This is a genomic window from Streptomyces sp. ME02-8801-2C (genome assembly GCF_033793965.1).
Taxonomy (GTDB): Bacteria; Actinomycetota; Actinomycetes; order Streptomycetales; family Streptomycetaceae; genus Streptomyces.
In genome coordinates this window covers 1-56,595 of sequence record NZ_JARAXP010000017.1, presented here as the reverse complement: position 1 = coordinate 56,595, position 56,595 = coordinate 1, and the positions used below count along the sequence as shown (strand labels likewise).

47 protein-coding genes, 1 tRNA gene, 6 pseudogenes and 1 riboswitch (1 of these 55 only partly in view) are annotated in these 56,595 nt (G+C 69.0%); of the genes and pseudogenes, 32 read left to right on the top strand and 22 right to left on the bottom strand.

Translation table 11 applies throughout. The features are described from left to right. The 7 genes from PV396_RS37065 to PV396_RS37035 all read right to left on the bottom strand — a co-directional run. Window positions 1–133, bottom strand: the start of a protein-coding gene (locus tag PV396_RS37065; RefSeq protein ID WP_319212326.1) for a hypothetical protein. Its footprint begins 386 nt before the window's first position; only the first 133 of its 519 coding nucleotides appear in the window; the start codon lies at window positions 131–133; its stop codon lies off the left edge, out of view. Window positions 134–225: 92 nt separating this feature from the next. Beyond that, window positions 226–828 (bottom strand): aminoacyl-tRNA hydrolase, encoded by a 603-nt coding sequence (pth, locus tag PV396_RS37060; protein ID WP_319212324.1) that lies wholly within the window; start codon window positions 826–828, stop codon window positions 226–228. A gap of 71 nt (window positions 829–899) precedes the next feature. Then, the gene (locus PV396_RS37055; RefSeq protein WP_319212322.1) at window positions 900–1,484 is read right to left on the bottom strand and encodes a 50S ribosomal protein L25/general stress protein Ctc; all 585 of its coding nucleotides are present in this window, start codon (window positions 1,482–1,484) and stop codon (window positions 900–902) included. 249 nt (window positions 1,485–1,733) lie between these two features. Continuing rightward, entirely contained in the window at window positions 1,734–2,714 is a 981-nt protein-coding gene (locus tag PV396_RS37050; RefSeq protein ID WP_319212320.1) for a ribose-phosphate diphosphokinase, read from the bottom strand. 119 nt (window positions 2,715–2,833) lie between these two features. Then, the gene (gene glmU / locus PV396_RS37045) at window positions 2,834–4,282 is read right to left on the bottom strand and encodes a bifunctional UDP-N-acetylglucosamine diphosphorylase/glucosamine-1-phosphate N-acetyltransferase GlmU (protein ID WP_319212319.1); all 1,449 of its coding nucleotides are present in this window, start codon (window positions 4,280–4,282) and stop codon (window positions 2,834–2,836) included. 117 nt (window positions 4,283–4,399) lie between these two features. Then, window positions 4,400–4,470 (bottom strand) — tRNA-Gln (locus PV396_RS37040). 6 nt (window positions 4,471–4,476) lie between these two features. Beyond that, window positions 4,477–5,349: a hypothetical protein gene (locus tag PV396_RS37035; RefSeq protein WP_319212317.1), complete on the bottom strand. Its 873-nt coding sequence runs from the start codon at window positions 5,347–5,349 to the stop codon at window positions 4,477–4,479. A gap of 167 nt (window positions 5,350–5,516) precedes the next feature. Between PV396_RS37035 and PV396_RS37030 the strand changes: the two genes are divergently transcribed. Beyond that, a complete protein-coding gene (locus PV396_RS37030) occupies window positions 5,517–6,839 on the top strand; it encodes a sensor histidine kinase (protein WP_319212316.1) in 1,323 nt (440 codons plus the stop codon). Between the two features lie 92 nt (window positions 6,840–6,931). On the opposite strand, the gene PV396_RS37025 is transcribed toward PV396_RS37030, so the two are convergent. Continuing rightward, window positions 6,932–7,426 (bottom strand): SUKH-3 domain-containing protein, encoded by a 495-nt coding sequence (locus tag PV396_RS37025; RefSeq protein WP_319212314.1) that lies wholly within the window; start codon window positions 7,424–7,426, stop codon window positions 6,932–6,934. 55 nt (window positions 7,427–7,481) lie between these two features. After that, window positions 7,482–8,105 (bottom strand): YwqJ-related putative deaminase, encoded by a 624-nt coding sequence (locus PV396_RS37020; RefSeq protein WP_319212313.1) that lies wholly within the window; start codon window positions 8,103–8,105, stop codon window positions 7,482–7,484. A gap of 353 nt (window positions 8,106–8,458) precedes the next feature. Here PV396_RS37020 and PV396_RS37015 point away from each other — a divergent pair, with 353 nt between their 5' ends. The 3 genes from PV396_RS37015 (at window position 8,459) to PV396_RS37005 (ending at window position 14,123) form a co-directional block, all read left to right on the top strand. Beyond that, window positions 8,459–9,484 (top strand): SMI1/KNR4 family protein, encoded by a 1,026-nt coding sequence (locus PV396_RS37015; protein ID WP_319212311.1) that lies wholly within the window; start codon window positions 8,459–8,461, stop codon window positions 9,482–9,484. A gap of 8 nt (window positions 9,485–9,492) precedes the next feature. Next, window positions 9,493–13,053, top strand: a complete 3,561-nt coding sequence (locus PV396_RS37010; RefSeq protein WP_416071545.1) for an SUKH-4 family immunity protein — start codon at window positions 9,493–9,495, stop codon at window positions 13,051–13,053. Window positions 13,054–13,226: 173 nt separating this feature from the next. Then, the gene (locus PV396_RS37005) at window positions 13,227–14,123 is read left to right on the top strand and encodes a cellulose-binding protein (RefSeq protein ID WP_319212309.1); all 897 of its coding nucleotides are present in this window, start codon (window positions 13,227–13,229) and stop codon (window positions 14,121–14,123) included. A gap of 67 nt (window positions 14,124–14,190) precedes the next feature. Here the strand turns inward: PV396_RS37005 and PV396_RS37000 are convergent, their stop codons facing one another. Further along, complete coding sequence (locus tag PV396_RS37000) at window positions 14,191–15,729, bottom strand: MFS transporter (protein ID WP_319212307.1); 1,539 nt, start codon at window positions 15,727–15,729, stop codon at window positions 14,191–14,193. Between the two features lie 403 nt (window positions 15,730–16,132). Here PV396_RS37000 and PV396_RS36995 point away from each other — a divergent pair, with 403 nt between their 5' ends. Together PV396_RS36995 and PV396_RS36990 are read left to right on the top strand one after the other, a co-directional pair. Next, the gene (locus tag PV396_RS36995) at window positions 16,133–16,921 is read left to right on the top strand and encodes an ABC transporter ATP-binding protein (protein ID WP_319212305.1); all 789 of its coding nucleotides are present in this window, start codon (window positions 16,133–16,135) and stop codon (window positions 16,919–16,921) included. Further along, window positions 16,918–19,506, top strand: a complete 2,589-nt coding sequence (locus PV396_RS36990) for an ABC transporter permease (protein WP_319212303.1) — start codon at window positions 16,918–16,920, stop codon at window positions 19,504–19,506. The genes PV396_RS36995 and PV396_RS36990 overlap by 4 nt, the downstream gene beginning before the upstream one ends. 404 nt (window positions 19,507–19,910) lie before the next feature. On the opposite strand, the gene PV396_RS36985 is transcribed toward PV396_RS36990, so the two are convergent. Then, window positions 19,911–20,423, bottom strand: coding sequence for an ATP-binding protein (locus PV396_RS36985; RefSeq protein WP_416071547.1), 513 nt, complete (start codon window positions 20,421–20,423; stop codon window positions 19,911–19,913). 242 nt (window positions 20,424–20,665) lie between these two features. Here PV396_RS36985 and PV396_RS36980 point away from each other — a divergent pair, with 242 nt between their 5' ends. After that, window positions 20,666–21,496 carry a helix-turn-helix transcriptional regulator gene (locus tag PV396_RS36980; protein WP_319212299.1) on the top strand — a complete coding sequence of 277 codons (831 nt, stop codon included), beginning with the start codon at window positions 20,666–20,668 and terminating at the stop codon, window positions 21,494–21,496. Next, a complete protein-coding gene (locus tag PV396_RS36975) occupies window positions 21,493–21,696 on the top strand; it encodes a DUF397 domain-containing protein (RefSeq protein ID WP_319212297.1) in 204 nt (67 codons plus the stop codon). The genes PV396_RS36980 and PV396_RS36975 overlap by 4 nt, the downstream gene beginning before the upstream one ends. Before the next feature lie 110 nt (window positions 21,697–21,806). Here the strand turns inward: PV396_RS36975 and PV396_RS36970 are convergent, their stop codons facing one another. Then, the gene (locus PV396_RS36970) at window positions 21,807–22,352 is read right to left on the bottom strand and encodes a class IV adenylate cyclase (protein ID WP_319212295.1); all 546 of its coding nucleotides are present in this window, start codon (window positions 22,350–22,352) and stop codon (window positions 21,807–21,809) included. An 11-nt stretch (window positions 22,353–22,363) separates the two neighbouring features. Further along, entirely contained in the window at window positions 22,364–23,413 is a 1,050-nt protein-coding gene (locus tag PV396_RS36965; protein WP_319212449.1) for a radical SAM protein, read from the bottom strand. Window positions 23,414–23,891: 478 nt separating this feature from the next. Here PV396_RS36965 and PV396_RS36960 point away from each other — a divergent pair, with 478 nt between their 5' ends. The 5 genes and pseudogenes from PV396_RS36960 to PV396_RS36940 form a co-directional block, all read left to right on the top strand. Further along, window positions 23,892–24,311: a hypothetical protein gene (locus PV396_RS36960; protein ID WP_319212293.1), complete on the top strand. Its 420-nt coding sequence runs from the start codon at window positions 23,892–23,894 to the stop codon at window positions 24,309–24,311. Beyond that, on the top strand, window positions 24,271–24,795 hold the full coding sequence (locus tag PV396_RS36955) for a DUF6879 family protein (protein ID WP_319212292.1): 525 nt from the start codon (window positions 24,271–24,273) through the stop codon (window positions 24,793–24,795). The genes PV396_RS36960 and PV396_RS36955 overlap by 41 nt, the downstream gene beginning before the upstream one ends. Before the next feature lie 7 nt (window positions 24,796–24,802). Next, on the top strand, window positions 24,803–25,657 hold the full coding sequence (locus tag PV396_RS36950) for a helix-turn-helix transcriptional regulator (protein ID WP_319212290.1): 855 nt from the start codon (window positions 24,803–24,805) through the stop codon (window positions 25,655–25,657). An 11-nt stretch (window positions 25,658–25,668) separates the two neighbouring features. After that, a complete protein-coding gene (locus PV396_RS36945) occupies window positions 25,669–25,851 on the top strand; it encodes a DUF397 domain-containing protein (RefSeq protein ID WP_319212289.1) in 183 nt (60 codons plus the stop codon). A 78-nt stretch (window positions 25,852–25,929) separates the two neighbouring features. Further along, window positions 25,930–26,073, top strand: a pseudogene (locus PV396_RS36940) (transcriptional regulator); the annotation flags it as partial. Here the strand turns inward: PV396_RS36940 and PV396_RS36935 are convergent. Further along, window positions 26,054–26,712 (bottom strand): annotated as a pseudogene (locus PV396_RS36935) (HAD family hydrolase). The pseudogenes PV396_RS36940 and PV396_RS36935 sit on opposite strands and share 20 nt — an antisense overlap. Before the next feature lie 104 nt (window positions 26,713–26,816). Between PV396_RS36935 and PV396_RS36930 the strand changes: the two are divergent. The 3 genes and pseudogenes from PV396_RS36930 to PV396_RS36915 form a co-directional block, all read left to right on the top strand. Continuing rightward, a pseudogene (locus PV396_RS36930) lies at window positions 26,817–27,012 on the top strand (hypothetical protein); the annotation flags it as partial. Window positions 27,013–27,081: 69 nt separating this feature from the next. Then, window positions 27,082–27,753 carry a class I SAM-dependent methyltransferase gene (locus tag PV396_RS36925; protein WP_319212287.1) on the top strand — a complete coding sequence of 224 codons (672 nt, stop codon included), beginning with the start codon at window positions 27,082–27,084 and terminating at the stop codon, window positions 27,751–27,753. 87 nt (window positions 27,754–27,840) lie between these two features. Beyond that, a pseudogene (locus PV396_RS36915) lies at window positions 27,841–27,951 on the top strand (SAM-dependent methyltransferase); the annotation flags it as partial. Between the two features lie 157 nt (window positions 27,952–28,108). Here the strand turns inward: PV396_RS36915 and PV396_RS36910 are convergent. Then, entirely contained in the window at window positions 28,109–28,843 is a 735-nt protein-coding gene (locus PV396_RS36910; protein ID WP_319212285.1) for a hypothetical protein, read from the bottom strand. A gap of 77 nt (window positions 28,844–28,920) precedes the next feature. Between PV396_RS36910 and PV396_RS36905 the strand changes: the two genes are divergently transcribed. Both PV396_RS36905 and mfd read left to right on the top strand, forming a co-directional pair. Continuing rightward, window positions 28,921–29,493, top strand: a complete 573-nt coding sequence (locus PV396_RS36905) for a helix-turn-helix domain-containing protein (protein ID WP_319212284.1) — start codon at window positions 28,921–28,923, stop codon at window positions 29,491–29,493. A gap of 350 nt (window positions 29,494–29,843) precedes the next feature. Then, window positions 29,844–33,398 carry a transcription-repair coupling factor gene (gene mfd / locus PV396_RS36900; RefSeq protein WP_319212282.1) on the top strand — a complete coding sequence of 1,185 codons (3,555 nt, stop codon included), beginning with the start codon at window positions 29,844–29,846 and terminating at the stop codon, window positions 33,396–33,398. A gap of 154 nt (window positions 33,399–33,552) precedes the next feature. Here the strand turns inward: mfd and PV396_RS36895 are convergent, their stop codons facing one another. After that, complete coding sequence (locus tag PV396_RS36895; protein ID WP_319212280.1) at window positions 33,553–33,753, bottom strand: Rv0909 family putative TA system antitoxin; 201 nt, start codon at window positions 33,751–33,753, stop codon at window positions 33,553–33,555. A 219-nt stretch (window positions 33,754–33,972) separates the two neighbouring features. Here PV396_RS36895 and PV396_RS36890 point away from each other — a divergent pair. Both PV396_RS36890 and PV396_RS36885 read left to right on the top strand, forming a co-directional pair. After that, window positions 33,973–34,215 (top strand): annotated as a pseudogene (locus tag PV396_RS36890) (hypothetical protein); the annotation flags it as partial. 82 nt (window positions 34,216–34,297) lie between these two features. Then, window positions 34,298–35,071, top strand: a complete 774-nt coding sequence (locus PV396_RS36885) for an HNH endonuclease family protein (protein WP_319212276.1) — start codon at window positions 34,298–34,300, stop codon at window positions 35,069–35,071. 17 nt (window positions 35,072–35,088) lie between these two features. On the opposite strand, the gene PV396_RS36880 is transcribed toward PV396_RS36885, so the two are convergent. Continuing rightward, window positions 35,089–36,303, bottom strand: coding sequence for an MFS transporter (locus tag PV396_RS36880; RefSeq protein ID WP_319212274.1), 1,215 nt, complete (start codon window positions 36,301–36,303; stop codon window positions 35,089–35,091). A 14-nt stretch (window positions 36,304–36,317) separates the two neighbouring features. Continuing rightward, complete coding sequence (locus PV396_RS36875; RefSeq protein WP_319212273.1) at window positions 36,318–37,085, bottom strand: SDR family NAD(P)-dependent oxidoreductase; 768 nt, start codon at window positions 37,083–37,085, stop codon at window positions 36,318–36,320. A gap of 56 nt (window positions 37,086–37,141) precedes the next feature. On the opposite strand from PV396_RS36875, the gene PV396_RS36870 reads away from it, so the two are divergent. After that, a complete protein-coding gene (locus PV396_RS36870; protein ID WP_319212271.1) occupies window positions 37,142–38,146 on the top strand; it encodes an ArsR/SmtB family transcription factor in 1,005 nt (334 codons plus the stop codon). A gap of 77 nt (window positions 38,147–38,223) precedes the next feature. Here PV396_RS36870 and PV396_RS36865 read toward each other — a convergent pair whose 3' ends face one another. Genes PV396_RS36865 through PV396_RS36855 form a run of 3 tightly spaced genes read right to left on the bottom strand, consistent with a single transcriptional unit; the run spans window position 38,224 to window position 42,145 of the window. Then, a complete protein-coding gene (locus PV396_RS36865; RefSeq protein WP_319212269.1) occupies window positions 38,224–38,823 on the bottom strand; it encodes a DUF6262 family protein in 600 nt (199 codons plus the stop codon). Continuing rightward, complete coding sequence (locus PV396_RS36860) at window positions 38,820–41,027, bottom strand: site-specific integrase (RefSeq protein WP_319212267.1); 2,208 nt, start codon at window positions 41,025–41,027, stop codon at window positions 38,820–38,822. Before PV396_RS36860 ends, PV396_RS36865 begins: the two co-directional genes overlap by 4 nt. Next, window positions 41,024–42,145 (bottom strand): tyrosine-type recombinase/integrase, encoded by a 1,122-nt coding sequence (locus PV396_RS36855; RefSeq protein ID WP_319212265.1) that lies wholly within the window; start codon window positions 42,143–42,145, stop codon window positions 41,024–41,026. Before PV396_RS36855 ends, PV396_RS36860 begins: the two co-directional genes overlap by 4 nt. Before the next feature lie 123 nt (window positions 42,146–42,268). On the opposite strand from PV396_RS36855, the pseudogene PV396_RS36850 reads away from it, so the two are divergent. Both PV396_RS36850 and PV396_RS36845 read left to right on the top strand, forming a co-directional pair. Beyond that, window positions 42,269–42,754: pseudogene (locus PV396_RS36850) on the top strand (HNH endonuclease family protein); the annotation flags it as partial. A gap of 88 nt (window positions 42,755–42,842) precedes the next feature. Continuing rightward, on the top strand, window positions 42,843–43,601 hold the full coding sequence (locus PV396_RS36845; protein WP_319212263.1) for a GNAT family N-acetyltransferase: 759 nt from the start codon (window positions 42,843–42,845) through the stop codon (window positions 43,599–43,601). Between the two features lie 39 nt (window positions 43,602–43,640). On the opposite strand, the gene PV396_RS36840 is transcribed toward PV396_RS36845, so the two are convergent. After that, on the bottom strand, window positions 43,641–44,489 hold the full coding sequence (locus tag PV396_RS36840; protein WP_319212261.1) for a hypothetical protein: 849 nt from the start codon (window positions 44,487–44,489) through the stop codon (window positions 43,641–43,643). A gap of 350 nt (window positions 44,490–44,839) precedes the next feature. On the opposite strand from PV396_RS36840, the gene PV396_RS36835 reads away from it, so the two are divergent. From PV396_RS36835 to PV396_RS36795, 9 genes are all read left to right on the top strand, one after another. Then, window positions 44,840–47,278, top strand: a complete 2,439-nt coding sequence (locus tag PV396_RS36835; protein WP_319212259.1) for an N-6 DNA methylase — start codon at window positions 44,840–44,842, stop codon at window positions 47,276–47,278. A gap of 154 nt (window positions 47,279–47,432) precedes the next feature. Next, the gene (locus tag PV396_RS36830) at window positions 47,433–48,041 is read left to right on the top strand and encodes a hypothetical protein (RefSeq protein ID WP_319212257.1); all 609 of its coding nucleotides are present in this window, start codon (window positions 47,433–47,435) and stop codon (window positions 48,039–48,041) included. Between the two features lie 62 nt (window positions 48,042–48,103). After that, window positions 48,104–49,585, top strand: a complete 1,482-nt coding sequence (locus PV396_RS36825; protein WP_319212448.1) for a protein kinase domain-containing protein — start codon at window positions 48,104–48,106, stop codon at window positions 49,583–49,585. Between the two features lie 177 nt (window positions 49,586–49,762). Beyond that, window positions 49,763–50,590 carry a glycoside hydrolase domain-containing protein gene (locus tag PV396_RS36820; protein ID WP_319212446.1) on the top strand — a complete coding sequence of 276 codons (828 nt, stop codon included), beginning with the start codon at window positions 49,763–49,765 and terminating at the stop codon, window positions 50,588–50,590. A 213-nt stretch (window positions 50,591–50,803) separates the two neighbouring features. Continuing rightward, entirely contained in the window at window positions 50,804–51,466 is a 663-nt protein-coding gene (locus PV396_RS36815) for a SurA N-terminal domain-containing protein (protein WP_319212255.1), read from the top strand. Window positions 51,467–51,613: 147 nt separating this feature from the next. Further along, the gene (locus PV396_RS36810; RefSeq protein ID WP_319212253.1) at window positions 51,614–52,648 is read left to right on the top strand and encodes a nucleoside triphosphate pyrophosphohydrolase; all 1,035 of its coding nucleotides are present in this window, start codon (window positions 51,614–51,616) and stop codon (window positions 52,646–52,648) included. Next, window positions 52,645–53,976, top strand: a complete 1,332-nt coding sequence (locus PV396_RS36805) for a cytochrome P450 (protein ID WP_319212251.1) — start codon at window positions 52,645–52,647, stop codon at window positions 53,974–53,976. Before PV396_RS36810 ends, PV396_RS36805 begins: the two co-directional genes overlap by 4 nt. A gap of 162 nt (window positions 53,977–54,138) precedes the next feature. Further along, window positions 54,139–55,215 carry a transglycosylase family protein gene (locus PV396_RS36800; protein ID WP_319212249.1) on the top strand — a complete coding sequence of 359 codons (1,077 nt, stop codon included), beginning with the start codon at window positions 54,139–54,141 and terminating at the stop codon, window positions 55,213–55,215. A 183-nt stretch (window positions 55,216–55,398) separates the two neighbouring features. Next, a riboswitch (cyclic di-AMP (ydaO/yuaA leader) is annotated at window positions 55,399–55,570 on the top strand. Between the two features lie 3 nt (window positions 55,571–55,573). Beyond that, window positions 55,574–56,332: a transglycosylase family protein gene (locus tag PV396_RS36795; protein ID WP_319212247.1), complete on the top strand. Its 759-nt coding sequence runs from the start codon at window positions 55,574–55,576 to the stop codon at window positions 56,330–56,332. The last annotated feature ends 263 nt before the right edge of the window (window positions 56,333–56,595 follow it).

Genomic DNA, 56,595 nt, shown 5'->3' with positions numbered 1-56,595 from the left:
CACCCGCGATCAGAATCAGCACGGCGACCGCACCCATCACCACAAACCGACCCCACCGCCCAAGACGCCCCAGCCGCGGCGCGACAGACGCGGACTTACGACGATGGGCAGTGGCCGGCATGGCCGGGATCATTGGCCATGGTCCTGCGATCGGTCAACTCCTGCCCGACAAAGTCAGCAGTTGTACCCACGTATCTCCCGCACAACCCCCGTCACTCTCCGTACTCACGAGTTGTACGCGCCCTGCGCCCGCTCCAACCCCTCCGTCACCAGACACTCCACCGCGTCCGCCGCCCGGTCCACAAAGAAGTCCAACTCCTTGCGCTCCACCGACGAGAAGTCCTTCAGCACGAAATCCGCCACCTGCATACGACCCGGAGGACGCCCGATACCGAACCGCACCCGGTGATAATCCGCACCCATCGCCTTCGTCATCGACTTCAGACCGTTGTGACCGTTGTCACCGCCACCCAGCTTCAGCCGCAACACCCCGTAATCGATGTCCAGCTCGTCATGCACCGCCACCACACGATCCAGCGGCACCTTGTAGAACTCACGCAACGCGTTCACCGGCCCACCCGACAGATTCATGAACGACATCGGCTTCGCCAGAATCACCCGCCGGTTCGCCGGACCCACCGGCCCCACACGCCCCTCGACCACCTGCGCCTGAGCCTTGCCCGCCCGCTTGAACTTCCCGCCGATCCGCGCCGCCAACAGATCGGCCACCATGAACCCCACGTTGTGCCGGTTCATCGCGTACTCCGGCCCGGGATTGCCGAGCCCCACGATCAGCCAGGGGGCACCCGCGTCGGTCGTCACGTCCATCTCTCCTTAGATACGCGACAGCCGCCGCCCCCGGTGGGAGCGGCGGCCGCCGAACAAAGACTCCGGGGAAATCAGGCCTCGGCGCCCTCGGCCTCGGCGTCTGCCGGGGCCTCCTCCGCCTGCGCGGCGAGAACCTGGAGGACGACCGCGTCCTCGTCGATCGCCAGCGTCGTGCCCGAGGGCAGCGGGATGTCCTTGGCGAGGATGGAGGCACCGGCCTCCAGGCCCGCGATGGACACCGTGACGGACTCGGGGATGTGCGTCGCCTCAGCCTCGACGGTCAGCGTGCTCAGCACGTGCTCGAGCAGGTAGGCACCCGGCGCCAGGTCACCCTCGGTGTGGACGTAGACCTCGACGGTGACCTTCTCGCCGCGCTTCACGGTCAGCAGGTCGACGTGCTCGAGGAAACCCTTCAGCGGGTCACGCTGCACAGCCTTCGGGATCGCCAGCTCGGTGCGGCCCTCGATGTCCAGGGTCAGCAGAACGTTCGGCGTACGCAGGGCGAGCTGGAGCTCGTGACCCGGAAGCGTGATGTGAACGGGGTCGGCACCGTGGCCGTAGACAACCGCGGGAACCTTGCCCTCGCGGCGCGCGCGACGGGCCGCACCCTTGCCGAACTCGTTGCGGGTCTCGGCGGTGAGCTTTACGTCGGACATGCTGTGCACTCCTCGTACAGGTGAGAGACGGACAGGTCACCCGGCCACGAACGGCCTGCTACGAAGAGCGCGTCGATAACGGACAACCACCCCGTGATGACACGGGTGCGGCCTCCCTCGCCGAGCAACTCAGACAGAGTACTCGGCGCGAGAGGCCGCAGAAAAATCGATCATGCAGAAGCGATCCAGCTGAGCCCGCAGATCTCATCACGCGAGACCCGATCCGCAGGACGAGAAAGCGGACGAACCTCAGTGCTCGTCGAACAAGCTCGTCACCGAACCGTCCTCGAACACCTCACGCACCGCACTCGCGATCGTCGGCGCGATCGACAACACCTTGATCTTGTCCAGATCAGCACTCAGCTCACCCGGCGTCGGCAACGTGTTCGTGAACACGAACTCACTCACCCGCGAGTTCTTCAACCGATCAGCAGCCGGACCCGACAACACACCATGCGTCGCCGTCACAATGACATCCTCCGCGCCATGCGCGAACAACGCGTCCGCCGCCGCCACGATCGTCCCACCCGTATCGATCATGTCGTCCACCAGCACACACACACGACCCTTGACCTCACCCACGACCTCGTGGACAGTCACCTGGTTCGCCACATCCTTGTCACGCCGCTTGTGCACGATCGCCAACGGCGCACCCAACCGGTCACACCAACGGTCCGCCACCCGCACACGACCCGCGTCCGGCGACACCACCGTCAACTTGCCCTTGTCCACCTTCGCGCCCACATAGTCCGCGAGCAGCGGGAGCGCGAAAAGGTGATCGACCGGACCGTCGAAGAAGCCCTGGATCTGGTCCGTGTGCAGATCCACGGTCAGGATCCGGTCCGCACCCGCCGTCTTCATCAGATCAGCCACCAGACGCGCCGAAATCGGTTCACGCCCACGATGCTTCTTGTCCTGCCGCGCATAACCGTAGAACGGCACGATCACCGTGATCGAACGAGCCGACGCCCGCTTCAACGCGTCAATCATGATCAACTGCTCCATGATCCACTGATTGATCGGAGCCGTATGGCTCTGGATCACGAAACAGTCCGCGCCACGCGCCGACTCCTCGTAACGAACGTAGATCTCACCGTTCGCGAAATCGAAGGCCTTCGTCGGGACAACCCCGACCCCCAACTGCTGGGCGACCTCCTCGGCAAGCTCGGGGTGGGCGCGGCCGGAGAAGAACATCATCTTCTTCTCCCCGGTCGTCTTGGTCCCGGTCACAGCACTGTCTCCTCAGAGGTGGTGTCTCAGCCGTGATCAGCCCTGACAGGCCTGCTCAGCTGGGGGTGTGCGGGTGTGCACCTATCACGGTAGCCCGAGTCCGACCTACCCGTTTCCGGTCAGCTTCCCTCGCCCTGCTCCCGAGAAGCCGCCTCAGCCGCCTTCGCCGACGCGCTCCCCGGCCGCTTACGAGCCACCCAACCCTCGATATTCCGCTGCTGGCCTCGGGCCACAGCCAACGAACCGGGCGGCACATCCTTCGTAATCACAGAGCCGGCCGCGGTATACGCACCATCCCCGACCGTGACAGGCGCCACAAACATGTTGTCCGAACCCGTCTTGCAGTGCGACCCGACAACGGTGTGATGCTTGTCCTGCCCGTCATAATTCACAAACACACTAGCCGCACCGATGTTCGTGAACTCACCGATCGTCGCATCCCCCACATACGACAAATGCGGCACCTTCGTACCATCACCGATCGACGTGTTCTTCGTCTCCACGTACGTACCGATCTTGGACTTCACCCCGAGGCGGGTTCCGGGGCGCAAATAGGCGTACGGCCCCACCGTCGCCTGCGCCCCCACCACGGCGCCGTCCGCGACCGTGTTGTCCACCCGCGCCCCCGCACCCACCCGAGTGTCCTTCAACCGCGAATTGGGCCCCACCTCGGAACCCTCCCCGAGATGCGTGGACCCCTGGAGCAGTGTGTTCGGATGGACGATCGAGTCCTGCTCGAAGGTGACCGTCACATCGACCCACGTACTGGCCGGGTCGATCACACTCACCCCGGCGAGCATGGCCTCGGTCAACAGTCGCTCGTTGAGGATCCGACGCGCCTCAGCCAACTGCACCCGGTTGTTGATCCCCGCGATCTCCCGATGATCGGCCGCCACACAAGCCCCGACCCGGTGCCCCGCCTCACGCAGAATCCCGAGCACGTCCGTCAGGTACTCCTCACCCTGACTGTTGTCCGTCCGCACCTTCCCCAACGCATCCGCCAGCAACCGCCCGTCGAACGCGAAAACACCCGAGTTGATCTCACGAATCGCCCGCTGAGCCTCGCTGGCGTCCTTGTGCTCGACAATCGCCGTCACGGCACCCGACCCGCCGTCCCGCACGATCCGCCCGTACCCGGTCGCGTCCGGCACCTCCGCCGTCAACACGGTCACCGCGTTGCCGTCAGCGGAGTGCGCGCCGGCGAGCGCACGCAGGGTCGCCCCGGTGAGAAGGGGGGTGTCGCCACAGACGACCACCACCGTCCCGTCCACGGCCCCACCAAGCTCCTCCAGCCCCATCCGTACGGCATGACCCGTGCCGTTCTGCTGCGCCTGGAAGGCGGTACGGATCTCGGGGTCGGTCTCCGTCAGATGTGCGGTGACCTGCTCACGGGCGTGACCCACGACGACGACCAGGTTCTCGGGGTCCAACTCGCGGGCGGAGGCGAGCACATGACCCACGAGGGAACGGCCACAGAGCTCGTGCAGGACCTTGGGTGTGGCCGACTTCATACGGGTGCCCTCACCCGCTGCGAGTACGACTACGGCGGCGGGGCGATTGGCGCTCACGGGTGGTGCCCTTCGGCTGCGGAGGGGGTGGGGTGGACATCCGCAGGATACCGGGGCGTTTCGTGGGGGGCATGAGAGTGGGCCCTGACTGTGTTGTCAGGGCCCACACTGGCTGGGCTCCCGGGGAAGGATTCGAACCTCCATAAGCGACACCAAAAGACGCTGTCCTGCCCTTAGACGACCCGGGATCGCCCTTATGTCCGGTTCGGTAGATCACCCGGAGGGACGGCTCCTACTATGCCGTACCAGGCCCCTTCCACGCGACGGTATAGCTCTGCGCTCTGCCGGACATAGATCATGAGGCAGCCGCGGTAGAGGTCGCCGGTGTTCTTGCGAACGGTTCGGGGGTTGTGCTTCTTCAGGGTGGCCTTGCTGAACGCAGTCGCATCGATGCCTGTGATGTTGGCCCAGTACTCCTCGGCACCTCGGACGTCTGCCGTCTCGTGAATGCATACCCGAAGGGTCAGGCGCTCTCGCTCGACTTCCAGTAGGTCCAGCCAGCGCAGGAAAAGGTTGATCACATTGGGGTCGCTGTTGATGAACTGCAGGACCTCGGTGCGTCGGTGGGGCTTGTCCTTCGATCCCTCCGCCCAATACAGAGCCACCCCGGTGATGAAGAGTTCACGATCTGACAAATCGCCGATCGCGGCAGCTGCTGTCCGTTTCGTCGCCTGGCGTTCGTGGTCGCGCTGAGCATGGAGTCGGGCCAGTCCCGCGTTCATGCGTGCTCGCTGCTCCTCCGGCGTGCACTTGGGCTCAGGGTGCGGCAGATCCCGCACCCACAGTGACACCGAGCTCTTCGAACAGCCCAGCTCGGCCTTGATCTGGTTGTACGTCCAGCCTTGTTGCCGCAGTTCTCGCGCCTTCTCGCGGAGGTCGTCCTTCGCTCGTGGGCGCTTCGTCCACTCCGGGGGCGGCTCGCCCTCGACAAGGCGTTGCAGGACCTCCTTGTTGTGGACCTGGAGCTCGTCCCGGATCTGCCGGAGGCTCAGCCCGTCCCGTCGCAACGCCACCGCCTGCTCACGCAGTGCCTCGAAGTCCACGTACTTGCCACATGCATGTTCCATGGGCAAACCCTCGTGGCGGAATCACCGCTTCCGGGGTCGAACGGTGTCCGATTCAACAGTTCGAGGGATTCCGGCAGGTTTCGAATCTGTTTGATCGCGGCGTGTGGTGTAGGCCAGTCGTTGAAACTCGCCGGAAAACCGGGTGCGGCCGAACGTAGGCTGGACGCATGACCACTACGGGGGAAGAGCACACCGCGGCCTTGACCGGGCCGTGGTGGTGGACCAGGTGGCGCAGTGCGGGGCTGGATGCGGGGCTCGCGCTGGTGTCCGCCGGGGAGTGCGCGGGGGAGGGGATCCGGTTCGCGCGGGACGCGGGGATTCCGTTGCCGGTGGGGATCGTTTTCGGGCTTGTCGCCGGGTCGGTGTTGTTGTTGCGGCGGCGGTGGCCGATCGCTGTCGTGCTTGTTTCGATCGCTGTGGCGCCGGCCCAGATGGGCTATCTGATGGGCATCGTCGGGCTGTACACGCTCGCCGCTTCCGAGCTGCCTCGGCGGATCATCGGGGCGTTGGCGGGGATGGCGATGGTGGGGACACTCATCGTGACGTTCGTGCGGTCGCATCAGGGTGTCGCCGACGGTGGGCTGAAGATCGGGGACTGGCTGGTTCCGATCGTCGCGATCACGACGTCGTTGGGGGTTACGGCGCCGCCGTTGCTGCTCGGGCTGTATGTGGGGGCGCGGCGGCGGTTGATGGAGAGTTTGCGGGAGCGGGCGGACAGTCTGGAGCGGGAGCTTCAGTTGTTGGCTGAGCGTGCGGAGGAGCGGGCGGAGTGGGCGCGTAACGAGGAGCGGACGCGTATCGCTCGTGAGATGCACGATGTCGTGGCGCATCGGGTGAGTCTGATGGTGGTGCATGCGGCGGCTTTGCAGGCGGTTGCCCGGAAGGATCCTGAGAAGGCTGTGCGGAATGCGGCTTTGGTGGGGGATATGGGGCGGCAGGCGTTGACGGAGTTGCGGGAGATGCTCGGGGTGTTGCGGTCGGGGGATGGGTTGGAGCGGCGGGTGCAGGGGGTGCCGTTGGCGGCGGTGGGGGTTGCTGCGGCGGTGGCTGCGTCTCGTGTTGTTGATGGTGAGGGTGTGGGCGTGGGTGTGGGGGAGGGGCCTTGTTTGTCGGAGTTGGAGGAGTTGATCGGGCAGTCGGCGGCTGCGGGGATGGTTGTTGATCTGTCGGTGGAGGGGGATGTGCGGTTGTACGGGGCTGAGGTGGAGCAGACGGCGTATCGGGTGGTGCAGGAGGCGTTGACGAACGTGCATAAGCATGCGGCGGGGGCGAAGACGCATGTTCGGTTGGCTCATCGGGGTGATGAGGTGGCTATGCAGGTGGAGAACGAGCCGCCGCCGGAGGCTGTTTTGGGGGCTGAGGTGCGGTTTCCTTCGGGTGGGAATGGGTTGTTGGGGATGAAGGAGCGGGTTGCTGCGTTGGGGGGTGTTTTTGTGTCGGGGCCGACGGAGGCTGGGGGGTTTCGGGTGTCGGCGGTGATCCCGGCGTAGCGCTCCGCTGGGTGGGGGGTTCGTTTGTCTGCGGGCCCGGTGGGGGTTTGTCGCGCAGTTCCCCGCGCCCCTTTGAGGAACGCTTCGGGTCCTCAAGGGGCTGTTAGGCGGGTGGGTTCCATGCCTGTTACCAGGGTGGTGAGGGCGTGGTCGATGGTGGGGCCGAGGTACCAGTCGCCGGTGTGGTCGAGGGCGTAGATGTGGCCTGCTGTGTCGATGGCGAGGAGGGTCTGGGTTTCGGGTTCTTCGCCGAGGGGGCAGACCTCGGTGTCGAGGGCGCGGCCGAGGTCGGCGAGGGTGCGGGCCTGGTGGAGGCCGTAGAGGGGGTCGAAGTGGAGGGCTGTGGGGGCGACCTGGCGGCCGGGGCCGGGGGGTGTGATGTGGAGGCCGCCGAATTCGGCCCAGGCTTCGACTGCGGCGGGGAAGACGGCGTGGCGGTGGCCGGCGGGGGAGATGTGGCCGCGTAGGGCGTCGGCCCAGATTTCGGCTTGTTTTATGTCCCAGCGGCCTGGTTGCCAGCCGGCGGCGCGTAGTGCGGCGTCGACGGCTACGGGGAAGCGGGTGGTGGAGGTGCGGTCGGTGTGCATGTGCGCTTCGATCGTCGGGGGTGTGGGCCTGCCTGGGGGCGGCGGTGGGGGTGTGTCAGCGGGTGGGGGCTGACGGGTCGACTATGCGGACGCCGAAGTGGTCGCTGAGTGCTGTGCAGGAGCGGCAGGGTGGGGCGAAGCTGCCGTGGAGGGGGTCGCCGTCCTCGCGGATGCGGCGGGTGGTGAGTTTGGCTTGTTTGAGTGCTCGGCGGGCTTCGCCGTTGGTCATGGGTTTGCGGGCGGCGCGGCGGCTGCGGGCTTCGTCGGCGAGGGTGATCTGGCGGGATAGGAGGAGTGCCTCGGCGCAGCGGCCGGTGGAGCGGTCGCGTTGGGTGCTGGTGAGGGTGTCGAGGAAGTCCTGTACGAGTGGGTGCAGGGTGGGTGGTTGGTCTGTGCGGGCGGCTGTGCCGGTGAGGGTGGTGCCGCGTACGGAGAGGGCGGCGGCGACGGTGGGGAGTATGCCGTCGCGGCGGTGGCGGAGGGTGGGGGTGTGGGGGGTGTCGCTGCTGCTCCAGCCGACGCGTGGGTCGCCGCCGGGTCTGCCGGGCGGGGCGGGTGTGGCGGGTGTTCCGGAGGGCCCTGTTGTGTGGGGTGTTCCGGGTGTGGGTGTTGTTGTGGTGCCTGTTGTCGGTCGTTCTGCGGGCCTTCCCGTGTGGGGCCCTGTTTGTGTCCCGTTCATGATCGTCATCCCCTCCGGTGCCTCCCCCGTGCGTCTTCCCGGCGGACACAGAGTGCCAAATGGCGGGGCTGGTGCGGTAGCTGGGGCGCTGTGACACGCCCGGGCTTCGCCGTACCGTCACGGCAGGGTGACGGCTGGTCACGGAAGCGGGGGGTCGGTGGCTGGTGCCGGTGACCGGTGTCGGCGTACCGCATAGGCTGTCGGGCAATCGCGATCCGCAGTGCTGTTCGGGCCGCTGTCCGTACTGATGTGCTGGCAGGTGGTACGGGGGTGATGCGGCGTGACGTGATGTGACAGACGTGCGGGTCGTACTGACGTACGGGCCTTACAGAGCGCCGCAGGGGGCAACCGCCATGACGACAGGTCGGCTCGGGCAGCGAGCCGTGCCGCCGAACGCGGCCTATGCCGGGCAGGTCGTGCACTTCCCGGATCCGGTTCGGGCCACTCGGCATCCGAGAGGGGTGCGGGTCGACGAGGGCGGCTATCCCGATTTTTCGCTCTACGCGCGTGCGGTGGCGGAGATCGCCGAGCCGCCGGAGGGTTTCGGGGTCGACGAGTTGCGGTTGACGGACTACGTGTCGGCGAACGCGGCGCTGGCCGCGTCGGGGCACGAGTTGTGGGACACGGTGTCGGCGGTGGCGACTCCGCACGGCTGGACCTGGCACCACGTACCCGGCGGGCGGCGGTTGGAGCTTGTTCCGGTCGAGGTGAAGGCGTTGCTGCGGCATCACGGCGGGATCGCGACGTCGGCCGTCGACCAGCACAAGCGGGGTACGCGGCCGTTGCAGGAGACGCGGCCCGCGCATTTCGCGTTGCCGAAGTCGGCGGTGGCGGTGACCGAGCAGCAGGTGCAGGGGGTCGAGGAGGATCTCGGTTATCGGCTGCCGGGGGCGTACCGGTCGTTTTTGAAGGCGGCGGGCGGGTGTGCGCCGGTGGGTGCGGCGCTCGACGCCGAGTTGGGGCTGCTGGTGGACCAGCCGTTCTTCACGGTGCGGGACGAGGCCGCGGTCAACGACCTCGTGTACGTCAACAAGTGTCTGCGCGACCACCTGACCAAGGACTATCTGGGCGTCGGTTTCGTCCAGGGTGGTCTGCTTGCCGTGAAGGTGAAGGGTGAGCGGCCGGGTTCGGTGTGGTTCTGCGCGTACGACGACGCGCGGGACGTCGATCCGACGTGGCCGCCGGCGGACCGGGTGCAGCGGTTGCTGTTGCCGTGCGGTGACGACTTCGACGAGTTCCTGTCGCGGCTCGCGGGTAATCCGCCGGAGCTGGAGACGGTGGCGAACCTGATGGTGGACGGCGGGTTCGCGCGGGCGATTCCGGTGGGGACCGCCTCCGCGGTGTCTTCGGTGTCCGCGGTGTCTTCGGTGGGGGAGTGAACTGACCGATGGTGACTTTCGCGCAGGCGCAGGAGCGCGCCGAGGAGTGGGTCAACGGGGATGTGCCGTCGTACCAGCACCGGGAGGTGCGGGTGCGGGAGTTCGAGCTGGGGTTCGTGGTCTGGGCGGAGGACCGTGCGGAGGGTCCGCGTTCGGACGGTGGCGCGCAGCGGCTCGTTCTCGCCCGGGACAGCGGTGAGGCGACGCTGTGGCCGGCTCTGCCGGTGGGTGAGGTGATTCGCCGGTACGAGGAGGAGTACGGCCGTTCGGCGGCCGTCGAGGACGCGGTACCGGCGCCTCCGGCGCGGGTCGACCTGAACCAGACGTCGTTTCTGCTGACTCCGCCGGAGTGGTTGCAGGAGGCGGCGGACAAGCTGGGGATTGCGGACCGGCGGGCGGGTGGCTCCGACGGTGGCGAGGGTGGGCGTGCTGGTGCTGGTGCTGGTGCCGGCGCTGGTGGTGGCGGGGCCGATGCTCCTTCCGGCCCGGCTGTTGCCTCTTCCCCGTCTCCTTCGGTTTCCGTGGCGTCTTCGGCTGCGGGGGCCACGCCCTGGGCCGGGACCGACACGACCAGTGTGGACGCGGGTGAGGACCTTTCCGTACCGCTGCCGGCGACCGTGTTCGCGCCGCAGCTGAGCGAGGACGTTCCGCGTTCGAGGGACGAATCGGCGGCGGGTTCGGCGTACGGGTATCCGCAGGGGGCGGGTGGGCCCGCGTACGGGTATCCCCAGGGTGTGGCCGGTCCGCCTGGGCGGGTGCTCGCGCCCAACGCGGGTGAGATCGCCGACGCGGCGACCAGTAAGGCGCCGCCGCCGCGTGGCGCCCGGGGCACGAGCGCCCCGCCTCCGCCGGGGGCGCCGGGAACTCCGGGCGCGCGCCAGGGCGTTGCGCCGTCTTCGGCGGGGCCGACGCCTGGGGCTGGGGCTGGGGCTGGTGCTGGTGTTGGTTCTGCAGGTGGGTACGTGCCCACGCAGTTCGTGTCGGGGCTTGGGCCGGATGGGGTCGGGGGCGGGGCGGACGGGGTTGGCGGTGCCGCTCCCGGTGCGGTGAATACGCCGCCCGGCGTTCCCAACGCGCCCGGGGGCGCGTCTCCTGAGGGAGTTCATCGGGCCGAGACGATGTTCGCCGGGCCGGGTGGGCCGGGTGGGCCGGGTGGCCGCGGGGCGCCTGGTGGGCTCGGCGGCCCTGGTGCGCCCGGTGCGCCCGGTGCGCCTGGCGGGCCCGGTGGCACCGGTGGGCCTCAGCCTCCGGCGGCTCCTGGGGTTCCGGGTGCGGGTCAGGCGCCGGGTGCGCCTGGTCGGCCTGGAGTGCCCGGGGTTCCTCAGGTTCCGGGCGCGCCGAAGCCGCCTGGTGCTCCTGGTGCTCCGGGTGCCCTGCATCGGCCGGGCGTTCCCAACTCGCCCGGGGGTGACTCTCCCGACGGTGTGCACCAGGCCGAGACGATGTTCGCCGACCCCAAGCAGGGTGGCCCCGGCAATGTGCCCCGGCCGCCTGGTGCTCCGGGTGTTCCGGGTGCGCCGCAGCGTCCGGGTGCGCCCGGAGTGCCGGGTGTGTCAGGCGGGCCCGGTGTGTCGGGCGGGCCCAATGGGTCGGGTGTTCCGTTTGCTCCCGGTGCTCCCGGTGCTCCCGGTGCTCCCGGTGCTCCCGGTGCTCCCGGTGCTCCCGGTGCTCCCGGTGCTCCCGGTGCTCCCGGTGCTCCCGGTGTCCCTGGGGGCCTTGGCGACTCCGGCTCCGTGCACCGCGCAGAGACCGTGCTGTCCGGTCCCCCGGTCGGTGGCCCGGGCGTGCCTCCGCCGCCTTTGCCGCCCCCGGGTGCCCGTGTGCCCGGAGCCCCGGGTGTTCCTGGCACCCCGGGTGCGTCGGGCTTCCCTGGTGCTCCGGGCACGCCTGGTTTCCCGGGTTCTTCCGGGGCTCCGGGCGCGAGCGGTTTCCCGGGTTCTCCTGGTGCTCCGGGCGCACCCGGTATCCCCGGTTCCCCTGGGGCTCCAGGCGCAGCCGGCACCCCGGGTTCCCCAGCGGCTCCGGGCGCTGCCGGTGGCCCTGACACCCCCGGTTTCCCCGGTGCTCCCGGCGCGCAGGGCACCCCTGGTTTCCCGGGTGCTCCCGGCGCATCAGGTACCCCCGGTTTCCCTGGCGGCGGTCCCGGTCCCGCTGGCGTACCCGGAGGTCCGGGCGTTCACGGCGTTCCTGGTTCCCCGGGCACGCCCCCGAACGTCCCCCAGCCCCCCGGCGGTCGCCCGGCGCCCGGCATGCCCGCACCGGGCGGTCAGCCTGTCCCCGGTTTGGCGGCCCCCGGTGGTCCGTCGGCGCCTGGCATGGCGGCCCCCAGTGGTCGCCCGGCGCCCGGTATGGCCGTCCCCACCGGTCAGCCAACCCCCGGCATGCCCGCCCCCACCGGTCAGCCAAGCCCCGGCATGGCCGCCCCCGGCGGTCAGCCGGCCCCCGGCAGCGCTCCCCCCGGTTTCCCGGCGGCCGCCCAGTCGGTGGCCGCCCCCGGTTTCCCTCCGCCTCCCGCCCCCGGGGGTTCCGTCCCGCCGGCGCATCCCGCTCCCCCTGCCCCCCAGCCCCCGTCCTACGGTTACCCCCCGCCGGGGCAGCCCACGGTCGGGCCCGGTTATCAGGCCGTGCTTCGGTATCGGGCGCCCGACGGGTCCGAGCAGCAGGTGATCCGGCGGTCCGCGCCGGGGATGCCGCATCCGGAGTGGCAGATCTTCCATGAGCTGCGGGCGATGAACATCCCGCCGGATCAGGTTCTCGAGCTGCACACGGAGTTGGAGAGCTGTGAGCTGCCGGGGGCGTACTGCGCGCGCATGATCCGTGAGCAGTGGCCGAACGCCCGCATCACGAGCATCGCTCTCTACGGCACGGATCACGCGAGCCGTCAGCAGGGTGTGGCTCAACTCCTCGCGCATCAGGGTGAGTTGCATCAGGTCGCGGATGGGCCCGCGCGTCCGGGGCCGGTGCGTGTGCCGTTGCCGCCCGTGCAGCCCGCGCCGCCGATCCCGCCGGAGGGGATCGCGCAGGAGATGGCCGCCGCGTTCGGTCCTGGGGTGTTCCGGTTCGATCAGGCGGCGGTGTCGCGGCAGGGGGTGCCGCCGATCGTGGCGCACACCCTGGTCGTCGCGGGGCTGCCCGCCGACATGGGACCGTTCTTCTGGGCGCAGGCGCAGCCGGGGCGGCCGGTGCCGACGCTTGCCGAGCTGGCGCAGGAGCGTGGGGTCCGTCCCGCGTCGGATGCCGGGTCGTACCTCGTGATGGGCAGTGACTTCGGCAAGGCGATCTGCGTGCAGTACGGGACGGCGAACATCGTCGCGGTGCCCGTGGAGGCGGGGCCGGGCGGAGCGCCCGTAGCGCCGCAGTTCGTGAACACGGGGCTGCCGGAGTTCGCGCGCTGTCTCGCGCTGCTCGGTCGGATGTGGCGGTTGCGCTACGGCCTGAACCAGGAGCAGGCGGGCCGCTGGACCGTCGATTTCCAGGCCCAGTTGGCCTCGCTCGACCCGGCGGCGCTGGGCTCTTCGGAGAGCTGGTGGTCGGTGCTGCTGGAGCAGATGTGGGACGGGCTGCTGTAGGCGGCTGTTTCAGGGGAGGGGGCTGGTGACCGGCGCGGTCTCCGGCCCCCTTTCGCGTGCGTCTCCTCGTGTCGGGCGTGACCCGGCCCGGAGTGTCGCGTTAGGCACATTTCATCCCAATCCATCAAGATGTGCGCGAAATCATTACTTCGTACGCGGAGAGGGGTTGCAGGATGAGCAGCGCAGCGATGGCGCACGGTTTCGTGGCCGGTTTCGTGGCTGGACGGGGGCGTGGTTACCGGCCCGATCAGGTCGACGCGTGTGCCGCCGCGCTCTCCGCGGAGCGGGACGCCGCCTGGGAGCGGGCGGCGCGGCTGACCGTGCTGGCCAGGGAGATGGAGGCGGAGTCGGAGCGGCTGGGGGAGGCGGTCGCGCGGCTCGCCCCGCAGACGTACGAGAGTCTCGGTGAACGGGCCCGGCGGCTCTTCGAGTTGGGCGCCGAGGAGGCCGGCGCCGTGCGGGAGCGGGGGCGGAGTGAGGCGCGGGAACTGGTCGCGGCGGCCGAGGCCCGCGCGGGCGCCCTGCGGGAGGCCGCGGCGGCCGCCGCCGACACCGTACGCGGGGAGGCCGAGGAACGTGCCCGGCACCGGCTGCTCGCCGCGCGCGCCGAGGCCGACGAGATCCGGATCGGTGCCCGGCGGGAGGTCAAGGAGGGGCGGGGGGAGGTGTTGGCCGCGCTGCGGGAGATGCGGCTGCGGACCTCGGGGCTGCTCGCCGAGCAGGAGAAGGAGTACGCCGAGCGGTGGGCGGCGCAGGAACGGCTCGTCGCCGAGCGTGAAGTCGCCCTGGACGTACGGCACGTGGAGCGGGTGGCGGCTGCCGAGGCGGCGCTGTCCGAGGCGAAGCGGACGTTCGCGGAGGCCGAGGAGTCGGTCCGGCGGATCGATGACGACGCGCGGGTGCGGGCCGCCGAGGTCCTCGCCGAGGCCCGCGCCCAGGAGGACCGCATCGCCCGCGACACCGAGCGCGTACTGCGGGAGCACGGGCAGGAGTGGGACGACGTGCAGGCCCACATGGACCATGTGCGCAGCAGTCTGACGACGCTCACGGGGCGTGCGGCGGCCGAGTGAGCGCAAGAAGGGCCTGACGGAGTACGCAAAAGGGCATTTGATTGGCCAACTGTGTGCCGCAGAGGGGTTATTGGGGGCTGTCGAGGACCGGGAAGCGGCGCGGTGCCAGTACCAGCAGGGCCACGAACGCCAGTGCCGCCGCCCCCGCAGCTCCGAAGTACACCGCGTGCACCGCGTCCGCGATCGCGCGTCGGGTCGCTTCCGGGGCGGCGCCCGCGTCCAGGGCGCGGGTCACCGAGTCCAGGTCGCTCGCGCCGCCCAGCCGGGACGCGAGTACGCCGTTGGCCACCGCGCCGAACAGGGCCGCGCCGATCGTCTGGCCGCTCTGGCGGCAGAAGAGCACCGACGCTGTCGCCGTGCCGCGTTCCGGCCAGCCGACCGTCGACTGGACGCCCACTATCAGGGGGAGTTGGAAGAGGCCGAGGGCGCCGCCGAGCAGCAGCATCAGGAGGGTGGGCTGCCAGGGGGAGCCGGGGTAGGGGAGGAAGGGGAACGCGAGGAGGATCAGGGCCGCCGCGCCGATGCCCAGCAGCGCGGTGTCGCGGAAGCCGATCCGCCGGTAGACGTGCTGGCTCAGTGCCGCCGACACCGGCCAGCTCAACGTCCATACGGACAGCACGAATCCGGCGGCTATGGGGGCCAGACCCAGGACGGACTGGGCGTACGTCGGCAGGAACACCGTCGGGGCCACCATCAGCAGTCCCAGCGCGCCGAGCGCCAGGTTGACCGCCGCGATCGTGGGGCGCCGCCACACCCAGCCGGGGATGATCGGCTGCGCGGCCCGGCGTTCGATCGCGACGACGATCAGCGCCAGTGCAAGTCCCGTACCGAAGAAGGAGGTTGACGGCCAGGACAGCCAGGGCCAGGCCACGCCTCCCTGGACGAGGGCTGTCAGCAGGACGCCGCCGCACGCGAACACCGCGAGCGCGCCCGCCCAGTCGACGCGTGGGCGGGGGCCGGAGGTGTCGCGCTGGGGTTCGTGGAGGTGGCGGGCGAGGAGCCACATCGCCACCGCGCCGATGGGGAGGTTGACGAGGAAGATCCAGCGCCAGTCGGCGTAGCCGGCCAACACCCCGCCCACCGCGGGGCCCGCCACCGCCGCGGTCGCCCATACCGTCGACAACTTGGCCTGGATCTTGGGGCGTTGTTCGAGCGGGTAGAGGTCGGCGGCGAGGGTCTGGACGGTGCCCTGGAGGGCGCCGCCGCCCAGGCCCTGGATGATCCGGAACGCGATGAGCGCGCCCATGTTCCAGGCCAGGGCGCACAGCAGTGAGCCGGCGAGGAACAGGGCGCTGCCCGCGATCAGGACCGGTTTGCGGCCGAAGGTGTCGGAGAGCTTGCCGTACACGGGGAGCGTGACCGTGACGGCGAGGAGGTAGCCCGAGAACAGCCAGGAGAAGACGGAGAAGCCGCCGAGGTCGCCGACGATCTGCGGTACGGCGGTCGACACGATGGTGGAGTCGAGCGCGGCCAGCGCCATCGAGAGCATCAGGGCGGCGACGACGGCCCCTCGCTTCCCAGTCCCGGTGTGCTGCTGCTCCGCGTCGCGCGGCGCGGGTCTCGTACGGCGGCTGCTGCTGCCCACCGGGTTCCTTTCCCCCTGCATCTATCTGTCGGCGACCACTCTGCCACCCACCCCGGACAGGGGGGAGGGTGGAGCGTCGGTGGGGCGCGGGTGGAGGCAACCCCGAGACTCGCTCCACCTTGAGGTGGACAGCCCCTAGGGGTACCTCCGTACTACGGCTCGGGGAGGGTTCGTACTGACGGAGGACGAGACGGGACCCCGACCCTCCTTAACCTGGCTTTACGCCGCTGGGGACGGCGTTCCCGACCTCGGGGGGTGGGGTTTACCCCCGGAGAAGGCTGGGCCGGGCACCAGAGACCCGGACCCCCTCCCACCAGCAGACTCGGACGCACAGCACAGGGCAGCACAGCACAGGGCAAGGCATCCGCATCCGCATCCGCGGGTTTCAGTGCGCTTCCGCACTGACCGACTTAGGAGACATACCGTGACATCGGCTGTGACAATCACCAGGCACGGGGGCACTGGAGGGCGTACGGCCGTTGCCGCGCGGGCGCGGCAGGTCGTGAAGGCGTACGGGTCCGGTGAGACCCGCGTCGTCGCCCTGGACCAGGTGGACGTGGACATCGCGCGGGGGCAGTTCACCGCGATCATGGGCCCCTCGGGGTCCGGCAAGTCCACGCTCATGCACTGCCTCGCCGGACTCGACACCGTGACGTCCGGGCAGATCCACCTCGACGAGACCGAGATCACCGGGCTCAAGGACAAGAAGCTGACGCAACTGCGCCGGGACCGCATCGGGTTCATCTTCCAGGCGTTCAACCTGCTGCCGACGCTCAGCGCGCTGGAGAACATCACGCTCCCCATGGACATCGCCGGCCGCAAGCCGGACAAGGGGTGGCTGGCGCAGGTCGTCGAGACCGTCGGGCTGAAGGACCGGCTCAAGCACCGGCCCAACCAGCTCTCCGGCGGTCAACAGCAACGCGTCGCCGTGGCAAGGGCGTTGGCGGCGCGGCCCGAGATCATCTTCGGTGACGAGCCGACCGGGAACCTCGACTCCCGTGCGGGGGCGGAGGTGTTGGGCTTCCTGCGCCGCTCGGTGGACGAGCTGGGTCAGACCATCGTGATGGTCACGCACGACCCGGTGGCCGCCTCGTACGCGGACCGGGTGCTGTATCTGGCCGACGGGCGGATCGTCGACGAGATGTTCCGGCCGACCGCCGACAGCGTCCTCGACCGTATGAAGGACTTCGACGCGCGGGGGCGTACGTCATGACTGTGCTGAAGACCTCGATGCGCAACTTCTTCGCGCACAAGGGTCGGATGGCCCTGTCGGCGGTGGCCGTGCTGCTGTCGGTGGCGTTCGTGTGCGGGACCCTCGTCTTCACCGACACCATGAACACGACGTTCGACAAGCTGTTCTCGGCCACCGCTTCCGACGTCACGGTGTCGCCGAAGGCGGCCAAGAGCGACGACACCCCGCAGAACGGGGTGCCCGAGTCGCTGCCGGCCTCCGTACTGGCGCAGGCGCAGCAGGCCAAGGGCGTCAAGTCGGCCGAGGGCGCGGTCAGTTCGATGAACGTGACCGTTGTCAACAGTGAGAACGAGAACATGGGGTCCAGTACCGGGGCTCCGACCATCGCGGGCAACTGGACGCGCAACGACCTGCGTTCGATGGAGATCACCTCCGGTCACGCGCCACGCGCGCCGACCGAGGTGATGGTCGACGCCGACACCGTCGACAAGCACCACCTGAAGATGGGTGACGAGCTTCGTACCATCGCGCAGACCGGTGACATCAGGGCGCGGATCGTCGGCATCGCCACCTTCAAGGTGACCAACCCGGGTGCCGCGGTCGTCTACTTCGACACGGCCACCGCACAGCGTGAACTCCTGGGCGCCACAGGCCGGTTCACCCAGCTCAACGTCACGGCGGCGAGCGGCGTCACCGACACGCAGCTCAAGCGGAACGTGACGCAGGCCCTGACGGCCGCCGATGCCGCTTCCGCCACCGGTGCGTTCAAGGTGCAGACGCAGAAGGAGTTCTCCGACGAGAACCGTGAGGGCGTCGGCGAGTTCATGAACGTCATCAAGTACGCCATGCTCGGCTTCGCCGGGATCGCGTTCCTGGTGGGCATCTTCCTGATCATCAACACCTTCTCGATGCTGGTCGCCCAGCGGACCCGCGAGATCGGTCTGATGCGGGCGATCGGCTCCTCCCGCAAGCAGGTCAACCGGTCCGTGCTGGTGGAGGCGCTGCTGCTCGGCTTCGTCGGGTCGGTTCTCGGTGTCGCGGCGGGGGTCGGTATCGCGATCGGCCTGATGAAGCTGATGGCGATGGCCGGTATGAACCTCTCCACCGACGATCTCACCGTCAAGGCGACCACTCCGGTGATCGGCTTGGTCCTCGGTGTCGTCGTCACCGTCCTCGCCGCGTACCTCCCCGCCCGGCGCGCGGGCAAGGTCTCGCCGATGGCCGCCCTGCGCGACGCCGGCACCCCGGCGGACGGCAAGGCGGGCCTCGTACGGGGGCTCATCGGCCTCGTCCTGACGGGAGCGGGTGGCTTCGCCCTCTATCTGGCGGCCACCGCCGACAAGGCGAGCGACGGTTCGCTGGTCCTCGGCGCGGGGGTCGTGCTCTCGCTCCTCGGGTTCGTGATCATCGGGCCGCTCCTCGCGGGTGTTGTCGTACGGGTGCTCAGTGCCCTGCTGCTGCGCGGTTTCGGCCCGGTCGGCCGGCTCGCCGAGCGCAACGCGCTGCGCAACCCGCGTCGTACGGGTGCCACCGGCGCGGCCCTGATGATCGGCCTCGCCCTGGTCGCCTGCCTGTCGGTGGTCGGCTCGTCGATGGTCGCCTCCGCGACGAGCGAGCTGGACAAGTCGGTCGGCGCGGACTTCATCGTCCAGGGCAACCAGCGGATCGTGCCGCAGGCGGAAAGGGCGATGCGGAGCACGCCCGGCCTGACCCACGTCACCCGCTACAAGGAGGTCGAGGTCACCCTCACCCCGCCGAACGGCAGGGCCGAGAAGACCGAACTGACGGCCGCGGACCCGACGTACGCCTCCGACCTGCGCCGCGCCACGACGGCGGGCACGCTGAGCGCCGCGTACGGCGACGGCGCGATGTCGGTGGGCTCCGGGTACGCCACCGACCACGGTGTGAAGGTCGGCGACACGATGACCGTGGCCTTCAAGGGCGGTTCGACGGCGAAGCTCAGGGTCGCCGCGATCACGGACGACAACGTGGCGATCGACAAGGGCTCGCGGTACCTGTCCATCGCGACGATGGAGAAGTACCTGCCGGCCGACAAGGTCCCGCCGAGCAGCCTGCTGTTCGCCTCGGCGAAGAAGGGCGAGCAGGACGCGGCGTACGCGGCGCTGAAGAAGTCCCTCGACCCCTACCCGCAGTACCAGGTGCGTGACCAGAGCGACTACAAGCAGGAACTGAAGGACCAGATCGGCCAGCTCCTGAACATGGTCTACGGCCTGCTCGCCCTGGCGATCGTGGTCGCGGTCCTGGGCGTCGTCAACACCCTGGCCCTGTCGGTGGTGGAGCGGACCCGGGAGATCGGCCTGATGCGGGCGATCGGACTGTCACGGCGCCAGCTGCGCCGGATGATCCGCATGGAGTCGGTCGTGATCGCCCTCTTCGGCGCGCTGCTGGGCCTCGGCCTGGGAATGGGCTGGGGCGCGACGGCCCAGCGACTGCTGGCCCTGGAGGGCCTGAACGTCCTGGAGATCCCGTGGGTGACGATCGGCGGGGTGTTCGTCGGGTCGGCGTTCGTGGGGCTGTTCGCGGCGCTGGTGCCGGCGTTCAGGGCGGGGCGGATGAATGTGCTGAACGCTATCGCTACTGATTAACCGACCCGGGGCGGGGGCCACGGGGGCCACGGGGGCCACGGGGGCCACGGGGGCCACGGGGGAAACAGGGGGAATACGGGGGAACGGCGGCCCCGGTGAGCGTTCTTGATGCTCACCGGGGCCGCCGCTTGTCCTGTCCTGGACGGCGGGCAGGCGCTTCAGCCAGGTATGGGGCGCGCGCTCCGTTGAGCGGGCGCGGGCAGCGAGCCTCCGTACGCCCCCTCTCGCTCCGGCACCGGCTCCGGGCTAGGCAACGACTCCTGGGCCTGCGCCGGCTCCGTCGGTGTTCGCTGTGCTCCTGGGGCTTGCCACCGTCGGAGTCTGGTATCTGACCGTGCTCTACAGCGGCTCCCCGGCGGACTTCTTCGCCGGTTACCGGCAGTAGAAGCAGGGCGAGCACGGACTCACCGACCACGATCTCCGTAACTGGCAGCCCCCAGCCGCAACCCGAGGCCGTCGCGCCGCTGTGAAGAAGTAGCCGGAATCGACTCGGTGTTGTGCCCGTACCCCGATACCGAGTCGGTCGGACGACGGGCTGCCGGGTGCGTGTGCGGGCGGCCTCCGGTCGGTACGCGCAGCTGCGCCCATACCGTCTTGCCGGGGGCGGCCGGGCGAGGGGTGACGCCCCAGCCGGACTCGGACGCGGGGTCGGGGGTCGGGGGAGCGGTTGGGGGCTGTTTCTCGGCGCGGGTGTCGGTCACCTCGATGCGGAACATGCCCTCGCTCAGGGTGAGTTGAAGGTGGAAGTCCCGGCCGGGGATGTGGCCGTGGCGTACCGCGTTGGCGCTGAGTTCGGCCGTGATGAGGGCGAGTGTCTCGTTGGCCGGGGTGGTGTAGGGGTGGCCCCACTCGTTCAGGCGGTGTGAGACGAGTCGGCGGGCGAGGCGGGCGCCGCGTGGGGTTGAGGTGAAGCGCATGGTGAACTCGCGTTCGGGTGCGGAGCGCTGTGGCATATGCCCGTTCAGGGGAGTTGGTGACTTCATGCGGTCAACGGTCGCGGACTCTGCGTAGCGTTGGCCAGGAGCGACGGGCTGACGGGTGCGGGCTGTACGCGTGGGCGGCGCGCTTGTACGTGGTGTCGGGCGTGACCGGTTTCCCGGCGGTGCGTTGGGCGGGCCGAGTCCGGTGGCTGTGGTGGTCGTACGGGAGGAGTCGCGGCGTGGACGACGAGGTTCAGCAGCCGGAGTACGAGGTCGGGACGGGCATTCTGTGTGTGTTCGGGCGGCAGTTGAAGCTGTTTCGGGAGCGGGCGGGGATGGATCGTGCGCAGCTCGGGTCGCTGACCGGGTACTCGGCCTCGACGATCGCGTCGTTCGAGCAGGGGAGACGTGTTCCGCCGCCGAGGTTCATCGACCGCGCCGATGAAGTGCTTGACGCGGGTGGGGTGTTGAGCGCGAGCAAGGAGGAGGTGGCTCGGGCTCAGTATCCGGCGTTCTTTCGGGATGCGGCTCGGTTGGAGGCGGAGGCCATTGAGCTGCATGTGTACGCGAACCAGGCGGTGCCCGGGCTCTTGCAGACAGAGGGGTATGCGCGGGCCATTTTCATGATGATGCGACCACCTATGGATGACGAGCTGATCGAGCAGCGAGTGTCCGCGCGCCTGGCCAGGCAGGAGATTTCGTCCGGCCGTGATGCGCCCCTCGCCAGCTTTGTCATCGATGAGGCCGTGTTGAGGCGTCCCATCGGAGGACGAGGCGTCCTGCGTGGCCAACTTGAGCACGTCCTCCTGATGGGGGAGCGGCGGAACATCGAGATCCAGGTGATGCCGCTCGACCGTGAGGAGAACGCTGGTATGGCTGGTCCCTTCACCTTGATCGAAACGAAGGAAGGACGGAGGATCGCGTACGCCGAGGTACAGAACGTGAGCCGCCTGCAGACGGAGCGGGAACGCGTCCGTGCGCTTGAGGCCAAGTACGGGATCATCCGGGCGCAGGCCCTGACTCCTTGTGAATCATTGGCGTACGTAGAGAAGTTGCTGGGAGAGCCATGAACGCGCAGGTACATCCGCCGCACCTAGACCAGTTGGTATGGCGTAAGAGCAGCTACAGCAGCGAGGAAGGCGGCGAGTGCGTCGAGGTCGCCGTCCGCCCCGCCAAGGTCCACGTCCGCGACTCAAAGGACACAACCCGTACCGCACTCGCCGTACAACCCACGGCGTGGACCGCGTTCGTCGACTTCGCGGCATCCTGACAGAGGCAGGGCCCCTCGGCAGGCGTGTGCTTGCCGAGGGCCCAGCGTGTGTCCCATTCGCGCGGCCTCTGCACTTGGACAGGGACATGTGATCGCCCCAACCAGCTCGATCAGGCGAAGAGGAGCGTGGGCTCCGCGAGGATGTCCCGCTCCGCTTCGCTCTTGTAGATCAGATCGATGCTGCCGAAGCGGGCCTGGTCGTAGTCCAGGCCGAGCTCCGCCACCGCCTTCTTCACGGCCGCCTCGGAAGAGCCTTCGATCTCCAGGAAGGTGGGAAGGTCCGGCCAGGTGTCGAAGTCGTAGGTCACACCGTCCAGTTGCCATTCTTCGCGGTAGTTCTGCTGGTAGCGGACCTGCCGCAGTCCGAGCGCCGCGAGGAGCTCTGCCGTCTTGGCCAGGTCGTCGACCTCGATCTCGATCTCGGTGGTCCCGTGGATGTGCGTCGCGTCGGTCACCTGCTTCAGGGTGAGCGTCGTCTTGCCGCCCTCGTCGCGCAACCGCAGCCACTGCTCGCCCTGCACGGAGTCGTTCTCGAAGATCAGGCGTGTGAACATGGTCTTGGTGAAGACCTGTTCCGCCCCGGCAGTGCGCAGAGCGTCGCGGGTGACCTCCACGTCGATCTCCAGGAACTTCGCTTCGTATTCGTTCTGCGCCACGATTCTCCTTCTCAAGTGATGGTCTGAGCGGTCAGGTCGTGGAATTCCTGCTCGCGCATCCTGTTGATCTCACTGCACACGGCGCTGTCCAGGAACTCGTCGATGGGCAGACAGAGATCCATGCGCTGAATGCAGACGCCTACGTGGAAGGTCCCCTTGGGGTCGCGGTAGAGACGGACCCCGTAGTAACCCTCTTGGCAGTCGGTCGTGTTGTTGAAGCGGCAGCTTGCGCAGGTCTCGGGCAGACGCAGGGGCCGAATGTGCTTGACCTTGATCAGGCGTCCGCCGGGCAGGGCGTAGGAGATGCGGAAGCCGGAGGTCCCAGCGATGACGTGGACTTCCTGAGGTACTGCGCCGAGGCCGCCGAGAAGCTCGTCGATGGCGGCCAGCGATTTGTCCCCGTCGGCCAGCGACGACAGGATCCTTAACGACACCTGCGGAGAGTACCGGTCCAGGAGCCGGTGAACACGCTCAATGTGGCTGTGGTCCGGGATGACCACGTTCGCGCTCACGCCGACACCCTCCTCGGTCGCCACCTGGATCGATCGCTCCAGGGCCTCGATCTTCCGCGCTGCCAGGGAAGCTGTCCCGAACCGGACGTTCTGCACATGCGCCAGTTCCTCGGGTGTGGTGCCGAAGATCGAGAAGTTGACGCGGCCCAGGCCTGCCTTCGCGCACGCAGGGAGGACCCTGGTGCCGTTCTCGCCGTTGGAGGTGACACCCACGCCATATCCCTCCTCCCTGGCTACGGCGATGATCGCCGCGAGCTTGGGGTGCAGGGTCGGTTCTCCTCCCGTGAGGTGAACATCCTCGAAGCCCAGGGCGTCACGTAGTTGCGCCAAGGCGGCGCGGAAGGCGTCATCAGGGAACATGGGAGCTGCCACGAAGCGCGCTCCGTTGGTCGCCAGGTAGATGGAGACCCGTCCCGACCGGCCGACAGCGCCGAATTCGCCGGAGGTCTGAGCGTGGTTGTCGGCGCTGACGGGTGTGCCTTCGTTGTGGCAGAAGGTGCAGGTCATCCCGCAGGCATCGATGACCTTGACTCGGAGTGTGCGGTCCATCGTGACTCGGACCGGGGCAAGGTCGCAGATACCTCTCAATGCTCGGTGCTTGAACATGACGTACAGCTCCTTCGTCGGAGACGTTCGTTGCTTGCGAGCTGATCCAGCCGCTTCCCGCATCACACCGGGACCCCGTGTCCGGCGTGATCTCTACAGCACCCGTTCCAACCGGCGTGGACCAGAGAGGAATTGGGCGGCGTCGATGCTGTCCGCGATCAGTGCGTGTCGATGGGCAGGTGTCGACGGGTGGAGCCTCGTGTCTGTCGGCCACGGTGGTCACCACGCATCTCCCCTCGGTACCGCAACGCGCGGTGGCTGCCTCGGTTGCTCAGGTTCGGAGACGAACGTAGGGCGGCCGTCACTCAAGTCCCAAGAAGATTGCGCGAGTTTGCGGCAAGCCGATTGACGGCCCCGAACGCCCCGCAGACCATCGTCATGCCACGCAAATCCAAGCAAGGCAGCAGACAGGAGAACGACCATGAAGCTACGGTTCCTTGGTAAGAACTCCACGGTCGGTGACTGCCCGACCCTGTACGCCACAGACCGGGACACCTACCTTGTCCAGGGCTGGAAGATCTTCGCGAACGACCTGTTGATGCAGCTTGAGATCCCGGAGGGGGAGACGGTGGTGGAGGTTCCCACAGAGCTGTTCGAGCACCTCGCGAAGGACGGCCTGCCGGCCGGCGCGGTCAGGCGCGTCGAGGACCCGATCATGATCCTCACACCGGGCGGAACGTTCGTCGTCCAGGGCCGGGAGGTAACCGACCCCGAAGCCCTGGCCCAGATGGAGATTCCGGACTACGAGACCGTGGTCGAGGTCCCCAAGCCCGTGCTCATCGCCCTACTGGAGGAACCGCGTGGAGCTGATCTCCAGCGCCAAGCGCAACCAGCTCTTTGAGAGCTTCGCGCAGGACGCATTCCATCTGGAGCTGAGGGACGACTACTCCGTCCCCGACGAGGACAGCCCGTTCACGAGCTGGATTCGCGGCGAGAGCGTCGACTACTCCTACATGGAACCTTGGACGCAGCTCATCAGGCGCGTCACCGGAGAAGGGAAAACAGTCCGACGCGTCCGCGTGGTCACCGAGCCCCACACCCCCTACATCCAGTGGGAGCACGCCACCACCGGCCTCAACGAGGAGGCCGGTGAGGAGATCCGCTGGCTGTCCCGACACCGCCTGCCCGAGGGCGTCACGTTTCCCGTGGGTGGAAACGACTGGTGGCTGTACGACAACCGCCTTCTCGCAGTGGGGCACTTCGACTCCGACGGCAGAGTGCTCGGGTCGGAGATCGTCGAGGACCCGGGCGCCGTAGCCGAGTGCGTGCACCTGCGGGATCTGCTGTGGGCTGCCGCCATCCCCCACCCCGAGTACAAGCCCTGACCGACCCGTGAGCAAGCAGGTAGAAGAGGCGTTGCAGGCACTCGGTGCCCGGCTGCGCGGCTTCCGGAAGGACGCCGGATTCGCCAGCGGCCGGGCATTCGCGCGTGCCACCTCGTGGCAGGAGTCGAAGGTCTCCCGCATCGAGAACGGCAAGCAGCGCCCCAGTGAGGACGACATCCGCGTCTGGTGCGAGACGACCTGCCAGGGCGAGCAGTTGGGCGACCTGGTCGCGATCGTCCGCCATGTCGACGAGCTGTGGCTCGAATGGCGACGGCAACTCCAGACCGGCGTCGAGAAACGACAGCGGCAAGCGATCCCCGTGTACGCGAAGACCAAGGTCTTTCGCATCTGGCACCCCACGCTCATCTGGGGAACCCTCCAGACCGCGGAATACGCCGCCGAAGTCTTCCGACAGGGCGTCAGCTACTACGAGATTCCTAACGACGCCGAAGCGGCCGTGGCGAAGCGACTTGAGCGCCAGCAGTACCTGTACCAGGGCGACCGCATCTTCAACGTCCTCCTCGGCGAACAGGCCCTTTACACCAACTTCGGCGGCGCAGAAGTGATGAAGGGGCAGCTCGACCGCCTCCTGGCCGTGATGAGACTTCCCCGCCTCAGCCTGGGCATCGTCCCCAAGTCCGCCCCCACGTTCATCTGGCCGGGCAACGCGTTCTCGATGTTCGACAGCCGACTCGTCCTTGTGGAGACCTACTCGGCCGAGCTATCCGTCGCCCAGCCCCGAGAAATCGAGCTGTACACCAAGGCGTTCGCCCTCGTGAAACAGTCAGCGGTCTACGGCTCCGCCGTCCGCGACCTCATCTCCACAGCGATCCAGCACTTCGACCAGATGCCGACGGACTAGGAGAGTGCCCCATGCAGCCCGTAATCCCGAATTGGCGAACAAGCTCCTACACCGAGACACAGAACTGCGTCGAACTGGCCGACAACGACCCGAACAAAGTGATGATCCGGGACACGAAAGGACACGATCGGGGAACCATGGCCATCCAGCGGGACACCTGGAGGACCTTCGTCCAGTATGCCAAGCGGACGTAGTGCTGGGCATATTCTCGGTGTTCGTGGCCACCAAAGGTGGGGCGTCAGGATCGACGCAAACGCTGTCATGACCCGTCGCCTCGGATCTGGTACGCCACCGATATGGATCGCATCCGGGAGGTCCGGCGCACGCTCGCTCCCTGGCAGAACGAGCAGTGCGTCCGGAACCTCGATGACCGTCTCTACGACTGGGGCAGGACGGTCAGCGCCCTTCAACGTTGAACTTGGCGATCTTCTCCGGCAGTTCCGCGAGTGAGTCGATGCGCATGGTCGTGATCGCATCTGCGTCGGGGTCGCGCTGTTGGATCGTGCCCCAGGGGCCGCGCCGGATGAGGGCGGTCAGGAGCCCCGCCTGCACGGCAGGGCGGATGTCGTTGTCGAGACGGTCACCGACGTAAAGGATCTCGGCAGGCTCAGCGGGCGTTGCCTCGATGACGTGCTCGAAGAAGTTCACGTCCGGCTTTGATGCCCCCAGTCGTCACTGGTGGCGATCATGTCGGAAGGAAGGTCCAGCTCGCGCAGCAGACCGCCGGCCCGTACGGTCTGATTCCCGGCGATGCCAACCCACAGCCCTGCTTCACGAAGGGCAGAGAGGGTGGGCCGGACGTCCGGGTAGAGGTCATCCTCGCCGAACCACTCCGGCTTTCCGGCAGCCGCGCGCTTCTCCCGCGCCTCGGTCAGGTCGAACCCGCGCCGGAACTCCTGGAACGTCTCCCGGTAGTCGCGCCCCTGCGCGATGACCGCCCCGAACATCGCCGCGAAGGTGTGCCGTGGCACACCCGGCCAGTCCGCCCACGTCCCGTACTCGCGGGTCTCGTCAACAAGACACTCGCCCACATCGAACACCACCGCACGAATCATGCTCCGCAAGTTAGACGGTTCAGCGCGACGGGCGAAGCGGCCTTCTCGGGCAGCAACGGTCTCGGCGTCGACGCGGCGAGTGCTCGTGATCGAGAACTCCACGGTGGGCCCTCTGCGACGTGTACAACGAGGGCCGCTACAAGGCACCACGCCCCGTTCATTGAGCGCCGTCGCGACGGTCTGTGCCTCCGCACGGCGGACTTCCTGAAGTCCATCGGCTTCGACGTCGACGAGGAGCTCTGGGCGATCGACGGCGAGGACTGCTCGCCGTGCGACAACAAAGTCCCCGACAGCCACTGAACGCCCTACCCTGGCCACTGCTCTCCGTCTCCCGGAGGACAGGGGCCAGCCCTGCGAAGAGGAATCGACTTGCCCGCACAACACGACATCGCCGCCGAGACTGAGCTGTGGGACACCTTCGCCGCTTCCGCCTTCAAGGGCGACGCGGAGCCGAGCTTCTGCTGGACTCAGTACGCCGGTCACGGACCAGGCCCGGAACTGCTCGGCAACCCGCGTTCGGTCCTGGAGATCGGCTGTGGCACCGGCCGCGCCCTCGCCTACCTCGCTCAGCGCGGCGTCGCTGCCCGGGGCGTTGGCCTCTCTCCCGCCATGGTCAAGAAGACCATGAAGAAGTGGGCCGGAACCGGTGCGGAGTTCGTATGCGCCGAGGTCCTGGAGTACCTGAGCGAGCACGAGGACGCGTACGACGCGGTCTACTCGATCTTCGGAGCCGCTTGGTTCACCGACCCGGGCCGCCTCTTCCCCCTGGTACGCCAGAGGCTCAGGCCCGGCGGCGTCTTCGTGTTCTCGCAGCCGCCGGCGATCCCCGCGGCGTACGGACTGCAGGGCATGTACAAGGGAGGTTTTGCGGGAAAGGCGATGTTCACCGGTTCCTCCGAGGATGCCCCTGCCTTCAGGTCGGGGAGGAGTCGGACTCCTGCGGAGCAGGGCAGGGAAAGGGGAGTCGCCTTCAGGGTGATTGGTTGTCTGACACGGCGGCGTCGTGCTCGCCCTCCAGGCGGTAGACGATCTCGGAGTTGAGGGACCTGCGGGCGGACTTGGCCTGAGTGACCAGCCACTCGTGCAGGTCGGCGGGCAGACGCAGCGCGATGCGCTTCTCTTCATCCCTGGGAACGCTTGCTCACCCGTGCCGGGTTCGCCACCGCTGAGGCGCGGGTCCTCGACGCGCCTCACCCCGGGCACATCGGGACGCTCCTCGTGCGCGCCGTCGCTCCGTGACGGACCCCGGTCCGGAGTACGCGGTCGGGACGGGCATTCTGTGTGTTCGGCGGCAGTTGAAGCTGTTCCGGGATCGGGCGGGGATGGAGCGCGCCGCTAGGGTCGCTTCAGCAGCGCAATTGGGTCACAGGTATTGACGATCACTCACCGAACGGGTCTACGTGTAGGACCGGATGGCCACCGTGACATCCATGGTGAAGGCGTTCGCCCCCGCTGCGGACGGCAGGCCCAGGGCCCGGTCGAGCGCGCGCCTCAGGGGGCCACAGCCACTAGTGCCCGGGGCGGCGAACTCTGCGTCCTGCGCACCGAAGGCGACGACCAGGGGGTCCCTGGATATCACCCGGGTGGGATCGGTGTCCTTGAGCACCAAGTGGACCGCGTCCGCATCGCCGCCCACCGAGCAGCCCGACGACGGCAGGGCCGGCAGCCCGTGCGCCAAGCCTATGGAGAACTTGATGTCGAACTCTCCGCGCCGGGTGTCGTCGGACAGGAAGTCAGAGTAGCCGCCGTACTGCGGAGTCAGAGTCAACGGGGTGCCTCCCGCCCGGATTGGCGCAGCGGTCATCTCACCGAAGACCTGGTCGAATTCACCATCTACACGGCCTTCCGCAAACGTGATCTTCATAGGTTCGGTGAGCGGCTCGTCTATGGCTCCCATGCGCAGATGCCCCGTGGCGTGCATGACCTCGCAGCGCCAGGTCCCGGGGTCCGCACCCGTGGGCAGCTCCTCGACGGACGGGCAGGCGGAGAAGTCGAACTCGGGTAAATCGGCGGCACGCTCAGCTCCATGGGCGGGTACGGCGCCCAGGGCGAGTCCAACAAGCAGGGCCCCCGCGACAGTACTTGTGAAGCGGCGGACTGCGCGATTCGAGGTCACTCGGTTCGGCGTCATACGCAACAGCATTGCAGACTTTCCTCTGCAGAGGAAGGTCTGCAGAGAAATGGCTGCTATCTGGGTAGACTGCCGCCATGACGAAAGAGCGGAGAGCGGAAGCCGCAGGGCGGCGCACGGTCAACAGCCCCGAGGTGCTCAAGGCCCTCTCGCACCCCCTGCGCCTGCGTATCCTGCGCCACCTCGGCGCTCAGGGCCCGGCCACCTCGACCACGCTGGCCGCCGCCCTCGGCGAGAACACCGGGACGCTCAGTTATCACCTGCGCATGCTGGAGCGCAGTGGCCTCATCGAGGACATCCCCGAGCGCTCCACCGGGCGGGAGCGCTGGTGGCGCGGGGTGCGCGGGCTCGACATCCGCAGACCGCCTCAGGGTGAGCTGACGGAGGCCGAGCGCGCCATGTCGGCCGAGCTGGACCGGATGAGGATGGAGGAGGACGTCGAACTCGCCCGGCAGTTCACCGCCGGACAGGCGGAGTCCGAAGGCTGGATGCGGGGTTCCCGCAGCCTCATCCACCTCACGAAGGGTGAGCTGGACGCGTTCCATGACGACTATCTGGCACTGCTCGCGCGCTACGCCCGCGCGCCCGAGGAGGCCCCCGGCGACGCACGCCCCGTACTCCTCCGCTGGTTCGGCCTGCCCGCTGACTGACTGGCAGTCGGCCCACATCAAAGCGTCCGGTTCGCGACGGCAGTCGCCTTTCCGGGCGACGATCGGCATTGCGATGGACCCGGCCCGCACGCCCCCGTCACCTCCGCGCTGGGCCGGACCGCCCCGGGAAGGCTCGCCATGGTGCGTACGACCCGTGAGTTTCACCCTCTGAGTTCACCGCTTCGGATCGCTGCCTGAGGTCACCGTCCGAGTGGCGCCCGGGGACGGCGGGGCGGGCGTTGTCCACAGGCACGGCGCGGGCCCACGCGGCGACGTAGGCTGGAAGCCTCCCGGCTCGTAGTACGAGGCCGGGCGTTCGTGTTGCCCACCCCGGACGGGATACGCCCCACATGAGCCTGCACGGTCTGCTCGACGTCGTCGTCAAGGACGCCGCCCTCGCGGAAGCGATCAAGGCCGCCGGCGACGGCAACCGTATGCACGTCGACCTGGTCGGACCACCCGCCGCCCGCCCCTTCGCGGTCGCCGCGCTGGCCCGCGACGCCGGGCGCCCGGTGCTGGCCGTGACCGCCACCGGCCGTGAGGCCGAGGATCTCGCCGCCGCCCTCAGATCACTGCTGCCCCCGGACACGGTCGCCGAGTATCCCGCCTGGGAGACCCTCCCGCACGAGCGCCTCTCGCCCCGCAGCGACACCGTCGGCCGCCGCCTCGCCGTACTGCGCCGCCTCGCCCACCCCAGCGCCGACGACCCGGAGACCGGCCCGGTGTCGGTCGTCGTCGCCCCCGTGCGTTCCGTACTCCAGCCGCAGGTCAAGGGGCTCGGCGAGCTGGAGCCGGTCTCGCTGCGCACCGGCTCGACCGCCGACCTGGGCAGCGTCGTCGAGGCGCTGGCAGCCGCCGCGTACTCGCGCGTCGAGCTGGTCGAGAAGCGCGGCGAGTTCGCCGTACGCGGCGGCATCCTCGACGTGTTCCCGCCCACCGAGGAGCACCCCCTGCGGGTGGAGTTCTGGGGCGACGACATCGAGGAGATCCGTTACTTCAAGATCGCCGACCAGCGTTCCCTCGAGGTCGCCGAGCACGGACTGTGGGCGCCGCCCTGCCGCGAGCTGCTGCTCACGGATGAGGTGCGGGAGCGGGCCGCCGCCCTCGCTGAGGCGCACCCCGAGCTGGGGGAACTGCTCGGCAAGATCGCCGAAGGGATCGCGGTGGAGGGCATGGAGTCCCTCGCCCCCGTACTCGTCGACGACATGGAACTGCTGCTCGACGTCCTGCCCAAGGGTTCCATGGCCGTCGTGTGCGACCCGGAGCGGGTGCGGACGCGCGCCGCCGACCTGGTGGCGACCAGCCAGGAGTTCCTGCAGGCTTCCTGGGCGGCCACCGCGGGCGGCGGCGAAGCGCCCATCGACGTCGGCGCGGCCTCCCTGTGGTCCATCGCGGACGTACGGGACCGGGCGCGCGAGCTGGACATGATGTGGTGGTCCGTTTCGCCGTTCGCCGCCGACGAGACGCTCACATATGCCGCTGACGCGGAGGGCGACGCGGACACGCTCAAGCTCGGCATGCACGCGCCCGAGACCTACCGCGGGGACACCGCGAAGGCGCTCGCCGACACCAAGGGCTGGCTCGCGGACGGCTGGCGCGCGGTGTTCGTCACCGAGGCCCACGGCCCGGCCGCCCGTACGGTCGAGGTACTCGGCGGGGAGGGCATCGCCGCCCGGCTGGAGGCGGACCTGGTCTCCCTGGCCCCCTCCGTCGTGCATGTGGCGTGCGGCTCGATCGACTTCGGGTTCGTCGACACGAAGCTGAAGCTCGCCGTGCTGACCGAGACCGACCTGTCCGGGCAGAAGGCCGCCGGCAAGGACGGCGCCCGCATGCCCGCCCGGCGCCGCAAGACCATCGACCCGCTCACCCTCGAGACCGGCGACTACATCGTGCACGAACAGCACGGCGTGGGCCGCTACATCGAAATGGTCCAGCGGACCGTGCAGGGCGCCACCCGCGAGTACCTCGTCGTCGAGTACGCGCCCGCCAAGCGCGGCCAGCCCGGCGACCGCCTCTACATCCCCACCGACCAGCTCGAACAGATCACCAAGTACGTCGGCGGCGAGGCACCCACCCTCCACCGCCTCGGCGGCGCCGACTGGACGAAGACCAAGGCGCGCGCCAAGAAGGCCGTCAAGGAGATCGCCGCCGACCTCATCAAGCTGTACTCGGCCCGCATGGCGGCGCCCGGCCACGCCTTCGGGCCCGACACGCCCTGGCAGCGCGAGCTCGAGGACGCCTTCCCTTACGCGGAGACCCCCGACCAGCTGACCACGATCGCCGAGGTCAAGGACGACATGGAGAAGACGGTCCCGATGGACCGCCTGATCTGCGGCGACGTCGGCTACGGCAAGACCGAGATCGCCGTCCGCGCCGCCTTCAAGGCCGTCCAGGACGGCAAGCAGGTCGCCGTCCTCGTCCCCACGACTCTCCTCGTCCAGCAGCACTTCGGCACCTTCGGCGAGCGCTACTCCCAATTCCCGGTCAACGTGCGGGCGTTGAGCCGCTTCCAGACGGAAACCGAGTCGAAGGCCACCTTGGAAGGCCTGCGCGAGGGCTCGGTCGACGTCGTCATCGGCACCCACCGGCTGTTCTCCTCCGAGACCAGGTTCAAGGACCTCGGGCTCGTCATCGTCGACGAGGAGCAGCGGTTCGGCGTCGAGCACAAGGAACAGCTGAAGAAGCTGCGCGCCAATGTCGACGTGCTCACCATGTCCGCCACCCCCATTCCCCGTACGCTCGAAATGGCGGTCACCGGCATCCGCGAGATGTCGACCATCACCACCCCGCCCGAGGAACGCCACCCGGTGCTCACCTTCGTCGGCCCGTACGAGGAGAAGCAGATCGGCGCCGCGATCCGCCGCGAACTCCTGCGCGAGGGCCAGGTGTTCTACATCCACAACCGCGTCGAGTCCATCGACCGCGCGGCGGCCAGGCTCAGGGAGATCGTCCCCGAGGCGCGGATCGCCACCGCCCACGGCCAGATGTCCGAACAGGCCCTGGAACAGGTCGTCGTCGACTTCTGGGAGAAGCGGTACGACGTCCTCGTGTCGACGACGATCGTCGAGTCCGGCATCGACATCTCCAACGCCAACACCCTCATCGTGGAGCGCGGCGACAACTTCGGCCTCTCCCAACTCCACCAGCTGCGCGGGCGAGTCGGGCGTGGCCGGGAGCGCGGGTACGCGTACTTCCTGTACCCGCCGGAGAAGCCCCTGACCGAGACCGCCCACGAGCGGCTCGCGACCATCGCCCAGCACACCGAGATGGGCGCCGGCATGTACGTCGCCATGAAGGACCTCGAGATCCGCGGCGCCGGAAACCTCCTCGGCGGCGAACAGTCCGGCCACATCGCCGGCGTCGGCTTCGACCTCTACGTACGGATGGTCGGCGAGGCCGTCGCCGACTACCGGGCCTCACTGGACGGCGGGGTGGAGGAGGAACCGCCGCTCGAGGTCAAGATCGAACTCCCCGTCGACGCCCACGTCCCGCACGACTACGCCCCCGGCGAGCGCCTGCGCCTCGCGGCCTACCGCGCCATCGCGTCCGCCAACACCGAGGCCGACATCAAGGCCGTACGCGAGGAACTCGTCGACCGCTACGGCAAGTTGCCGGAGCCGGTCGAGAACCTGCTGCTCGTGGCGGGGCTGCGGATGCTCGCGCGAGCCTGCGGGGTCGGCGACATCGTGCTCCAGGGCACCAACATCCGCTTCGCACCGGTGGAGTTGAGGGAGTCGCAGGAGCTGCGCCTCAAGCGCCTGTATCCGGGCAGCGTCATCAAGCCCGCCGCGCACCAGATCCTCGTACCGCGCCCCAAGACGGCGAAGGTCGGCGGAAAGCCGCTGGTCGGGCGGGAGTTGCTGGGCTGGACCGGGGAGTTCCTGACGTCGATCCTGGGCTCGTGAGCGCCTGCGGCAAGTGATGAGGGGCGGCTCGAAGTGAGGGGCGGCTCGAAGTAATGAGGGGAAGCCGCCCGCGGTCCGTTTGGGTCTGTGGGCGGCTTCCACACCTGCGAAGACCTGCGAAGACCTGCGAAGACCTACGAGGGGCCCCGGGCTGCTACGTCTGTTCGGGCCTGTCGCGGTCGCGATCGCGGTCGCGGTCCATGCCCATCGCGCCCTCGGCTCTCTGTTGCGCGTCGTCGACCTGGCTCGTGTACTTGTCGCCTGTCCTCTGGTTGACCTGTTTTTCCGCGGCGTCCGAGGCCTTGTGGCCCGTCCTGCCGCGCATCTGGTCCTTGAACTTGTCGAAGATGCCCATCCAGAGCTCCTTCCGGAGGAGAGTCAGCATCGACGATACGCCCGGTATGCGACATATGCCCCTTGAGCGCCGGTGGGCGCCCTGTGAGGGAAAGAGCTCGGCCGCTAGCCTGTCGACCAGCGGAAATCCGCAGGCATTGACGTGAACGGGGCGGCAGGGGAGGGACGTAACGTGGTGAGTCTGAGGGGTGGGGGCGTCGCCGCCGCCGCATTCGTGGTGATGCTCGGTGTCGGCGGGTGCAGCGGCGAGAACCTGGGGTCCGCCGGGTCCGGGGAGAGCGCGAGCGGCGGTGCGGGCGGTGCCGGGGGAGCCGGTGGCAGTGGGGGAGGGGGTGGCGGGGGTGCGGCGCTCGCCGCCGTCGACTCGCTTGCCGTGAAGGGGCGGGCGCCCAAGACCGGGTACTCCCGGGACCGGTTCGGCAGTGCGTGGGCGGACACCGACTCGAACAAGTGCGACACCCGCGTTATCTCTATCGTTCACCGTGCGGTCGAGGCGTTTATACAGCTCACGCAGGGAGTGGTGAGCTGTGCTTACTGAGAGGGACATGAGGCACAGGGGGATCGGGAACACGCGCTTCCTTCGCATCGCAGCGGCGGCAGCAGTCGCCGCCCTCCTCGTCTCTGGATGTGAAGATCTCGGTGAAGACGACTCCTCGACCGGATCGGGGCCAGCTGCACCGGACGGACGGGCGGTCAGTCCGCTCAAGAATCCAGACGGTACGAAACCGGGACTCGCACCCGTGACGACTGACGCGGACAAGGCTGCGGCCCGCAAGCTCATCGAGGAGGCTTCCACCAAGGGGCGGGGGCCCAAGACGGGCTACGCCCGGGACAAGTTCGGCTATGCCTGGATGGACACGGCCGACGGTGTGCCGCTCGCGAGGAACGGATGTGACACGCGAAACGATCTCATCCACCGTGATGGCCAGAACCTCCGCCTCCGAGCCGGCTCCGACTGTGTGGTCATCGCGATGACGCTGCACGATCCGTACACCGGGACGACCATCGAATGGCGCAAGGCGGAGGCGTCCGAGGTACAGATAGACCATGTGGTGCCGTTGTCGTACAGCTGGCAGATGGGTTCTTCGCGATGGCCGGTGAGCAAGCGCAAGCAGCTGGCGAACGACGTGCTCAATCTGATCCCGGTCGAGGGGCGCGCCAACAGCGCCAAGGGCGATTCCGGACCCGCGTCCTGGCTGCCTCCGAACAAACAGATCAGGTGCGCGTACGCGGTCAGGTTCGCCCAGGTCGCCGTCAAGTACGAGATGCCGGTGACGGCCCCGGACAAGCAGATCATGCTGCGCCAGTGCGGCGGTTGACGAGCAGCACGGTTACCTCAACGTGGGCGGATCGGCTGATCATCGACAGTGGCCCGTGACTGGCTTCTCGTAGTTCCGGGCCTCCGGCTGTGCAGCTCCACCAGGTGGCGGGCGATGGCGAGCACCGTGAGCAGTGCCACGAGCGCGCACACGCCCCACCACCCGACCTGGCCGTAGGCGCGTACCCCGAGCCATGATCCTGCGCTGCCGCCCAGGTAGGAGCAGGTCATGTAGGCGGTGTTGAGCCTGCTGCGGGCGTCGGGGCGCAGGGCGTAGACCCGGGTCTGGTTGGCGACCATGCCGGACTGCATGGCGACATCGAGCAGCAGCGTGCCGACGACCAGAGCGGTCAGCCCCGGTACGTCGCCCCAGGCGCCGGCAGTCAGGACCGCGGCTGAGACGAGGACCGCGAGCATGCAGACGAGGTTCACCGGGTCCGGGCCGTGGCGGTCCACCAGGCGTCCGGCGAGCGGGGTGCAGAGCATGGTTGCGCCGCAGACCAGGGCGAGCAGTCCCACGGCCTGGGCGCCCATGCCGTAGACCGGACCGGTGAGGAGGAGCGTCAGGCAGGTCCACACGGCCGAGAACCCCGCGAAGACCGTCGCCTGGTAGAAGCAGGAGCGACGCAGGTCCGGCTCGGTGCGCAGCAGACGCAGTGACTCGGTCAGGAGCGCTGGGTACGGCTGACGCGAGCGCGGGGTCGCGACGGGCACCGTGCGAGCCAGAATGCTTGCGAGCAGCAGGGTCAGGGCCGCGGTCGCCAGATAGGGGGCCCGCCATCCCAGCCATTCGCCCAGCGAACCGCTGAAAGCCCGGGCAAGCAGCATGCCGCCGATCGACCCGCTCAGCAGGGTGCCGATCACCGCGCCACGGCGGTCGGCGGGCACGAGTCCGGCCGCCAGCGGACCGACGACCTGAGCGGCCACGGTGGTGAGGCCGGTGAGGGCGCTGGCGGCGATGAGGAGCGGCAGGGTTGGAGCGCAGCCTGCGGTGAGCAGGCCCAGACCGGTAAGGGCGAGCAGGACGACGAGGAACGAGCGGGACGGGAGCCGGTCACCGAGCGGCACCAGCAGGAACATTCCGGCCGTGTAGCCGACTTGGGTGGCGGTCACGGCCAGGGAGGCCGCATCAGGCGACGTGTGCAGTCCTGCGGCGACGAGCGGAATGATCGCCTGCGGGAAGTAGATGTTGCCCACGGCCACCGCGGAGGTCACGGCCAGGAGCAGGGTCATCCGACGGCTCATCCTCAGTCCACCGGTCCGCCGGCGACGTAAATGACCTGGCCGGAGACGAATCCCGCCTCGCGGCTCACCAGGAAGGACGCCGTGTGCGCGATGTCTTCCGGCTCGCCGACTCGTCCGACCGGGATGGATTTCGCCGCGCTGCGCCGGAATTCCTCGAAGTCGAGGCCGAGCCGCCGGGCGGATGCCCTGGTCATGTCGCTCACGACGAAGCCCGGGGCGATGGCGTTGGTCGTGATGCCGTGCCGTCCGAGTTGAAGGGCGAGCGTCTTGGTGAAACCGATCAGACCGGCCTTCGCGCTGCCGTAGTCGACGCGGGCGGCATCGCCGACCGCGGAGATGCTGGACATGTTCACGATCCGCCCCCAGCCGGCCGCGATCATGTGTGGGCAGACGGCACGGGTGGCGAGGAACGGGCCGCGCAGATTGGTCCCGGTGACTGTGTCCCACTGCTCCGTGGTCATCTCGACGAGCTCGGCACGGGGGCCGATGCCGGCGTTGTTGACCAGTACTTTCGGCGGCCCCAGTTCGGCGGCGATCCGGGCCACGGTGGTCTTCACCGCAGTCTCGTCGGAGACATCGGCGGCGACCGCTGTCGCCGATCCGCCGTTGCTGGTGATGGCTTCGACTGTGGCGACGCAATCCGCCTCGTCCAGGTCGATCAGGCCCACCGCCAGGCCGTCGCGTGCCAGCCGTCTGGCCACCGCGGCGCCGATTCCGTGTGCCGCACCAGTGACAATCGCCGTGTGCTGTCCATGAGTTGGGTGTGTCATGCGCGGAAGTCCACTGCATCGACGTTGCGAGGCCAATCGATGTAGCGTCTGGCTTAATGATCAGTTTTGTGCTCGGCGTCGAGGACCTTGCGGATACGCGCTTCGCCGTGTCACCCGTTCACGAGACTCTGCTCAGCCTGCGGGTGCTGCAAGACCCGGGGCTGTCCGCGTTGCACATCCCCTGGCGCAGGTCCGTGGTCGGCAGGATCGGCCCGCTCGACACCGAGCTGCTGATGTCGCTGGTCGCCCGCAGGCGCACCATCCCCGACTTCCTGACTCCGCAGCCCACGAGCTTCGCGCCCACCTTCGACGAGCAGTTGGCCGTCGTCCGCCAGACTTCACCTGCGCGGGTTCGCCATGACCTGCTGACCGCACACGCTCCCGACCCGCTTCCAGCAGCCCTGCATGACGCCGCTGTCGCCGACGACGCATCCGTCGTCAGACTTCGCGATGCCGTGTGCGAGCTCCTGCGGCAGTTCTGGGAGGTGGCCATCGAGCCGGAGTGGCGGCAGATGCGGCTGCTCCTTGAAGCCGACATGACCTACCGAGCGCGGCAACTGGCAGTGGGAGGCGCCCGCTTGTTGTTCGCCGACATGCACCCGAACCTGCGCTGGCACAACGGCGTACTGCACATCGACAAGATGATCAGCAGGCACCGTGTCGCTGCGTCTGGTCGGGGCCTGCTGCTTCTGCCGTCCGTGTTCGCGCACAAGCCGGCGCCTCCGGTCGGTCCGGAAGAGCCGCCCCGGCTCGTCTATCCGGTCCGCGGGGTGGCCACGCTGTGGGCCACCCCGCCAACCGTCGATGCCACGGCTCTTACGTCGCTGCTCGGTGCACCACGGGCAAGGCTGCTCACCCTGCTCGAAGAGCCGCTCGCCACAGTTGAGATCGCCCGACGCTTCCGTGTGACCCCGAGTGCCGTGTCCCAGCACCTGCGCGTGCTCCATGCCACGGGTCTGGTCAGCCGGGCTCGCGACGGACGGCAGGTCCTGTACCGCCGAAGCTCCCTCGGCGACCAACTGACCGGCCGCCAACAGCGCCACCAGATCGCGCCCTCTTGAGCTGGACGCCGTCGGCCTGTCTGGTCGGCCGGATCCGAGAACCGGCCGGATACACAGGGCGACCCCTTGTCAGGAGATCACTTGGAGGGCAGGGCCCGCATCGCCCGGCGGAGGCCGGCCCTGGCGGCGGTGAGGTCGTCCTCTGATTCCCGCAGGCGACACTCCAGCGAGGCCAGCCGGTCTCGGGCGTCTGACAGCTCACGGTTCAGGTCGGTGTTCTGCTGCTCCAACTCCTGGATACGTCGAACGAATTGGCCTCGGTCGACTTCGTCGAGCTCTGCACCCAGGGACAGTCGGACACGCTCCCGGAGCCGGTCACGCTCCTTCCTCAAATCCTTCATCTCATCCCGGGCGAGGGCGAGTTCGGTGCGCAGACCGGCGGGAGTGACCTGCTGTCCGTCGGTCGCCGGAGAGGTCTGGCGGCCGTGCTCCTGCTGCTCATGAATGGCGGCCTGGACGGCGTCCCGCACCCGGGGTTGGTTGTAGACGAACCAGGTGGACACCGAGGCGTCACGGGCCACCCGGGCAACTGTGACGCGCTGGCCCGAGCTGAGGAGGCCGCGTACTGCTTCCATCGCGCGTGCCGTCTTGGCCTCGCTGTCCCGGGCGCGGGCGGCTCGCAAGCGTTCGACCCGAGCGTCCCGGCCGTCGGAGCCGGAGATGGCGAGGTGCTTCATTCGGAGCTCCGCGTCGTCAGCGCCTGCACCGGGAAGAAGGCTGCGGCCGAGCGAGCTTTACGCAGCTCACGCGAGGCCGATTCGACTGTGGCCCGTTCCTCCGGTGGCATTTCCTCCAGCTTGTGCCGCATCTCGTCGGCCGACTTCGAGTAGGCGCGGATCTGGTCGTCGAAGTTGCGCACGACCCAGTCGGCGGCGTCCATAGCCACGGCCGCCTCCTTGTCGGCCCGAAGATCTGCCACCTGCTGCTCCAAGGCCGGGAGGTAGGAAGGGTCGGGCCGGTAGAAGTCACAACCGGCGCACTGGAAGCGGATTCGGCAGTGGCCGCCGCCCGCCTTCACGTTGCTGGGCTCGGTACAGCCGCCGTATGGCACCGCAACGCTCTCGACTTCGTAGGCCAGCGCGTCGCCGAAGCCTTGAGGGGTACCGTGCCGGTCGACCGCGAGCCTCGCCACCGTCTTGACGGCATCCTGCTTTCTGCTGAGCGAGACCTTGTAATAGCCCATGGTGACGTCGAGGGAGCGATGGTCCATGAGCTCCCGGAGGACGTCCGGTCGGGTCCCGGCGTCCGCGTGCCGCTGGGCGTAGGCGTGCCGGAAGCCGTACGGGACGATCTGCGTGCGGTCGTAGGCACGTGGTTTGCCGTCGTCGTCCAGCCGGTCGTCGACAAGATCCGGAATCAGTTCGTCGACCCAGGCCCGGAAGATCCTGTTGCAGAAGTTCGGTGTGGTCATGTGGCCACGCCGAGGACGGTTGCGCTGGCCCGGGGCAGGGAAGAGCCACTGTTCACAACTGGGTACGGGAGGCAGTCGGTCCAGTTCCCGTTGCCAGGACTCGATCAGTTTGGCAGTCACCTCGCTGATGGGAAGACGGCGGCCGTGACGACGCCGTTTGTGATTGTCGTAGAGGAGGGTCGGTTTGCCGTCGACCCACTCCAGGCAGCTTCGGTGCAGGCTGGTGACCTCGCCGGGACGGCGGCCGGTGTCCCGGAGGATTGTGTACGCCACCTGGTACATCCGAGCGAAGTCGGTGGCTCTCCAACCACCGCTCTCGTAGGCGGTGGAAGTGCCGAGCCGAGGGAGGTGAGCATCGAGCTGGGCGATGACATGCTCGGGGATCGCGCGGCCGATGTCGTCCTCGGACGCTTCGACGGCAGCAATGGCGTGGAACTTGGGGTTCAGGGCGAACCCACCGGGCACATGGTCCATCAGTCCTGCCTGCCGTGCGTACTCGAGAAATGCCCGCCAGGCGCGGAGTAGTGCCCGGCGGTGGCTGGTTGAGTAGTCGTGGCCGTCCTCGGGGCGCTTTGCGATGCGGAGTGTGTCCACCACGGCGCTCATGTCCGCCATGGACAATTCTTCCGGCGTATTGCCGCACGGCCGGTTGGCCAGGGCCTTGGAGGCGATTGACGCGGCGTACACGGCCTGTCTCAGATCGAGCACAGAGGGACGGACCGCGCGTCCGTACTCCTTGACCAGCTCTCGCAACCAGCCCTGTCGAATCGGCCGGAAGTCGATGGCGCCGTGTACGGCGATGTACTTGCGCCCGCTTCCACGTCCTGCGGTGAGTCCTACGAGGGAGCACTCCCAGACGTCGCCTGACGTCGGATCAGCACCCTCGAACTCGAGCCGTGCGCGGCGGACGTGAGTGAGGATGCCGTTCAGAACCCCGGCGGCAGCGGGGGGAAGGCCGCGTACGAAACTCTCGTCGAGGTCCAGGAGCGAGAGCAGCCCTGTGGGGAGTCCGGCGACGATGCGACGGATGCGCTGCGGGACCAGACTGATCCCGGCCGCGTCGCGTTGCTGAATGCCGTACAGCAGCTCATGGCATACGGCCGAAGAGAGCCCGCCCAGAGAGAACTGGGAGACCCCGGGACGGGCACCAATCCTGACATTGGGTCTGCGGCGAGCCTGGACCGGAACGTACGTCGTCTCGAAATCCTCAGGAGTGCCCTGGAGCCAGCGGGCCTTCCGGCAGGCGTCACAACGACTCCCGTTGCTGGCGACGTGGGTTGTGCAGGCGACCACGATGCAGGTGAAAACACTGGTGGCCGGGTTGCCGGGATCCGCTGTGAAGAGCAGCTCGGCCTCGTCCCACTCGGCGGCCCGCCAGCCGGAGAGGAGATGATTCGACAGCCAGTCAGCCCAGCCGGGTCCGTCCTGGAGTGGTAGCGAGACTGAGGCCAGGCGCGCGGACGGAGTCATCGGCCGGCCTCCGCGGAGACACGGTCGACAGCGGCGCGCAGGTCCTCGTCCTGCGCGTGCAGGTATACAGCCGTGCTCGCCGACGAAGCGTGACCAAGCAGCGTCTGCACAACGTCCGGTGCCACTCCGTTGCGGATCCAGCGGGTTGCCGCCGTGTGCCGCATCATGTGCGGCCGTGCGCGAAAGCCGCAGCGGTCACCGATGCGCTCGACGATCTGTTTGGCGTTGGAGTACGTCATAGGCCTGCCCACGTGCATGCCGGTGAGGTTCACGAACACGTAGTCGCAGGCGTCGGCTTCGGCTGCTTTCTCCCGTTCGGAGAGGTGGTCCCGGTACCGATGCACCGTGCCCTCCGCCAACGGCACCACCCGGTGGCGGCCCGACTTGGCCCGCGCACCGTTCGCGTTGTCCTGGCGGGGCCGGATGTGCAGGTGAGCACCACGAGTCCGGCACCCGAGATAGGTCGAGTCAGGCAGCAAGTGCATGTCCTCCCGGCGCAGCCCCAGAGCCTCGCCGATCCGTAGTCCTCCTTCCACCAGCACGGTCAGGAGCAGCCGGTCCCGAGCTGTCCGGGCCGCACTCAGGACCTCCGAGACCTGGGGCGAGGTAAGAATCGAGGGAGCCCTCTCGATCTCGGGTGCCTTCAGCACGCGCGCCTTGACCATGAGGTGCTGGCCGCCCTCGCCCGGGTCGAAGCCGATCGGCGTTGATGTCAGGAGACGTGGCTCGCTGAGCCGTGCGGCGACCTCGTGGGCGACGTGGCCATGGACGGCGCAGAACCGGAGGAACTCGCACACGGCGGTGAGGACGGCGTTGACTGTCTTGCCCGACGGTGGCTGCCCGCGCCGCGTCGCTGTCCGCTCGACGTGGAACTTGAACCGGGTCATGTCGCCCAGCGCCGCGGCCTTCCAGTCGGTGCCCCGCCCCTGGCACCAGTTGAGGAAGCGCCCGATCCGGGGGATGTAGGCACGCTGTGTCTGCGGCGAGCGCCCCGCACCGCGTAGATACAGCGCGAACTCCCGTGCCTCCGGATGGGGGCGGTACGTCTCCTCGTCGACGAGTAGCCAGGTGACCTCTCCCGTGGTGGGCGAGACGGCCTTCTCGGTACGCAATCCCACTGAGTCATCCTCTGTTCAGTAATGTCACTCATGTGCCTCTTGGTATGACTGATAACGGCGAGACACAGGGAGAGGACACGGCTGTCGCTCACGTCAATCACGAGGAAGAAGAGGATGCAGATAACCCGCGACGACATCCTCAAGCGTGATCTGGTCGACGTACGGTTCCGCAGTGGCGGCTGCAAGGTGTCCGCGGGGGAGCTGAAGCCCGACCCCTACAGCGGCAAGGACGTCGAGTTCACGAGGGGCCGCAGCGAGGTCGACATAGACCACATCGTCGCGCTCTCGGACGCCTGGCAGAAGGGCGCCAAGTACTGGGACGCCAGCAAACGCATAGCCCTCGCCAACGACCCGCTCAACCTGCGCGCCGTCGACGCGAGCACCAACCGCAGCAAGGGCGACGGTGACACGGCCACCTGGCTGCCGCCGAACAAGGCCTACCGCTGCGCGTACGTCGCCAACCAGGTCGCCGTGAAGAAGAAGTACGAGCTGTGGGTCTCGGCGGCGGAGAAGGCCGCGATGAAGGAGGTCCTGTCCGGATGCGGCGGCCAGAAACTCCCCACCGGCGGCAACCCGACCAACGCTCCCGCGCGGTTCCACGCGAACTGAGCGTGCCGGCGTCGGCGGGGTGGGTGGGTGACCTCGTCCTTGTCCTTGTCCTCGGGCGACGGGCGGGCCGCGGAGTACCGTCTCGCCCATGGAGTCCACGGAGTTGAAGGTCTCGTCCCTCGCCGAGCGGCCCGACATGTACCGGCAGGTCGTCGAAATGCCGGACACCTGGCCCGAGTTGATGCAGCACGACTTCACGGGCAACGCCCACTACGACCGGATCGCCAGGGAACTCCCCGAGTACGTCCTGTTCGCCGAGGACGAGCGGGGCGAGATCGTGGCCCACGCCTACAGCGTGCCCTTCGCCCTCGCCGCCGAGGGGCGGGGCGGCGGTGAACTGCCTGCCCGGGGCTGGGACCAGGTCCTGGTGTGGGCGTTCCAGGACCTGCGCGCCGGTACCCGTCCGGACACCGTGAGCGCGATCTCGATCGTCGTCTCCCCGCACGCTCAGGGGACGGGACTGTCCGGACGTATGCTCGCGGCGATGCGGGACAACGCAGCCGCCCACGGTTTCCGCGAGGTCGTCGCACCCGTCCGGCCGAGCGCCAAGCACCTGGAGCCGCGGACACCGATCGCCGAGTACGCGTACCGGGTGCGCGAGGACGGACTGCCCCACGACCCGTGGCTGCGCGTGCACGCCCGGGCGGGCGCCACCGTCGTCGCCATGGCGCCGGCGTCGATGTGCGTCGCGGCCTCGCTGGAGGAGTGGCGCGCCTGGACTGGCCTGCCCTTCGACCGCACCGGCGAGGTGGAGGTGCCGGGGGCGCTGACTCCGGTGCGGTGCGATCTGGAGCACGGGTACGGGGTGTATGTGGAGCCCAACGTGTGGATGCGGCACGTCCTTTGACCGCTGGTCTGGCTTTGACCGCTGGTCCAGCGGCCGGGTTCAGCCGCCCAGGGCGTCCAGGTCGAGGATCTCGCCGCTGGGCTTCTGGGCCGAGACGGGCTTGTCGTAGTCGCTGAAGGTGACGGTCCCCGGGTCCTTCCTGGACTTGCTGTCGACCTTGAGGAGATAGGGCTTGCCCTCACCGGCGACGTACATCGTGGTCGTGTCCTTGCCGTCCTTCTCCGTGACGACGACGGCCGGCACACCGCCGACGGTCGTCGTCGCACCGCGCGTCACATTGGAGCTGGCCCCGGAACCGGCGTCCTTGAACTCGGCGAGCACCTCGTCGAGATCACAGAAGCCCGCCATGTCCTTGGCGTCGGAGCCGGTCGCGGACATCTTGGTCCACTTCCCGGCGAGCAGGGCCACCACCCCGTCGGTCTCCTCCTTCGAAGAACCCTCGCTCTGCGCACGCAGGAACTTCTCGTCGTACCGCATGTAGAGCGTGGAGCCGGACTTCACGAGGTCGGCGTTGCCCTGACCGTTCAGGCTCATCGATCCGGCGCAGTCACCTCGTTTGTCGAGGGCCATGTCGATCCGGATGGTGCCGCCGCTCTCGTCGTCCGGGACGGTGCCCGTCATCCGGAGCGACGAGGCACCCGACGTCGCCGTCAGCGCCCGCTCGGCTATGTCGTCGGCGGTGAGCCCGGCGAACGGGTCCTTGGGCTTGACTGCCGAGTCGTCCGCCGTTTCGGCGCCGGCCGTCCCGCCGGTTGCCGTACCGGTTGTCGTACCGGTTGATTTGTCGGCCACCTTGTCGGAGGCCGTGTTCTCGCTCGACTGACAGCCGACGACTCCAGCGGCGGTGACGGCGGTGAGGCAGAGGGCGGCAAGAGTGGTTCGGCGCATGACGGTTCCTCCGGGTGGCGGTGGTGGTGGCGGGTGGGTGATGGGTGGTGGTGGCGCAGTCCCCTGTGCTGCGCCACCAGCATCCGGCTGGGAGACGAGAGGGAACCGTCTGTTTCTGGCGGATCCCCGGCTGATCCTGTTCGCTGCGTCAATGACAGCAGAACGTGTGAACCGAGTCAACGCGATCCACGCTATGACATCAGTTCACGCCGTGAATGCGCAGATCTTGCGTGCGCCGGTATGCTCGGCGCCACATGTGAACGAAGGTTGTGCGACTGCGGCTGTGTACGGCTGACCAGAGCCGCACGGCGAACGCCGGAGTCACGCACGGGACGAGGGGAGCGCGGCGCGTGCAGGACAACGCCACGGAAGTGACCGCCGCCGGAATCGCACGGCTCGCGGGCGTCGGACGCGCCGCCGTGAGCAACTGGCGTCGCCGTCACGCCGACTTCCCCAAGCCGGTCGGCGGCACCGAGGCCAGCCCCGCCTTCGCCCTGGCCGAGGTCGAGTCCTGGCTCCGCCGCCAGGGGAAACTCGCCGAAGTGCCCCTTCGTGAACGCGTCTGGCAACAGCTCGTCGGTCACCCCGAGGGGCCGGCGACCGCCCTCGTCCACGCGGGCTGCGTCCTGCTGCTCATCCATGACCGCCCGACCGTCTGGCTGGAGCTCGGCGCCGTCTCCGACGAACGCGTCGCCGCCCGCCTGCCCGCCGAGCTGGAACAGGTGATCGCGCCGCGCTTCGGTGCCGTCGGGAAGCGCGGTGTTCACAGCTCGCCTGCTGTGCGGGGAGTTCACACGGGCGCGGTCGCGCAGGGAGTTCACAGTGCGGCTGGTGTTCGAGGGGTTCACACTCCGCCGGGTGGGCGCGGCGGAGTGGCTGTGAACGAGCCGCAAAGTGTGAACGCGCCGGGCGCTGTGAACAGCCCGGCCGACGTTCACGCCTCGCCTCCCGCGTCCGGGGTTTACAGCACCCCCTCCGCGTCCGGGGTTCACACCGCCCCCGCGCCACCCGGCGTACACAGCCCGCCCGGGGTTCACAGCACCCCGGCCGCCTCCGGCGTACACGCGGCACCCCCCGTAAACGTCGCCCCTGCCGCCCCCGCCGCCCCCGCCGTGACCACCCCCACCGGCCCCCAGCTCCTCCCCTCCGTCCCTCTCCTCCGCGGTGTCGCCGAGCTTGCCGCCGAGATGGGGGCGCGGCAGGCGTACGAGTTCCTGGTCGGGCGGCATCTCGATGCCAACCCGCGGCAGTACACGCTCACCCCGGCCGAGCCGGCCCGGCTCATGGGGGAGCTCGCCGGGCCGGCGCGCACCGTCCTCGATCCGGCCTGTGGCACCGGTGCGTTGCTGCGGGCCGTTCCGGTGCCGGGGGCGCGGGAGGTCGAACGGGACGACTCCGAGCGGGAGTTGTACGGGCAGGACAGTGCCCCGGAGCTGGCCGCGCTCACCGCGCTCCGGCTCGCGTTGCAGGGGCGGAGCGTGGTGCGTACGGCGGTGGGGGACACGCTTCGCGGTGACGCGTATCCGGGGCTCAGGGCCGACGTCGTCCTCTGCCATCCGCCGTTCAACGAGCGCAACTGGGGGCATGACGAACTCGCGTACGACGCCCGCTGGGAGTACGGGTTTCCGGCCCGCAACGAGTCCGAGCTGGCCTGGGTGCAGCATGCGCTCGCCCGGCTCAGGGACGGCGGTACCGCTGTACTGCTGATGCCGCCGGCTGCCGCGTCCCGGCGTTCGGGGCGGCGGATCCGGGCCGATCTGCTGCGGCGCGGTGCGCTGCGCGCGGTGATCGCGCTGCCGGTCGGCGCGGCACCCCCGTACAACATCCCGCTGCACCTGTGGGTTTTGCGGCGGCCGGACAAGGCGTCGGCGCAGCCCGAGGTGCTGCTCGTCGACACCGGGACCGTCGCCGAGCACAGTGGGCAGGGCGGTCGCGGGGGGCTCGACTGGGAGGCGGTGCGCGCCGCCGTGCTCGACGCCTGGCGGCCCTTCGAGCGGGCCGGTACGGCGGTCGAACAGCCGGGGGTTGCGCGTTCCGTGCCCGTCATCGAGCTTCTCGACGACGACGTCGATCTCGCCCCTGCCCGTCACCTCCCGCCCGCCACCGTGGGCGACAGCGAACACCTGAGCGACGTACGGGAGCAGCTCGGCGAGACCCTGCGGCTGACCGCCGACCTCACACCGCCCGCTCCCGCCGCCCCCGCAGGACCCCCCGAGGCCGGTCGGCCGGGGCGCTGGCCCCTCATCACCATCGGGGAACTCGCGCGCGGGGGCGCCCTGGTGATGCGTACGGGTGGAAATGGCGGCAACGCGCGCGTGCCCGTGCTCACCGACAGCGACGTCCTCGCCGGAACCGCTCCCTCCGGAACGCTGCCCGAGAGCGACGAGGAGGCCGTGCGGGTGGCGGCGGGGGACGTCGTCGTGCCGGTGCTGGGCGGCGGGTCCGTCGCGCGCGTGGTCGACGACGCGACCGCGGGAGCCGTGCTCGGCCGAAGCCTCGTCCTCCTGCGGCCCGATCCGGCCGCCCTCGACCCGTGGTTCCTCGCCGGCTTCCTGCGCGGCAGCGCCAACAACCGGCAGGCCAGCAGCTACGCGTCGACCGCGACCCGGCTCGACGTGCGCAGGCTGCAACTGCCCCGGCTGCCGCTGCCCGAACAGCGGCGCTACGGCACACGGTTCAGGGCACTCGCCGAGTTCGAGGAGGCCCTGCGCCACGCGAACCGGCTCGGCGGACAGCTCGTGCGGGGCATGTACGACGGGCTGACGGACGGAAGCGTCGCCCCCGACTGACGCCTCGGCCGATGTCCCGACCTACGCACCGCTGACAACGGTTCGGTACAACCCGGACCTGTTGTCGGTGTCGGGCTATACGCTCGAACTCCTACGTCGAACCTGCCACTCGTACGCCCGTCCCCTGTTGGCACCACCCGGTCCAGGAGCAGTCATGTACGGCCCCGGCGCGCCGCCGCCAACCCGCAGCGCGGGCACTGTCATCACCTTGCGCGTGCTGTTCACCGTCGCCGCCTTCCTCTCGTGCGGCGTTCTGGCGTGTCTGCCGCTGTTCCGGGTCGCCATCCTGCGCGGCCGGTGGTTCAACTGGACGGCGGCCTGGTTGAGCCTGCCGCTCGCCGTCGTGTGCTTCGCCGTGGTCGGCACGGTGGAGGAGAACGACCCCAAGGGCGACATCGCCCTCGCCCTCGTGATGCTCCTGGGCGCCCTGGCCGGCACCTACTTCCTGATCATGGACATACGGCCGGACAACCACCGCAGCCAGTACGCCGGTTACGCGCAGCCCCAGCCCCAGCCCGGGACCACGCCCTCGCCCCCCGGGTACGGCTACCCGGCGCCGTCGCCGTCGCCGTACGCGAACATGCAGTCCGGGCCGCAGCCCCCCATGCCCCACACGCCGATACCCCAGCCGCAAGCCCAGCCCCAGCGCCCCACGCACGCCCGTATCGACCAGGTGCGCGCCGAACTCGACGAGCTCAGCGACTACCTGCGCAAGCACGACACCAACGGCAACGGCAACGGCGAACACGGGGGCGGACGGTGAGCGTGGCGGCATCGACGTCGGCGTCGGCGTCGACGGGACGCGTCATCGCCGACCGGTACGAACTGTCCACGCTCATCGGACAGGGCGGCATGGGCCAGGTCTGGACGGCGTACGACCAGCGGCTGGACCGGCGCGTCGCAGTCAAACTGCTGCGCCCGGACAAGGTCGCGGGCCAGGAGGCCGACGAACTGCGCCGCCGCTTCGTACGCGAGTGCCGGGTGACCGCCCAGGTCGACCACCCCGGGCTCGTCACCGTGCACGACGCGGGCAGCGATGACGAGGAACTGTTCCTCGTCATGCAGTACGTCGACGGCGCCGACCTCTCCGACCACCTCGCCGAACACGACCCGTACCCCTGGCAGTGGGCGGTCGCCGTGGCCGCGCAACTGTGCGCCGTGCTGAGCGCCGTGCACGCCGTGCCGATCGTCCACCGCGACCTCAAGCCGCGCAACGTGATGGTGAAGCAGGACGGCACGATCACCGTCCTCGACCTCGGCGTCGCCTCGGTCATGGACACGGACACCACCCGCCTCACCCACACCGGCTCACCCATCGGCTCGCCCGCCTACATGGCCCCCGAGCAGGCGATGGGCGGCGCGGTCGGCCCCTACACGGACCTGTACGCACTCGGCGTACTCCTCCACGAACTCCTCGCCGGAGACGTGCCGTTCTCCGGCTCGACAGCCCTCGGGGTGCTCCACCGGCACCTCTACGAACCGCCGCTGCCCGTGCGCCGCCTCAGACCCGAGGTGCCCGAGGCGCTGGAAGCGCTCGTCCTGCGACTGCTCGCCAAGGACCCGCAGCACCGGCCCGCCTCCGCGCAGGAGGTGTACGAGCATCTGGCGCTGCTCCTCCCGGCGCGCGGCATGCCCACCGGCGCGCCCCTCGACCCCACCCGCCCCTTCCTGCGCCCGCACGCCCCCTGGCCGGACCGCGCCCGCACCCCAGCACCCCAGCCGACGGCCGCCCCGGCAGCCGAGCGACCCGATGTCGCCGGAGCCGTCGACGAGGTCAAGCGTCTCCTCGGCGAGGGCCGCATCACCCAGGCCGTCGACATCCTCGGCGCGATCCTGCCCGCCGCCGCCGAACAGCACGGCGAGCACTCCCCGGTCGTCCGCACCCTGCGCAAGCAGTACGCGGCCACCCTCATGGACGACGGCCAGTACCGGCGCGCCCTGCCCGAACTGCGCCGCCTCGCCGACGAACGCGCCGCCGAGGCCGGCCAGGCCGACCCCCAGTCGCTGCGCTTCCGCTACGACGCCGCCCAGTGCCTCGAACAACTCGGCGAACCCGCCGCGGCCCTCGCCGAGTACCGCGCCCTCCTGCCGTACTACGAGAACCAGTACGTCGCCGGTGACCCGGAACTCTCCCTCGACGTCCGCCGCCGTATCGGCCACCTCCTGCTCGCCCTCGGCGACCGCAACGCCGCCCGCGACACCCTCGCCCGCCTCCTCCACGACGTTGACCGCCTGCGCGGCCCCGGCCATCCGCTGGCAGCGGAGATCCGACGCACCCTGGAGTGGCTGGGACAGGTACGCGGCTAGGGTTTGCCGCGGCTTGAGCGAATCTTGTGGGTCCCCGGGGCCGAACTTTCCCGAACACGGGAACGGCGCCGGTTACGTTGCGACCTGCTTTCCTGTCGCACAACGTCAAAGCACAACGTCAAAGCACAACGTCAAAGCACAACGTCATGTCGCAGAACCAGGGGTGGGTTTCACGTGGTGTCCAGTCACCGGCAGTCCAAGAAGCGCAGGTACATCGCCTGGGCGGTGGCAGGTGCGGCCGTCGTCGCCGGGGCCGGACTCGCCGCGCAGTCCTCGATGGCCGCCACCACCTGGCCGGCCCAGCGCACCTACACCGGCCGCGCGTTCGACACCTGCACCGCACCCTCCGTCGCCGCGATGAAGGCCTGGCACGGCGGCCTCTATGGCGCCGCCGCCGTCTACATAGGCGGCAAGAACCGCGGCTGCGCCCAGCCCAACCTCACCGCGTCCTGGGTGAAGTCGGTCAGCGCGCAGGGCTGGAAACTGATCCCCCTGTACGTCGGAGCCCAGCCGTCCTGCCAGACCGGTTCCAGCCCCGAGAAGCTCACCGCCGCCACGGCCGCCTCCCTCGGCGCGACGGACGCGGCGGACGCGGTCGCCAAGGCCTCGGCGCTCGGCATGAAGGCCGGCAGCCCGGTGTACCTCGACATGGAGGCGTACGACATCACGAACAAGGCGTGCAACGACGCCGTACTGACGTACGTACGCGCCTTCACCAAGACACTGAACGCCAAGACGTACCGGTCCGGCTACTACGGCTTCACCAGTTCCAGCGCGAAGGCGATCGCCCAGGCCACCGACCGCACCAACCTGCCGGGCAACATGTGGTACGCGCTGTGGGACAAGCAGAACACCACCACCGGGGACTGGCCCTTCGGCGCCACGCAGTGGACCAACCACAGCCGGGCCCACCAGTACATGGTCAACAGCAAGGAGACGCGCAACGGGTACACGATCACCGTGGACCGTGACGCGTGGGACGCACCGGTGGCGATCACCGGCTGAGGCTGAGCCGAGGCCGGAGGCCGCCCGGCTCGGAGGAGGCGGTGCCCGAAGTCCCGGTGAATCGTTGGTCGAATGGCTTGGCCAGAGCCCAGCCACTGCCTAACATCGATCACCGCAAGACTTTGTGCGCCCGCCCGTCGCCCGACCACCACCCCTCAACGAGACGCTGCGCGCCGCACCTTCTGGTCTGCACAATCTCCTCAGGAGGCTTCCTTGCACCGCCGTCGTCGCACCGCGCTCCTTCTCTCCGCCGCGATCGTCGCCGCGGCCCCCCTCCTCACCGCCTGCGGCAACGACGCGCATCCCGGCGCGGCCGCCGTCGTCGGCGGGCACCGGATCACGGTCGCGCAGCTGGAGAGCAGGGTGAACGAGGTACGCACGGCGCAGCGCGCGGCCGCCCCGGACCAGGCCCAGTACGCACAGGCCGTCGCCAGAACCGGCAGCCTCACCCGGGACACCCTGCACACCTTGGTCCTCGACCGCGTGCTCAACCAGGCCGCGAAGGACGCGGGCGTCTCCGTCAGCCGCAAGGACGTCCAGAGCCTGCGGGCCTCCCTGGAACAGCAGGCGGGCAGCTCGAAGGCGCTCGAGGACACCTGGCTCCAGCAGTACGGCGTCGCCCCGGGCCGCCTCGACGACAGCCTGCACACCGAGATCACGGCCCAGAAGCTGGCCACCGCACTCGGCGCCGACATGAACACGCCGGACGGCCAGGCCACGTTCTGGAAGGCGATGTCCGAGGCCTCCAAGAGCCTCGACGTCGACCTCAACCCGCGCTACGGCACCTGGGACGTCCAGAAGAGCGGCCGAGTCGACGCGAAGACTCCCTGGGTACGGGAGATCACGGCGGCCCAGGCCCCTCAGGGGACGGCGTAGGAGTTACGGCGTGACGGCCACGGCGTAACGGTTGTCCGTACGGGTGTGCGGGCACCCGTGGCCATGAGCGCGGCCTGTGGACAACCGCCTGAGGGCAGCCGCCTGTGGATAACCGTGGGGGCTGTCGGCGGCGTGAGTTACGTTCGGATGGTGAACGCAACCAGCGGCTTCGAGACCGCTCCGGAGACGGAGACCGACCCCGGTCGTGTCGTCCTGCTCACCACCAGCCACCGCGTCGCCCCCGGCCTGCTGTCCTGGCCCGCCTGGCAGACGCTGCACGCGGCCGACCAGGTGCTGTGCGCGGACGGTACGCATCCGCAGCTGCCGTATCTGCGGGACGCCGGCATAGCGGTCGAGGAGATGTCCCCGACCGCCGAGGACCTGGTCCACGCCTGCGCCGGCGCGCGGACGGTCGTGGTCGTGACGACGGGCGAGGGCGACCCGGCCCTCACCGACGGCCTGGCCCGCCTCGCCGGATCCGGCCGCGTACAGATGCCCGACCTGGAACTCCTCCCCGCCTCCTACGACCTCCCCGGCGCCCGCCTCCTCGACCTCGTCCAGGTCATGGACCGCATCCGCCTGGAGTGCCCCTGGTCCTCCCGCCAGACCCACAAGGGCCTGGTGAAGTACAGCATCGAGGAGGCGTACGAACTCGTCGATGCCATCGAGGAGGGCGACCGCGACGAGCTGCGTGAGGAACTGGGGGACGTCCTGCTCCAGGTCGTCTTCCACGCCCGCATCGCCGAGGACGCGAACGAGGAGGAGGACGGCGAGGCCCCCTTCTCGATCGACGACGTGGCGGCCGGCATCGTCACGAAGCTGATCCACCGCCACCCGCACGTCTTCGGCGACGCGACGGCGTCCACACCGGAGGACGTCAAGGAGCACTGGCTGCGCACCAAGGCGATAGAGAAGCGGCGGGAGTCGGTGACGGACGGCGTCCCCCTGGGCCAGCCGGGCCTCGCGCTGGCCGCGAAACTGGCCTCCCGGGTCCACACGGCAGGCCTGGACGTCCCGCTGCCGCAGGGCGAGGGCATCGGATACGAGCTGTTGCACATGGCGGTACGGGCGGAGAGCGAGGGCGTGGATCCGGAGGCGGCGTTGCGGGTGGCCGCGCGGGCCTACCGGGACGCGGTGCGGGTGAAGGAGGGGGTGACGCGGACGGCTACCGTCACCGAGTGACCAACCAGCCGCCCTCCTCGCCCTCACCCCCGCCCCCACCCTCGCCCTCACCCCCTGCCCCCGAACTCTTCACCTGGGAGTTCGCCACCGACCCCTACCCCGCCTACGCCTGGCTCCGTGAGCACGCGCCGGTGCACCGGACGAAGCTGCCCAGCGGGGTAGAGGCCTGGCTGGTCACGCGGTACGGGGACGCCAAGCAGGCCCTTGCCGACCCGCGGCTGTCCAAGAACCCCGCCCATCACGACGAGCCCGCGCACGCCAGGGGCAAGACCGGTATCCCCGGCGAGCGCAAGGCCGAGTTGATGACGCATCTGCTCAACATCGATCCGCCGGATCACACCAGGCTGCGCAGACTCGTCGCCAAGGCCTTCACCCCGCGCCGGGTCGCCGAGTTCGCGCCCCGCGTCCAGGAACTCACCGACGATCTCATCGACCGGTTCGCGGCGCGCGGCTCCGCCGATCTCATCCACGAGTTCGCGTTCCCGCTGCCGATCTACGCGATCTGCGACCTGCTGGGCGTGCCCCGCGAGGACCAGGACGACTTCCGCGACTGGGCCGGGATGATGATTCGGCACGGGGGAGGGCCCCGGGGCGGGGTCGCCCGGTCGGTCAAGAAGATGCGGGGCTATCTCGCCGAGCTGATCCACCGCAAGCGCGAGGCGCTGTCCGACGTACCCGAACCCGGCGAGGACCTCGTCTCCGGGCTCATCCGGGCCTCCGACGAGGGTGAGCACCTCAGCGAGAACGAGGTCGCCGCGATGGCGTTCATCATCCTGTTCGCCGGTTTTGAGACGACCGTGAACCTGATCGGCAACGGGGTCCACACCCTCCTCGCCCATCCCGACCAGCGCGCCCGTCTCCAGGACTCCCTCGCCGCCAAGGACTCCTCCCTCCTCGAAACCGGCGTCGAGGAACTCCTGCGCTACGACGGCCCCGTCGAACTGGCCACCTGGCGCTTCGCCACCCGGCCGCTCAGCATCGGCGGGCAGGACATCGCGACCGGCGATCCCGTCCTCGTCGTACTCGCCGCCGCGAACCGGGACCCGGCGCGGTTCGCCGAACCCGACACCCTCGACCTCGGACGCCGGGACAACCAGCACCTCGGGTACGGCCACGGCATCCACTACTGCCTCGGCGCACCGCTCGCCCGGCTGGAGGGGCGCAGCGCCCTCGCCACCCTCCTCACCCGTCTCCCCGACCTGCAACTCGCCGTGGATCCAGTCGAGTTGAGATGGCGGGGCGGGCTCATCATGCGTGGACTGCGCACCCTGCCCGTCGAGTTCACGTCGACGACCGAATCGGGCGGGTCCTCGTCGGCGGTGCGGTAGCAGGTCACGGCAAGGTGACGCTCCGTCAGCAATGTGATCTTCACGTGATCTGCGCGGCATGAACTTGTGACAACTGATCGTCTGCCGATACGTTCGAGCACTAGTGCGACGCCCCCGCAGTATTCGTCGCACTGTCCCCACTGTCTCGCGAAAGGCCACCGCATGCTCTCCGGGAACGGTCGTCACCGTCGCCCCCGTCAGGCCCCGGCTCTGCTGGTCGCGGCCGGCGTGACCGGCTCCGCCATGGCCCTTCCGCTGCTCGCCGCGAGCGGCGCCAGCGCGGCCAGCGGTGCCACCTGGGACAGGGTCGCGGAGTGCGAGAGCGGCGGCTCCTGGAGCGACAACCCCGGCAACGGGTTCTACGGCGGGCTCCAGTTGACCCAGACGGACTGGGAGAAGTACGGCGGCCTCGCCTTCGCCCCGAGCGCCGACCAGGCCAGCCGTTCGCAGCAGATCTCCGTCGGCGAGAAGATACTCGCCGACCAGGGGGCCGGGGCCTGGGAGGCCTGCGCGGTGCTGTCCGGGCTCGGCAAGGACACCAGCCCGGCCGACGTCGACACAGGCGTGGCCGGGAGTGGGACCGAGGGCGACGCCTCAGGGTCGGGTACGGCGACCGAGTCGGGTCTGGGCCTGGGTCTGGGTACTTCTTCCGGCTCCTCCTCGTCTTCGTCCGCAGACTCTTCGTCCGCCGACTCCTCTTCCTCGTCCTCCTCCTCGTCGGTGGCGCCCACGCCCGCCGGGTCCCCTGTCGACGACTCCGCGGCCTCCGGCGACTCCTCGGGCTCCTCCAAGCCCTCCGGGTCCTCCCAGTCCCCCTCGCCGTCCGCGGCTGCGACCGACGCCGCCGGTGGGGCCGACTCGGGTGACTCGGTCGCCCCGCCCGCCTCGCCGGTCCCTTCCTCGCCGTCGGCCGGTACGGGCGAGGTGCAGGAAGGCGACAGTTCACCCACAGATGCGACAAATGGGAAAGAGTCGGACAACTCCCAGCAGTTCGTGGGAATCGGGATCGACGGAAGCGGCAGTGTGGCCACTCCCGGTACCGGGCGTCACCGTGGTGACGCCGAAGGGTCGTACACCGTCCGTACCGGGGACACCCTCTGGAGCATCGCCGACTCCCTGGGCCTCGCGGGCGGATGGTCCGGGCTCTTCGCCGAGAACGAGCACACCGTCGGCACTGATCCCAACCACATCCTCCCCGGTCAGACCCTCGCTGTCGGTGTCGAACCGGTGCAAAAGTAGCCGGAGTTCGCGTCACGATTCGAGCTGAATGTCCGTTATGAATGCGGTGAGAGATAGATCTCAGAAGCCCTGATCGTCTTTGTATTTCAGAGGATCAGCTGTTTACGGTCGTCATCGCCCGCCACAGTGGGCCCCGTCGGTCGCAACGCCGAATCCTGCCACCGGCCGCACGGGAACAGTCGTCGCTGTCAAGCGCCGTAGGCAGGAGCGGGGGACCCAAGGTAGGCGCCGCACCGGGCAGTTGTCCGGAGCGGCTCGGGGTGAAGCCGTACGCCGCCCGACAGGGGCGTACGGCCGGGCAACTCAACCGGCCCGAACCCGACAGCTCACCTCGCAGGCGTCGGTGAGGGGATCTTTCATGCTGTTTTCCGGCAAGGGCAAGCACCGTCGTCCGTCCAAGGCCAGCCGCGCCGTCGCCATCGCCGGCGTGACCGGTGCCGCCGTCGCCGCTCCGCTGCTGGCGGCCGGCTCCGCCTCCGCCGCCACCTCCGCCGAGTGGGACGCCGTCGCCCAGTGCGAGTCCGGCGGCAACTGGTCCATCAACACCGGCAACGGCTACTACGGCGGTCTGCAGTTCTCCGCCTCGACCTGGGCCGCGTACGGCGGCACGGCGTACGCGTCCACCGCCAACCAGGCCTCCAAGGCCCAGCAGATCGAGATCGCCGAGAAGGTCCTCGCGGGCCAGGGCAAGGGTGCCTGGCCGGTCTGCGGCACGGGCCTGTCCGGCGCCGCCTACGACGGCGGTTCGAGCAGCAACACGGGCGCCGGTACGAGCGACAACTCGTCCAGCAGCAGCAGCAACAACAGCGGCAGCAGCGGCAGCAGCAACAACAGCGGCTCCAGCAACTCCGGTGAGACCGCCACCCGCTCCACCGACAACCAGCAGGCCTCCCGTTCGCAGGAGCGGCCCGCCGCGAAGAAGACCGTCACCACCCCGACCGGCAAGAAGGTCAAGAAGGGCGACGGCGAGTACAAGGTCGTCAAGGGCGACAGCCTCAGCGCGATCGCCGAGGCGCACGACGTCAAGGGTGGCTGGCAGAAGCTCTTCGAGCTGAACAAGGACATCATCGACGACGCCGACTTCATCTACCCGGGCCAGCAGCTGCACCTCGGCTGATCCCGGTCGCCCGCCGGCTCCGACACCTCCCCCAAGCGGTTCGGAGAACAGCCGGTGAGAAGGTGAACCGCAGGGCTCTCACGCCCGTGCCCTTCATTGTGAGGGCCTCGTGAGGGCCACCCCCGTCCCCCACGGGCTCCCCGCCCCGGTGCGTTCTCCCCCGTACGGGTAGTGGATCGGGCCTAGTAAAACGTCCCTTTAAATCGAAGGCTGAGGGCCCGATCGACCCACTACATTAAAGGTCATCGGCGTTCATACCCTTT

Bases quoted from the DNA above. Each gene is read 5' to 3' on its own strand.
- pth (WP_319212324.1), bottom strand. From the start codon at position 828: ATGGACGTGACGACCGACGCGGGTGCCCCCTGGCTGATCGTGGGGCTC.
- PV396_RS37055 (WP_319212322.1), bottom strand. From the start codon at position 1,484: ATGTCCGACGTAAAGCTCACCGCCGAGACCCGCAACGAGTTCGGCAAG.
- PV396_RS37035 (WP_319212317.1), bottom strand. From the start codon at position 5,349: ATGGAACATGCATGTGGCAAGTACGTGGACTTCGAGGCACTGCGTGAG.
- PV396_RS37030 (WP_319212316.1), top strand. From the start codon at position 5,517: ATGACCACTACGGGGGAAGAGCACACCGCGGCCTTGACCGGGCCGTGG.
- PV396_RS37025 (WP_319212314.1), bottom strand. From the start codon at position 7,426: ATGCACACCGACCGCACCTCCACCACCCGCTTCCCCGTAGCCGTCGAC.
- PV396_RS37020 (WP_319212313.1), bottom strand. From the start codon at position 8,105: ATGAACGGGACACAAACAGGGCCCCACACGGGAAGGCCCGCAGAACGA.
- PV396_RS37015 (WP_319212311.1), top strand. From the start codon at position 8,459: ATGACGACAGGTCGGCTCGGGCAGCGAGCCGTGCCGCCGAACGCGGCC.
- PV396_RS37010 (WP_416071545.1), top strand. From the start codon at position 9,493: ATGGTGACTTTCGCGCAGGCGCAGGAGCGCGCCGAGGAGTGGGTCAAC.
- PV396_RS37005 (WP_319212309.1), top strand. From the start codon at position 13,227: ATGAGCAGCGCAGCGATGGCGCACGGTTTCGTGGCCGGTTTCGTGGCT.
- PV396_RS37000 (WP_319212307.1), bottom strand. From the start codon at position 15,729: ATGCAGGGGGAAAGGAACCCGGTGGGCAGCAGCAGCCGCCGTACGAGA.
- PV396_RS36990 (WP_319212303.1), top strand. From the start codon at position 16,918: ATGACTGTGCTGAAGACCTCGATGCGCAACTTCTTCGCGCACAAGGGT.
- PV396_RS36985 (WP_416071547.1), bottom strand. From the start codon at position 20,423: ATGCGCTTCACCTCAACCCCACGCGGCGCCCGCCTCGCCCGCCGACTC.
- PV396_RS36975 (WP_319212297.1), top strand. From the start codon at position 21,493: ATGAACGCGCAGGTACATCCGCCGCACCTAGACCAGTTGGTATGGCGT.
- PV396_RS36965 (WP_319212449.1), bottom strand. From the start codon at position 23,413: ATGGACCGCACACTCCGAGTCAAGGTCATCGATGCCTGCGGGATGACC.
- PV396_RS36960 (WP_319212293.1), top strand. From the start codon at position 23,892: ATGAAGCTACGGTTCCTTGGTAAGAACTCCACGGTCGGTGACTGCCCG.
- PV396_RS36945 (WP_319212289.1), top strand. From the start codon at position 25,669: ATGCAGCCCGTAATCCCGAATTGGCGAACAAGCTCCTACACCGAGACA.
- PV396_RS36910 (WP_319212285.1), bottom strand. From the start codon at position 28,843: ATGACGCCGAACCGAGTGACCTCGAATCGCGCAGTCCGCCGCTTCACA.
- PV396_RS36905 (WP_319212284.1), top strand. From the start codon at position 28,921: ATGACGAAAGAGCGGAGAGCGGAAGCCGCAGGGCGGCGCACGGTCAAC.
- mfd (WP_319212282.1), top strand. From the start codon at position 29,844: ATGAGCCTGCACGGTCTGCTCGACGTCGTCGTCAAGGACGCCGCCCTC.
- PV396_RS36895 (WP_319212280.1), bottom strand. From the start codon at position 33,753: ATGGGCATCTTCGACAAGTTCAAGGACCAGATGCGCGGCAGGACGGGC.
- PV396_RS36885 (WP_319212276.1), top strand. From the start codon at position 34,298: ATGAGGCACAGGGGGATCGGGAACACGCGCTTCCTTCGCATCGCAGCG.
- PV396_RS36880 (WP_319212274.1), bottom strand. From the start codon at position 36,303: ATGACCCTGCTCCTGGCCGTGACCTCCGCGGTGGCCGTGGGCAACATC.
- PV396_RS36875 (WP_319212273.1), bottom strand. From the start codon at position 37,085: ATGACACACCCAACTCATGGACAGCACACGGCGATTGTCACTGGTGCG.
- PV396_RS36870 (WP_319212271.1), top strand. From the start codon at position 37,142: ATGATCAGTTTTGTGCTCGGCGTCGAGGACCTTGCGGATACGCGCTTC.
- PV396_RS36865 (WP_319212269.1), bottom strand. From the start codon at position 38,823: ATGAAGCACCTCGCCATCTCCGGCTCCGACGGCCGGGACGCTCGGGTC.
- PV396_RS36860 (WP_319212267.1), bottom strand. From the start codon at position 41,027: ATGACTCCGTCCGCGCGCCTGGCCTCAGTCTCGCTACCACTCCAGGAC.
- PV396_RS36845 (WP_319212263.1), top strand. From the start codon at position 42,843: ATGGAGTCCACGGAGTTGAAGGTCTCGTCCCTCGCCGAGCGGCCCGAC.
- PV396_RS36840 (WP_319212261.1), bottom strand. From the start codon at position 44,489: ATGCGCCGAACCACTCTTGCCGCCCTCTGCCTCACCGCCGTCACCGCC.
- PV396_RS36830 (WP_319212257.1), top strand. From the start codon at position 47,433: ATGTACGGCCCCGGCGCGCCGCCGCCAACCCGCAGCGCGGGCACTGTC.
- PV396_RS36810 (WP_319212253.1), top strand. From the start codon at position 51,614: ATGGTGAACGCAACCAGCGGCTTCGAGACCGCTCCGGAGACGGAGACC.
- PV396_RS36800 (WP_319212249.1), top strand. From the start codon at position 54,139: ATGCTCTCCGGGAACGGTCGTCACCGTCGCCCCCGTCAGGCCCCGGCT.
- PV396_RS36795 (WP_319212247.1), top strand. From the start codon at position 55,574: ATGCTGTTTTCCGGCAAGGGCAAGCACCGTCGTCCGTCCAAGGCCAGC.